51 protein-coding genes and 1 pseudogene (1 of these 52 only partly in view) are annotated in these 56430 nt (G+C 63.1%); 31 read left to right on the top strand and 21 right to left on the bottom strand.

From position 1 onward, the window contains the following. Positions 1 to 63, bottom strand: partial view of an ABC transporter ATP-binding protein gene (locus F3J44_RS26400; protein ID WP_167277393.1) — the beginning only. 789 nt of this gene lie to the left of the window's left edge; 63 of the gene's 852 nt are visible here — the first part of the coding sequence; its start codon is at positions 61 to 63; its stop codon lies beyond the left edge, outside the window. 372 nt (positions 64 to 435) lie between these two features. Then, a complete protein-coding gene (locus tag F3J44_RS26395; RefSeq protein WP_167059579.1) occupies positions 436 to 1311 on the bottom strand; it encodes a DMT family transporter in 876 nt (291 codons plus the stop codon). A 199-nt stretch (positions 1312 to 1510) separates the two neighbouring features. Between F3J44_RS26395 and aceK the strand changes: the two genes are divergently transcribed. Beyond that, complete coding sequence (gene aceK / locus F3J44_RS26390; RefSeq protein ID WP_167277391.1) at positions 1511 to 3226, top strand: bifunctional isocitrate dehydrogenase kinase/phosphatase; 1716 nt, start codon at positions 1511 to 1513, stop codon at positions 3224 to 3226. Between the two features lie 106 nt (positions 3227 to 3332). On the opposite strand, the gene F3J44_RS26385 is transcribed toward aceK, so the two are convergent. After that, entirely contained in the window at positions 3333 to 4193 is an 861-nt protein-coding gene (locus F3J44_RS26385) for a DUF6279 family lipoprotein (protein WP_167277390.1), read from the bottom strand. 179 nt (positions 4194 to 4372) lie between these two features. On the opposite strand from F3J44_RS26385, the gene F3J44_RS26380 reads away from it, so the two are divergent. The 3 genes and pseudogenes from F3J44_RS26380 (at position 4373) to F3J44_RS26370 (ending at position 8508) form a co-directional block, all read left to right on the top strand. Continuing rightward, on the top strand, positions 4373 to 4858 hold the full coding sequence (locus F3J44_RS26380) for a sigma-70 family RNA polymerase sigma factor (RefSeq protein ID WP_167060097.1): 486 nt from the start codon (positions 4373 to 4375) through the stop codon (positions 4856 to 4858). Then, positions 4825 to 5436, top strand: a pseudogene (locus F3J44_RS30465) (FecR domain-containing protein); the annotation flags it as partial. The gene F3J44_RS26380 and the pseudogene F3J44_RS30465, both read left to right, overlap by 34 nt. A 612-nt stretch (positions 5437 to 6048) precedes the next feature. After that, positions 6049 to 8508 carry a TonB-dependent receptor gene (locus tag F3J44_RS26370; RefSeq protein ID WP_167277386.1) on the top strand — a complete coding sequence of 820 codons (2460 nt, stop codon included), beginning with the start codon at positions 6049 to 6051 and terminating at the stop codon, positions 8506 to 8508. 51 nt (positions 8509 to 8559) lie between these two features. Here the strand turns inward: F3J44_RS26370 and F3J44_RS26365 are convergent, their stop codons facing one another. The 3 genes from F3J44_RS26365 to F3J44_RS26355 form a co-directional block, all read right to left on the bottom strand. Next, a complete protein-coding gene (locus F3J44_RS26365; RefSeq protein WP_167277384.1) occupies positions 8560 to 10989 on the bottom strand; it encodes a TonB-dependent receptor in 2430 nt (809 codons plus the stop codon). Positions 10990 to 11085: 96 nt separating this feature from the next. Further along, the gene (locus tag F3J44_RS26360; protein ID WP_167277382.1) at positions 11086 to 12051 is read right to left on the bottom strand and encodes a FecR domain-containing protein; all 966 of its coding nucleotides are present in this window, start codon (positions 12049 to 12051) and stop codon (positions 11086 to 11088) included. Then, positions 12048 to 12581, bottom strand: a complete 534-nt coding sequence (locus F3J44_RS26355; protein ID WP_167059600.1) for a sigma-70 family RNA polymerase sigma factor — start codon at positions 12579 to 12581, stop codon at positions 12048 to 12050. Before F3J44_RS26355 ends, F3J44_RS26360 begins: the two co-directional genes overlap by 4 nt. Before the next feature lie 138 nt (positions 12582 to 12719). Between F3J44_RS26355 and F3J44_RS26350 the strand changes: the two genes are divergently transcribed. After that, the gene (locus tag F3J44_RS26350; RefSeq protein WP_167059603.1) at positions 12720 to 13556 is read left to right on the top strand and encodes a S1 RNA-binding domain-containing protein; all 837 of its coding nucleotides are present in this window, start codon (positions 12720 to 12722) and stop codon (positions 13554 to 13556) included. On the opposite strand, the gene F3J44_RS26345 is transcribed toward F3J44_RS26350, so the two are convergent. Both F3J44_RS26345 and F3J44_RS26340 read right to left on the bottom strand, forming a co-directional pair. Continuing rightward, positions 13557 to 13937: a hypothetical protein gene (locus F3J44_RS26345; protein ID WP_060510375.1), complete on the bottom strand. Its 381-nt coding sequence runs from the start codon at positions 13935 to 13937 to the stop codon at positions 13557 to 13559. A gap of 159 nt (positions 13938 to 14096) precedes the next feature. Then, positions 14097 to 15566: a nitrous oxide reductase family maturation protein NosD gene (locus F3J44_RS26340; RefSeq protein ID WP_167277380.1), complete on the bottom strand. Its 1470-nt coding sequence runs from the start codon at positions 15564 to 15566 to the stop codon at positions 14097 to 14099. A gap of 223 nt (positions 15567 to 15789) precedes the next feature. Between F3J44_RS26340 and F3J44_RS26335 the strand changes: the two genes are divergently transcribed. The 3 genes from F3J44_RS26335 to def all read left to right on the top strand — a co-directional run bounded on the left by F3J44_RS26335 (position 15790) and on the right by def (position 17617). Next, positions 15790 to 15966 carry a CsbD family protein gene (locus F3J44_RS26335; RefSeq protein ID WP_167059609.1) on the top strand — a complete coding sequence of 59 codons (177 nt, stop codon included), beginning with the start codon at positions 15790 to 15792 and terminating at the stop codon, positions 15964 to 15966. A 164-nt stretch (positions 15967 to 16130) separates the two neighbouring features. Next, positions 16131 to 17084 carry a YihY/virulence factor BrkB family protein gene (locus tag F3J44_RS26330; protein ID WP_167277378.1) on the top strand — a complete coding sequence of 318 codons (954 nt, stop codon included), beginning with the start codon at positions 16131 to 16133 and terminating at the stop codon, positions 17082 to 17084. Further along, positions 17081 to 17617 (top strand): peptide deformylase, encoded by a 537-nt coding sequence (gene def, locus F3J44_RS26325; RefSeq protein ID WP_167059614.1) that lies wholly within the window; start codon positions 17081 to 17083, stop codon positions 17615 to 17617. The genes F3J44_RS26330 and def overlap by 4 nt, the downstream gene beginning before the upstream one ends. Here the strand turns inward: def and F3J44_RS26320 are convergent. Beyond that, on the bottom strand, positions 17572 to 18021 hold the full coding sequence (locus tag F3J44_RS26320; protein WP_205300197.1) for a GNAT family N-acetyltransferase: 450 nt from the start codon (positions 18019 to 18021) through the stop codon (positions 17572 to 17574). The genes def and F3J44_RS26320 overlap by 46 nt on opposite strands. A 277-nt stretch (positions 18022 to 18298) precedes the next feature. Between F3J44_RS26320 and F3J44_RS26315 the strand changes: the two genes are divergently transcribed. From F3J44_RS26315 to F3J44_RS26280, 8 genes are all read left to right on the top strand, one after another. Further along, positions 18299 to 18556 (top strand): DUF2790 domain-containing protein, encoded by a 258-nt coding sequence (locus F3J44_RS26315; RefSeq protein ID WP_167277376.1) that lies wholly within the window; start codon positions 18299 to 18301, stop codon positions 18554 to 18556. 111 nt (positions 18557 to 18667) lie between these two features. Then, the gene (locus F3J44_RS26310; RefSeq protein WP_167059620.1) at positions 18668 to 19627 is read left to right on the top strand and encodes a threonine dehydratase; all 960 of its coding nucleotides are present in this window, start codon (positions 18668 to 18670) and stop codon (positions 19625 to 19627) included. 47 nt (positions 19628 to 19674) lie between these two features. Next, positions 19675 to 19929 carry a type II toxin-antitoxin system HicA family toxin gene (locus tag F3J44_RS30460; protein WP_167277374.1) on the top strand — a complete coding sequence of 85 codons (255 nt, stop codon included), beginning with the start codon at positions 19675 to 19677 and terminating at the stop codon, positions 19927 to 19929. Beyond that, positions 19926 to 20258, top strand: a complete 333-nt coding sequence (locus F3J44_RS26300) for a type II toxin-antitoxin system HicB family antitoxin (RefSeq protein WP_167277372.1) — start codon at positions 19926 to 19928, stop codon at positions 20256 to 20258. Before F3J44_RS30460 ends, F3J44_RS26300 begins: the two co-directional genes overlap by 4 nt. A 120-nt stretch (positions 20259 to 20378) precedes the next feature. Beyond that, a complete protein-coding gene (locus tag F3J44_RS26295; RefSeq protein ID WP_167059623.1) occupies positions 20379 to 20804 on the top strand; it encodes a nuclear transport factor 2 family protein in 426 nt (141 codons plus the stop codon). 43 nt (positions 20805 to 20847) lie between these two features. Beyond that, positions 20848 to 21192, top strand: coding sequence for a YciI family protein (locus tag F3J44_RS26290; protein ID WP_167277370.1), 345 nt, complete (start codon positions 20848 to 20850; stop codon positions 21190 to 21192). A 21-nt stretch (positions 21193 to 21213) separates the two neighbouring features. Further along, on the top strand, positions 21214 to 21699 hold the full coding sequence (locus F3J44_RS26285; protein ID WP_167059629.1) for an SRPBCC family protein: 486 nt from the start codon (positions 21214 to 21216) through the stop codon (positions 21697 to 21699). Beyond that, positions 21699 to 22937, top strand: coding sequence for an RNA polymerase sigma factor (locus tag F3J44_RS26280; RefSeq protein ID WP_167059632.1), 1239 nt, complete (start codon positions 21699 to 21701; stop codon positions 22935 to 22937). The genes F3J44_RS26285 and F3J44_RS26280 overlap by 1 nt, the downstream gene beginning before the upstream one ends. A 135-nt stretch (positions 22938 to 23072) precedes the next feature. On the opposite strand, the gene F3J44_RS26275 is transcribed toward F3J44_RS26280, so the two are convergent. Continuing rightward, positions 23073 to 23543, bottom strand: a complete 471-nt coding sequence (locus F3J44_RS26275) for a MaoC family dehydratase (protein ID WP_167059635.1) — start codon at positions 23541 to 23543, stop codon at positions 23073 to 23075. A gap of 34 nt (positions 23544 to 23577) precedes the next feature. Next, complete coding sequence (locus F3J44_RS26270) at positions 23578 to 24522, bottom strand: alpha/beta hydrolase (RefSeq protein WP_167277368.1); 945 nt, start codon at positions 24520 to 24522, stop codon at positions 23578 to 23580. 211 nt (positions 24523 to 24733) lie between these two features. Between F3J44_RS26270 and fadD2 the strand changes: the two genes are divergently transcribed. Both fadD2 and fadD1 read left to right on the top strand, forming a co-directional pair. Beyond that, positions 24734 to 26422: a long-chain-fatty-acid--CoA ligase FadD2 gene (gene fadD2 / locus F3J44_RS26265; protein ID WP_167277366.1), complete on the top strand. Its 1689-nt coding sequence runs from the start codon at positions 24734 to 24736 to the stop codon at positions 26420 to 26422. A gap of 326 nt (positions 26423 to 26748) precedes the next feature. Continuing rightward, positions 26749 to 28443 carry a long-chain-fatty-acid--CoA ligase FadD1 gene (gene fadD1 / locus F3J44_RS26260; RefSeq protein WP_370526793.1) on the top strand — a complete coding sequence of 565 codons (1695 nt, stop codon included), beginning with the start codon at positions 26749 to 26751 and terminating at the stop codon, positions 28441 to 28443. A gap of 75 nt (positions 28444 to 28518) precedes the next feature. Here the strand turns inward: fadD1 and F3J44_RS26255 are convergent, their stop codons facing one another. Together F3J44_RS26255 and F3J44_RS26250 are read right to left on the bottom strand one after the other, a co-directional pair. After that, on the bottom strand, positions 28519 to 29826 hold the full coding sequence (locus F3J44_RS26255) for an FAD-binding oxidoreductase (protein ID WP_167277362.1): 1308 nt from the start codon (positions 29824 to 29826) through the stop codon (positions 28519 to 28521). 30 nt (positions 29827 to 29856) lie between these two features. Beyond that, the gene (locus F3J44_RS26250) at positions 29857 to 31236 is read right to left on the bottom strand and encodes a glutamine synthetase family protein (RefSeq protein WP_205300196.1); all 1380 of its coding nucleotides are present in this window, start codon (positions 31234 to 31236) and stop codon (positions 29857 to 29859) included. 498 nt (positions 31237 to 31734) lie between these two features. Here F3J44_RS26250 and hrpA point away from each other — a divergent pair, with 498 nt between their 5' ends. Together hrpA and F3J44_RS26240 are read left to right on the top strand one after the other, a co-directional pair. Next, positions 31735 to 35640: an ATP-dependent RNA helicase HrpA gene (gene hrpA / locus F3J44_RS26245; RefSeq protein WP_167277360.1), complete on the top strand. Its 3906-nt coding sequence runs from the start codon at positions 31735 to 31737 to the stop codon at positions 35638 to 35640. 177 nt (positions 35641 to 35817) lie between these two features. Beyond that, positions 35818 to 36939, top strand: coding sequence for a beta-ketoacyl-ACP synthase III (locus F3J44_RS26240; protein WP_167277358.1), 1122 nt, complete (start codon positions 35818 to 35820; stop codon positions 36937 to 36939). A gap of 162 nt (positions 36940 to 37101) precedes the next feature. On the opposite strand, the gene F3J44_RS26235 is transcribed toward F3J44_RS26240, so the two are convergent. Next, positions 37102 to 38346: a putative porin gene (locus F3J44_RS26235; protein ID WP_167277356.1), complete on the bottom strand. Its 1245-nt coding sequence runs from the start codon at positions 38344 to 38346 to the stop codon at positions 37102 to 37104. Positions 38347 to 38609: 263 nt separating this feature from the next. On the opposite strand from F3J44_RS26235, the gene F3J44_RS26230 reads away from it, so the two are divergent. Continuing rightward, positions 38610 to 39737, top strand: a complete 1128-nt coding sequence (locus F3J44_RS26230) for a GNAT family N-acetyltransferase (protein ID WP_167277354.1) — start codon at positions 38610 to 38612, stop codon at positions 39735 to 39737. Between the two features lie 78 nt (positions 39738 to 39815). Here F3J44_RS26230 and F3J44_RS26225 read toward each other — a convergent pair whose 3' ends face one another. From F3J44_RS26225 to F3J44_RS26210, 4 genes are all read right to left on the bottom strand, one after another. Beyond that, positions 39816 to 41648: an ABC transporter ATP-binding protein gene (locus F3J44_RS26225; protein ID WP_167277352.1), complete on the bottom strand. Its 1833-nt coding sequence runs from the start codon at positions 41646 to 41648 to the stop codon at positions 39816 to 39818. Positions 41649 to 41711: 63 nt separating this feature from the next. After that, positions 41712 to 42269, bottom strand: coding sequence for a peptidylprolyl isomerase (locus tag F3J44_RS26220; protein ID WP_167059665.1), 558 nt, complete (start codon positions 42267 to 42269; stop codon positions 41712 to 41714). Then, positions 42263 to 43075 carry an alpha/beta fold hydrolase gene (locus F3J44_RS26215; RefSeq protein ID WP_167059668.1) on the bottom strand — a complete coding sequence of 271 codons (813 nt, stop codon included), beginning with the start codon at positions 43073 to 43075 and terminating at the stop codon, positions 42263 to 42265. Before F3J44_RS26215 ends, F3J44_RS26220 begins: the two co-directional genes overlap by 7 nt. Before the next feature lie 13 nt (positions 43076 to 43088). After that, the gene (locus tag F3J44_RS26210) at positions 43089 to 44012 is read right to left on the bottom strand and encodes a LysR family transcriptional regulator (RefSeq protein ID WP_167059671.1); all 924 of its coding nucleotides are present in this window, start codon (positions 44010 to 44012) and stop codon (positions 43089 to 43091) included. Positions 44013 to 44060: 48 nt separating this feature from the next. Here F3J44_RS26210 and F3J44_RS26205 point away from each other — a divergent pair, with 48 nt between their 5' ends. The 4 genes from F3J44_RS26205 to F3J44_RS26190 all read left to right on the top strand — a co-directional run bounded on the left by F3J44_RS26205 (position 44061) and on the right by F3J44_RS26190 (position 47165). Then, the gene (locus F3J44_RS26205) at positions 44061 to 44375 is read left to right on the top strand and encodes a 3-phosphoglycerate kinase (RefSeq protein WP_167059674.1); all 315 of its coding nucleotides are present in this window, start codon (positions 44061 to 44063) and stop codon (positions 44373 to 44375) included. Positions 44376 to 44485: 110 nt separating this feature from the next. Next, a complete protein-coding gene (locus F3J44_RS26200; RefSeq protein ID WP_167059676.1) occupies positions 44486 to 45085 on the top strand; it encodes an FMN-dependent NADH-azoreductase in 600 nt (199 codons plus the stop codon). A 267-nt stretch (positions 45086 to 45352) separates the two neighbouring features. Next, the gene (locus F3J44_RS26195; RefSeq protein WP_167277350.1) at positions 45353 to 46228 is read left to right on the top strand and encodes a carboxylate/amino acid/amine transporter; all 876 of its coding nucleotides are present in this window, start codon (positions 45353 to 45355) and stop codon (positions 46226 to 46228) included. 1 nt (position 46229) lies between these two features. After that, positions 46230 to 47165, top strand: coding sequence for an AEC family transporter (locus tag F3J44_RS26190; protein WP_167277348.1), 936 nt, complete (start codon positions 46230 to 46232; stop codon positions 47163 to 47165). Positions 47166 to 48003: 838 nt separating this feature from the next. On the opposite strand, the gene F3J44_RS26185 is transcribed toward F3J44_RS26190, so the two are convergent. Further along, positions 48004 to 49302, bottom strand: a complete 1299-nt coding sequence (locus F3J44_RS26185) for a mechanosensitive ion channel family protein (protein ID WP_167059686.1) — start codon at positions 49300 to 49302, stop codon at positions 48004 to 48006. A 145-nt stretch (positions 49303 to 49447) separates the two neighbouring features. Between F3J44_RS26185 and F3J44_RS26180 the strand changes: the two genes are divergently transcribed. The 4 genes from F3J44_RS26180 (at position 49448) to F3J44_RS26165 (ending at position 53995) form a co-directional block, all read left to right on the top strand. Then, entirely contained in the window at positions 49448 to 50770 is a 1323-nt protein-coding gene (locus F3J44_RS26180; RefSeq protein WP_370526358.1) for a DEAD/DEAH box helicase, read from the top strand. Between the two features lie 241 nt (positions 50771 to 51011). Next, the gene (locus F3J44_RS26175; RefSeq protein WP_167277346.1) at positions 51012 to 51776 is read left to right on the top strand and encodes an SDR family NAD(P)-dependent oxidoreductase; all 765 of its coding nucleotides are present in this window, start codon (positions 51012 to 51014) and stop codon (positions 51774 to 51776) included. Positions 51777 to 51872: 96 nt separating this feature from the next. Further along, positions 51873 to 53105, top strand: coding sequence for an ethanolamine utilization protein EutH (eutH, locus tag F3J44_RS26170; RefSeq protein ID WP_167277343.1), 1233 nt, complete (start codon positions 51873 to 51875; stop codon positions 53103 to 53105). Positions 53106 to 53191: 86 nt separating this feature from the next. Beyond that, complete coding sequence (locus F3J44_RS26165) at positions 53192 to 53995, top strand: helix-turn-helix transcriptional regulator (protein WP_167277341.1); 804 nt, start codon at positions 53192 to 53194, stop codon at positions 53993 to 53995. 4 nt (positions 53996 to 53999) lie between these two features. On the opposite strand, the gene F3J44_RS26160 is transcribed toward F3J44_RS26165, so the two are convergent. Both F3J44_RS26160 and F3J44_RS26155 read right to left on the bottom strand, forming a co-directional pair. Then, positions 54000 to 54293: an addiction module antidote protein gene (locus F3J44_RS26160; protein ID WP_167059698.1), complete on the bottom strand. Its 294-nt coding sequence runs from the start codon at positions 54291 to 54293 to the stop codon at positions 54000 to 54002. After that, positions 54286 to 54588 carry a type II toxin-antitoxin system RelE/ParE family toxin gene (locus F3J44_RS26155; RefSeq protein ID WP_304622161.1) on the bottom strand — a complete coding sequence of 101 codons (303 nt, stop codon included), beginning with the start codon at positions 54586 to 54588 and terminating at the stop codon, positions 54286 to 54288. The genes F3J44_RS26160 and F3J44_RS26155 overlap by 8 nt, the downstream gene beginning before the upstream one ends. A 226-nt stretch (positions 54589 to 54814) precedes the next feature. On the opposite strand from F3J44_RS26155, the gene F3J44_RS26150 reads away from it, so the two are divergent. Both F3J44_RS26150 and F3J44_RS26145 read left to right on the top strand, forming a co-directional pair. Beyond that, positions 54815 to 55210, top strand: coding sequence for a transcriptional regulator (locus F3J44_RS26150; protein WP_167059702.1), 396 nt, complete (start codon positions 54815 to 54817; stop codon positions 55208 to 55210). A gap of 106 nt (positions 55211 to 55316) precedes the next feature. After that, positions 55317 to 56243, top strand: coding sequence for a DMT family transporter (locus tag F3J44_RS26145; RefSeq protein WP_167059705.1), 927 nt, complete (start codon positions 55317 to 55319; stop codon positions 56241 to 56243). Positions 56244 to 56430 lie beyond the last annotated feature (187 nt).

Below are 56430 nucleotides of genomic sequence, written 5' to 3'. Positions count from 1 at the left end.
GGCATCGCAAGGGTGAGGCGTACTCCATTGAGGGGCGATTGCGTACATCTCTTTCACAGCCATGGGATCAACTCGCTGGTCTGTTTTATAGGTGATACGCCGTTTAGTGCATGAACAATGCCAGGTGGAATATTTCCTTCATTTAATTAAAAAGTTGTTAGTTATTAGTTAGTTGCAGAACAAGGTCGAAATTCGTCTTGTTTTATATATGAAACAAGGTTTTCTATATGGCACGGAAATGCCCATTCGCGGCGCAGCGGAGTGGGCTGTGCGAGGGAAGAGGGCAGTTTCGGGTAACGCGGATGGGGTGGCGGTTTCATAGGTGAAACCGCGCGGAGGGCTTGCCCGCGAAGAAGGCACCACGGTGCATGGCACGGGCTTCGCCCGTGTTCGCGGGGCAAGCCCGCTCCTACAAGGCCAATACAGGCCTCGGGTTTAACTCCGCGCCGGGCGCAGCACCAGCCACAGCGCCACGCCAATCAACAGGCCGCCATACAGGTGCGCCATCGACAACGGCTCGCCCAGCAGCCACGCACCCCACAGCACGCCGAACGCAGGAATCAGGAAGGTCACGGTGCTGGCCTTGACCGGGCCGATTTCGGCCAGCAGGCGGAAGTACAGGATGTAGGCAAACGCCGTGCACAGCAGGCCCAGGCCCAGCAACGACAGCCACACCTGCCAGCCGCCCCAGCTCGCCGGTGGCTGGGTGAGGGCGCTCCAGGCGAACAGCGGGGTCAGCATCAAAGTGGCGCCGAGCATGCTGCCCAGGGCCGACAGGCGGCTGTCCAGGCCGCTGATCCAGCGCCGGGCGAGAAAGCCCGCGAAGCCGTAGCAGGTGGTGGCGGCAAGGCAGGCCAGGGCGCCTTGCACCAGGGCCATGTCCAGCGCCACCGGGCCCGCGCCGCTGAGAATGCCGACACCGAACAGCCCCAGGAAAATGCCACCGAGCTTGGGCAGGGTCATGCGCTCGTGGAAGCACAGGGCGCCGATCAGCACGCCCATCAGTGGTGTGGTGGCGTTGAAGATGGCCGAGTAGCCGGCGGGAAGCACTTGCGCAGCCACGGAGTAGAAGGTGGCGGGGATGCCCGAGTTGATCATGCCCAGCACCAGGCAGGCGCCGAGCTTGCCGTCGAATTGCCAGCGCACGCGGGTGGCGGCGAGGATGGCGACCAGCCCCAGGCAGGCGATGGACACGCGAAAGAAGGCGGTGGGGACGGTGCCCAGTTCCGGGGCGATGATGCGCATGAACAGAAAGCTCGCCCCCCAGACAGCGGCGAGGGTCAGCAGGCGGGCTAGGGCGATGGGGCTCACAACGGTCTCCGGGTAGGGGGCAGGGGGCGAGTGTACGTGACTGGCCTGGGTGATTCTTGTGCTTTCTTGCGGTGGAAACCTGTGCGGGCCTCTTCGCGGGGCAAGCCCGCTCCTACAGGGCAATGTAGGAGCGGGCTTGCCCCGCGAAAGGGCCGGCACAGGCTAATCTCATAAGCTCACCCAGCCCGAGGTCCCCCGCATGCCCCAGCCCTGGCCCGCCGCCGACATTGCCCGGACAATCCTCGACGGCTTCGACAACTACCGCGAGCACTTCCAGCAAATCACCCTGGGCGCCCGCGAGCGCTTCGAGCAGGCGCGCTGGCAGGACATCCAGCGCGCCTCTGCCGCACGCATCAACCTGTATGAAGAGAAGGTGGCCGAGGTCAACGGCTGGCTGCGTCAGGCGTTCTCCTCCGACGTGCTGCTGGACGTGGAGCAATGGCCGCTGGTGAAGAACGCCTACATCCGCCTGATCGACCCGCGCCTGGACGATGAACTGGCGGAAACCTGGTACAACTCGCTGTTCTGCAGCCTGTTCAGCCACGACCAGATCAGCGACGGTTGCATGTTCATCCACACCACCCGTCCCTCGATCCGCACCCACGAGCGGGCCGCACAAACCCGCACCTATACCCTGGGCGCCGGCCTCAAGGCCCTGCTGCGGGCGATTTTCGCCGATTACCCGTTCGACACCCCCTATGGCGACCTGGAGGGCGACCTGGCACGGCTGGAGGAGCAACTGCGCGAATGCCTGCCCGACTGGGTGTGCAAGGACCCGGCCCTGGCCGTGGAGCTGTTCGTGCCGGTGCTGTACCGCAACAAGGGCGCCTACCTGGTGGGGCGCCTGTACAACAGCGATGAGCAGTGGCCGCTGGTGATCGCCCTGCTGCACCGCGAAGGCCACGGCATCGAGGCCGATGCGTTGATCACCGACGAGGCGCAGGTGTCGGTGATCTTCTCCTTCACCCGCTCCTACTTCATGGCAGATGTGCCGGTGCCAGCGGAGTTCGTCAACTTCCTCAAGCGCATACTGCCGGGCAAGCACATTGCCGAGCTGTACACCTCGATTGGCTTCTATAAGCAGGGCAAGTCAGAGTTCTACCGCGCCTTGATCAACCACCTGGCCAACAGTGACGACCGTTTCGTGATGGCCCCGGGGGTGCGCGGCATGGTCATGAGCGTGTTCACCCTGCCGGGCTTCAACACGGTGTTCAAGATCATCAAGGACCGTTTCTCACCGTCCAAGACCGTTGACCGCGCCACGGTGATCGACAAGTACCGGCTGGTAAAGAGCGTCGACCGGGTGGGGCGCATGGCCGATACCCAGGAGTTCGCCGATTTCCGCTTTCCGCGCAGCAAGTTCGAGCCGCAGTGCCTGGCCGAGCTACTGGAGGTGGCGCCTTCCACCGTGGCCCTGGAGGGCGACACGGTGCTGGTCCGCCATTGCTGGACCGAACGGCGCATGACCCCGCTCAACCTGTACCTGGAGCACGCCAGCGAAGGGCAGGTGCTGGAGGCGCTGGAGGATTACGGGCTGGCGATCAAGCAGCTGGCGGCGGCGAATATCTTTCCCGGGGACATGCTGCTCAAGAACTTCGGCGTCACCCGGCATGGGCGGGTGGTGTTCTATGACTACGACGAGATCAGTTACCTCACCGAGGTGAACTTCCGCCACATCCCGCCGCCGCGCTACCCGGAGGATGAGATGTCGGGCGAGCCCTGGTATTCGATTGGGCCGCATGATGTGTTTCCCGAGGAGTTTCCGCCGTTCCTGTTTGCCGATATCGGCCAGCGCCGGTTGTTTAGCCGGTTGCATGGGGATTTGTATGATGCCGATTATTGGAAGGGGCTGCAGGGGGCCATTCGGGAGGGGAAGGTGATCGATGTATTTCCGTATCGGCGCAAGGGGCGGTGATTGAGGTTTTCCAGGCCCGGCCTCTTCGCGGGGCAAGCCCGCTCCTACAAATTTTGGCAACACCTTGTAGGAGCGGGCTTGCCCCGCGAAGAGGCCAGGCCTGCCCTCAACCTCTCAAACACTTCATCTCGCTGAAATCACTCCGCACCTTGCTCAGCCGGTCCTGCAGAAACTGCCGCTGCGCCGGGCTGCTCAAGTGCACCAGGTCCACCAGCAAACTGCGCGCCTGCTGCTCGGTATTCTGAAACGCCTGCCGGTACTCCGGCGTCCACAGGCTCTCCTTGCGCTGCAACAAGGTGGCCAGGCGCGGCTCGAAACTGGCGTCGTCACGCTGGTTCATGGCCAGCATCAACTGTTGCTGCCAGTGCTGGCGATTGGCGATCCACTGGCGGTTCTGGTCACCCAGCGCCTGGGACCAGTTCAGCACGCGCAGGCGCTGGGCCGCGTTGAGGTCGCCGAACCATGTGTTCAGGCGCTTCTGCATGCGTGCGGCACGGCTGTTGATCTGCTTGGGCAGGGGCGTGTCGACATATTCCTTCTGGCGTTCGCTGATGTCGTCGCGAAACGCCTGCTGCATCTCGGCCACCTGCTGGTCGCTCATGCCACGCAGCAGCTCGGTGGCCGATGGGGTGATTTCCTCGGCCACCCGGCCGATTGCCTGGCGCGCCTCGACGGTACGTTGTTGCAGGGCCTGGTCGGTCACTTGGTCCTCGGCGACCATGTCGCGCACCCGGTCGAGCCAATCGAGGTAGCCGGGCAACTGGGTTTTGCAGTGCCAGGCCAGGTGTTCTTTCAACCGTTCGTCGAGCAGGTTCTTCTGCTCACGGTTCATCGCCAGGTAATCCCCCAGCGACCACGGCACCAGGCGGTCGAGGTTGCGGTAGGCCAGGTCGATGCGGCTGCAGGCAGCCAGGGCCAGGGCAAAACCGAGGGCGGTGAGCAGGGCTTTGAACAGGCGAGTGGGCATGTGCTGATCCTTGCAGTGGCGGCCAATCGGTAGACGTAAGGGTAGCTGCACGGTTCCCTCGCATCGCGTTGATGGCAGTTTCAATCCCTCGGCAATCTCACTACTATTGCGACTAATTCTTATCTGCATCGAACAAGGATGATCGCGTGTACAAGGTTCCGCCCGCGCCGCACGATGACATGCACTGCCTGTACCGCGACCACAGTGGCTGGTTGCAGGGCTGGTTGCGGCGCCGCCTGGGGGACCGGGAGCGAGCGGCGGACCTGACCCATGACACCTTCGTGCGGCTGATCGCCAGCACGGTTGCCCACCCGCTGCGCGAACCACGCAATTTCCTGGCGACCGTGGCCAGGCGGGTCATGGTCGATCATTTGCGCAGGCGTTCGCTGGAGCAGGCCTATCTACAGGCGTTGGCGCTTGAGCCGGAGCTGCTGGAGATCTCCCCCGAAGAGCGGGCCGTGTTGCTGGAAACGCTGCTGCAGCTCGATACCATGCTCGATGGGCTGAACCACAAGGTGCGCCAGGCCTTGTTCCTGTCCCACCTCGAAGGCTTGAGCTATGCCGAAATCGGCGAGCGTCTGGGGGTGTCGGTGAGTTCGGTGACCAAGTACATCGCCAAGGCCACCGAACAGTGCCTGCTGTTCGCCCTGGACGCCCAGCTGTGACGCCGGCGCAACAACGCCAGGCACTGCGCGACGCGGCGCAGTGGCATGCGCGGCTGAGCGCGGGTGAAGATACCCAAGCAACCCACCAGCATTGGCTGGCCTGGTACGAAGGCGCGCCCGTTCATCAGTGGGCCTGGCAGCGGCTGCAGGCGTTTCATGCCGAGTTGCGCAGCGTACCGGCGAGCGTGGCCCAACGCACATTGGCCACGGCGCCCGTGCTGGCAGGGCGGCGCACCGTGCTCAAGGGGTTGGTGCTGGGCATGGGGCTGTCCGGCCTGGCCTGGACGGGCTACCGGCAAACGCCGTTGTGGCTGGCGGATGTGCGCACCGGCACCGGGGAGCGGCGCATACTGCAGTTGGAGGATGGCACGCGGCTGATCTTGAACACGGCCAGCGCCGTGGATATCCGCTATGACCGCGAGCAGCGGCTGATCATCCTGCGCGCTGGTGAAATCATGCTGACCACCGGCAAGGACCCTCGCCCACTGAGCGTGCGCAGCCAGCAAGGCGAGATGCGGGCGCTGGGTACGCGCTTTGCCGTGCGCCAGCTGCAGGGGCAAACCGAACTGGATGTGCTGGAACATGCCGTGGCCGTGCGCAACCGCGCCGATGCCCAGCCGCTGCGGGTGGAGGCGGGCATGAGCCTGCGTTTCGGCCCGGGGCCGCTGCCTGCGCCGCAGGCGCTCGATGTCAACCGTAGCGAATGGGTCAATGGCCGGTTGGTGATCGACAACTGGCCGTTGGCCCAGGTGCTGGAGGAGTTGCAGCGCTACCGCCCAGGCTTCATCGAGTGCGCCAGCGACGTTGCGCAGTTGCGGCTATCGGGTGCCTTCCCACTGGATGACACCACGCGTGCGCTGGATGCCATCGCCCAGGCGTTGCCGGTACGCATAGAAACCCGCACGCGCTTCTGGGTACGGGTGCGGCCACTGAGCTGACCTCCCGTCCACCCCGTCCCAGCCGTGCCGCCATGCCTTGTAGGAGCGGGCTTGCCCCGCGAACACCGGCAAAGCCGGTGCCACGTACCGCGGTGCTTGCTTCGCGGGTCAAGCCCGCTCCTACAGGGCTCTCCGTTAGACCAGAGTCAATTGCCGGTGCTGTAAAAATATTTCTCGTTTGCATTGTCGGTTTCGCGCGCTCACCCGACCCCTCCTGCAAACCGCCACTAACGGCCATTGAAGGAGCCCCCCATGCAGCGCCGCGTTACATCCCACGCCTACCCCAGAAAACCCCTTGTCGTTGCCATGTTCAGCGCCGCGTTGCTGCTCCAGGCCGGTGTCGTCCAACCGCTGGGCAGCGCAGGCCAGGCCAGCGCCGCAGAGGCCACCCGCAGCTACGCCATTGCCGCTGGCCCACTGGGCGCCGTACTCAGCCGCTTTGCCAGCGAAGCGGGGGTGGTGCTGTCGTTCGATGCGGGGCTGACCCAAGGCAAGCAGAGCTCGGGTTTGCAAGGCGCGTACAGTGTGCAACAGGGCTTTGCCAGGTTGCTGGCGGGCAGTGAGTTGCAGGTGATGGTTGCCGGGAATGGCAACTATGTATTGCTGCCGCGCTCGACGGATGGCGCGCTCGAGTTGGGGGCCACCAGTATCAACGCGACCGGGCTGGGGGCCACCACGGAGGGGACGGGGTCTTATACGACAGGGGTGACCAGCACGGCGACGAAGATGAATCTGTCGATTCGCGAGACGCCGCAAACCATCAGCGTGGTGACTCGGCAGCGGATGGATGATCAGCACCTGACAAGTATGACGGATGTGCTCAAGCATACACCGGGCATCACCATGACACAGGACGGCGGAGAGCGTTACAACATTTATTCGCGTGGAAGCGCCATTAATACCTATCAATTCGATGGTGTGACGACTGTTCAAGAGAATATTACCCGCAACATGCCAGCTACGTTGCTGGACATGGCGCTTTATGATCGAGTTGAAATCGTACGTGGTGCTACCGGGCTCATGACTGGAGTGGGTGACCCTAGTGGGGTCGTCAACCTAATCAGAAAAAAACCGACCGCTGAATTCAAGTCTTATGTAAAGGGTAATGTCGGGTCTTGGGATTACTACCGAGCTGAGGCGGATGCTTCGGGTCCATTGAACGAACAAAAAACTCTGCGCGGACGTATCGTTGCGGCTAAGCAGGATAATCACACGTTTATGGATTGGTACAAACAGGATAGGAACATATTCTACGGTGTCGTTGAAGCTGACCTCGATGAAAACACGTTGGTTCGGCTCAGTATCGACAACCAACAATACAAAGCGTCAGGCGCTCCTGGTGCCCCCCTGCTTTTTACCACTGGTCAGGCAGCCAACTATTCGCGTGCTACAGGCTCAGGTGCCCGCTGGGGTTATGAGAAATTCGACACTACTGATTATACCGTGACACTTGAACACGCCTTGGTCAATGATTGGCAACTTCGCGTAGTGAGCAATTACATGAAGACCCGCAGGCGTGTGGATAATACTACGCTTGACAGCTCTAGTGGCACCGCCTACTTGAAAGCGAACGGTATCGCTTCTGCGGAGCGGACGGACATTGATGCCGATCAGGTTCAGAAGGGCGTGGACATAAACCTTCAAGGCCCGTTCGAGTTTTTCGGCCGTACGCATGATTTTATCACGGGCTTCAGTTATACCGATTACTACAATACTCATGGTGGCCATTCAGGGTTTATTGATGCGTTCGATTATAACAACTGGAAAAATCGGATTGATAAGGTTCCTCTGACGTTTAAGATGGATTTTGATATAAAGAGCCGTCAAAGCGGATATTTCGCGGCGACACGCCTTAATTTGCTTGATGATGTTCACTTTATTTTGGGGGCTAGGCTTACCGATTATCATTATAACTATGACCTGGTTTACAATAGTGGGGCTGGCTTTGTTAGTAAGTATAATTTGCGCCGCCGAGGGGAGCTGACACCTTATGCGGGTATTGTTTATGATGTGACGCCCGAACAATCTGTGTATATGAGCTATACGGATATTTTCAAACCCAATGATGCGCTGGATGTATCAGGTCGCGCGATTGAGCCACAAGTGGGCTCTAATTATGAGATCGGTTGGAAAGGCGAGTTCATGAATGGTCGGTTGAATGCGAGCGCTGCAGTTTTCCTGACTCAGCTTGATAATGTCCCGGAAGTGGCTGGCAGCATACTTGTAGATCCCAGCAACCCCAATGGCACCACGCGGGACTACTATAAGGCCGTGAGCGGCGCAGAAACGAAGGGTATAGACGTTGAAGTGGCAGGGGAAATCCTGCCTGGTTGGAATGCTCAACTGGGTTACAGCCATACGCGGTCAGAGGACGCCGACGGTAATCGGATCACCAGCCAATTACCCATGGACACTTTCCGATTCTGGACGACTTACCGTTTGCCAGGTGAGTGGGACCGTCTGACCGTCGGTGGCGGTGTAGACTGGAACTCTAGTTCGTCACTTTACTTTTCTCGCTACCAAAGCAGAATCACCCAGGCTGACTATGCGGTTGCCAGCCTGATGGCGCGCTATCAGTTTAATGACCACCTCAGTGCTGCCGTCAATGTCGATAACCTGTTCGATGAAAAATACTATGCCGGTATGGGCGGGAGCTACGGGCACTATGGTACGCCCCGAAACGCCAATCTCAGCCTGCGCTACGACTTCTGAAGTTGCTGTTTGACAGGGGCCCGGCAACCTGCCGCCGGGCCTGTTCACGGCTTAAAAATCGTAACGCAGATTCAACGTCGCATTGCGTGGCGCGCCGTAGTGCCCATAGTTTCCCGCCAAGCCGGCATAGTATTTTTTGTCGAGCAGGTTCTCCACATTCAAGGTGGCGGTAACCTGCTGGCTGACCTTGTAGCGGGCCATCAGGCTGGCCACGGCGTAGTCCTCCTGGGTAATTCGGGTGTTGTAGCGCGTGGCCAGGGATTGCTTGGCATTCCAGTTCACGCCGCCGCCCAGGGTCAGGCGCTCCCATTCGCCCGGGAGGCGATAAGTTGTCCAGAGGCGGAAGGTGTCCAGTGGCAATTGGGTGGTCAGGCGCGTGCCCCCGGCATCCTCGGTGCGTGAATGGCTGTAGCCGGTGTGCAGCTCTAGGCCTCGTGCAATTTCTCCGGACAGTTCCAGGTCCAGGCCTTTGGTTTCGGCGCCGCTGACTGCCCGTGAGGCCGTGGAGTTAGGGACGCCGGGGATGGCGAAGCCCGTGTCATCTTCTGCCAGGTTGTCACGCTTGATCAGGTAAAGCGCAGCGCTGGTGTTCAGGCGCCCATTGAAGAATTCCCCTTTCCAGCCCATTTCGTAATTCTGCCCGGTGACCGGGTCGAGCACCTTGCCGGTGCGGTCGCGACTGGTTTGTGGTTTGAAGATATCCGTGTAGCTGGCATACACGGACTGCTCGTCATTGAGGTCGTAGATCAACCCGGCGTAAGGCGTCACCTCACCACGTTCCTGCAGGTGGGAAGGGTTACCGGTGCCAGTGGTCAGAACCACCTGATTGGAGTCCGAGCGATAGCTGGTGGTACGCGCGCCGAGAATAAGGTGCAGGTCATCGGTGAAGTTGAGCCGCGTGGCAACGAAGTAACCGGTCTGGCGAATGAACAGGTCATAGTCCAGCAGTGGCGAATAACTGCCCGGTTGCGGCAAGCGGTTACCCCAGGTGTAGAAGTTGAAGCTGGCTGCACCGGCGGTGCCGGTGAAGTGATTGTTTTCGTAGTCCAGGTAATCAAAGCCCGTGATCAGTTCGTGGGTCTGGCCGAATAACTCGAAGGGGCCTTGCAAGGTAACGTTGAGGCCGCGTTGAACCTGGTGGGCATCGACCTGCAAGCGGTCGGCAATGGCGGTACCGCTGGCCTGGTCCAGGGTCGAGACGCCTGCGCCGGTCCGGTAGAAGGACGACAGCGATTGGCGATCCACATCCATGTAGTTGCCTGCCACTTTCAATTGCCAACCCTGGCCCAGTTCCTGGTCCAGGCCGAAGGAATAGTTCTTCGTGGTGTAGTCTTCGTACATCCAGCGCGGGCCGGTGCTGGTGGCGCGAGAGAAATGGGTGGGCTGGCCGTTGCTGTAGAACAGTGGAACACCTGGTGCGCCGTTGGCGTCATAGGTTTGGTAGTCCATGCCCAGGCGCACGGTGGTGCTGTCGCTCAGGTCGGCTTCGAGCACGCCGTAGAGCAGATCGCGGTCCTGGCTGTACCAGTCCATGTAGCTCTGGTTGCTTTGCTTGGCAGCGACCAGCCGGCCACGCAATTTGCCGCTGTCGATCAGGGGGCCGGAGACATCGGCTTCGGCCCGGTAATAGTCCCACGAGCCGATGCCTGCTTGCACATAGGACTGGAACTCACGTGTGGGGCGTTTGCGCACCAGGTTGACCACGCCATTGGGCTCGCCGGCACCGGTCATCAGCCCGGTGGCGCCACGCACGATTTCCACGCGGTCGAAGATCGCCATGTCCATCAGTGTGCTGGGCATGTTGCGCGTCAGGTAGTCCTGGGTGGTGTTGACGCCATCGAGTTGATACGTGCTGATCTCGGACCCACGCGAGTAGATGTGGAAACGCTCCCCGCCGTCCTGGGACAGGGTGATGCCGGGGTTCTGCTTGAGCACGTCGGTCACGCTGGCCAGGTGCTGGTCATCCATCTGCTGGCGGGTAATGACACTGATCGATTGCGGTGTTTCGCGAATCGACAGGTTCATCTTGGTCGCGGTGCTGGTAACGCCCGTGGTGTACGACCCCGTTCCCTCGGTCGTTTCACCCAGGCCCACACTGTTCACGTGGGTCGCCGACAGCTCCATTGCCGTGCTGTCGCCCGAAGGCGGCGTCAGGAAGTAGCGCCCGTCGTTTTCCTTCACCACGCGCATGCCACTGCCTGCCAGCAACGCCTGCAAACCTTGCTCGACGCTGTAGGCACCCTCCAGCCCAGGTGTTTTCCGGCCCTCCAGGGTGCTGGGGTCGAATGACAGGACAATGCCAGCCTGGGCGGCGAAGCGGGTCAGGGCCTGGCCGAGGTCACCCTGGGCGATGTGGTACTCGCGGGTGACGGCGTCGGCAAAGGCCGAGGTGCAGGGGAGGGCTGGAATCATCAGAACCGAGACGAACAGCGCCTTGCGCACGGCGGCCGCGGCTGGGCGCAGTGGGTGATGCATTTTCATGTAGGGCTTCTCTTATGTTGGCAAGCGGGTGATGCACCCGTTACCTCTGAGTCGAATGAGAAAAAGAAGAAATCTCACCTGCCCGCAAAAAATGTTTCACACACCCTCCAAGGGGCTGAGGGTGACCCAGAAGCGAGTACGCCGCTCCACCTTCACCGGCAAGACGCTGGCGATCGCGCGCAATGCCTTGTCGGTGTCGGCTATCGGGAATGTGCCACTGACCTGCAGCCCTGCCACGGCCGGGTCGCAGCGCAACCAGCCAGCGCGGTAGCGGCCCAGTTCCGGCAAGAACGCATCCAGCCGCTGCGCGTTGGCCACCAACAGGCCGCGGGTCCAGGCATCCTGGTCGGCAGGCAGTGGCTGCGGTGTGTCGGCCTGTTGGCTGGAGAAGCGGCTGCACTGCCCAGGCGCCAGCAGCACCGCCTGGCCGTGTGTGGGCAGGATGCGCACCTGGTGCTCGAAGACCGCAACCTGGGAGTGCCCGGCGCTGACACGAACCGAGAAGCGGGTACCCAGTGCTTCGGCGCGGCCATGTTCGGTTTCCACCAGGAAGGGGCGGCCCAGCGGATCGGCCGCCGTGGTCACCATGACTTCGCCTTGGCGCAAGCGGATGACCCGCTGGCGTGCGTCATAGCGCACATCGGCGGCGCTGTCGGTATTGAGCAGCAGTTGCCCGCCATCGGCCAGGGTTACCGGCAACTGCTCGCCGACCCGGGTGCGGTAATCGGCAAACCAGGGGCCTTGGCCCACCTCACGATAGCCCGCCCACCCCACTGTGCCGCCGCCGAGCAACAGGGCAATGCCCTTGAGCACGTTGCGGCGGCTGTTGCGCTGAGCTTGCCCGGCCAATGCCAGGGTTCGCCCGGTCAGGCCGGCCGGTAGGCCCTGAAGCCGCTGTTGCAGTTGTTCGACCTGCTGCCACGCCCACTGGTTTGCCGCACTTTGTTGCAACCAGCATTGCCAGCCGTGTTCGTCCTCTGGCGTAGCGCAGCCGCTCTGCAGCAGGCTATACCAATGCACGGCGTGTTCCAGGGCTGCGTGCTGGGCGGCGGAGGGTTTCATTGCAGGCCCTGGTTGATGCTGAACAGCACGCAGTGGTGCAGGGCCTTGGCCATGTAGCGGTTGACCGATGACAACGAGACACCGAGCTGCTCGGCAATGGCCTGGTAGGGCATGCCGTCCAGCTGCGACAGCAGAAATGCCTGGCGCACCTGGGGGCCCAGGCCTGCGAGCATGGCATCCAGCTGGCACAGGGCCTCAAGCAAGATTGCCCGCTCTTCCTCGGAAATATCCAATGCCTCGGGTTGCTCGGCCAGGGCCTGCAACCAGGCCCGCTCAAGGCGCGTGCGGCGCAGGTGGTCGATCATCAGGCGCCTGGCAATCGTCGCCAGGTAACCCTTGGGCTCGCGTATGGCCTGCAGGCGGGTGCCGGCGTCGTCGGCGCTGAGGATGCGCACGAATACATCCTGTACCAGGTCGGTTGCCAGGTGCCGGCAGTTGATTCTTGGCTGCAACCAGCCGCGAAGCCACTGGTGGTGGGCGCGGTAGAGCACATCGACTTCGGCATTCACGTCCAGGTGAGGCTTTTTCATACGCTCGGATTCAAATAAGAACTCTTATCATTATGTGGGGCGCCCGGGGGCTGGACAAGAGGGGCAACCGTCCGGAAGCTTTGACACCAACCCGTGTCTATCCGGAAAATAGCCCCCTTGTCTTGAGGATCATCGGAAATGGCTCTGCTTGGGCGTTACAACAGTTTGCAAATCGTGAAACACGTGGAATTCGGCCTGTACCTGGACGGTGGTGCCGACGGCGAAATTCTGCTGCCCGGGCGCTACATCCCGAAAGACGCCGAAACCGAGGTAGATGACTGGCTGAACGTGTTCATCTACCTGGACAGCGAAGACCAGCTGATCGCCACCACCGAAAAGCCCAAGGTGCAGGTTGGCGAGTTCGCCAGCCTCAAGGTCAAGGACATCAACGGTGCCGGCATCTTCCTCGACTGGGGCCTGTCCAAGGACCTGCTGATGCCCTATTCGGAAGAATCGCGGCAGCTGAAGATCGGCGACTACTGCGTGGTCCACGCCTACCTCGACAAGCGTACCCGGCGCATCACCGCCACCTCGCGCTTGGACCGCTACCTGGACCGTACCCCGGCCGACTACAAGGCCGGCCAGCCGGTGCAGTTGCTGGTGGCGGGTGAAACGCCGATGGGCTTCAAGGCCATCATCAACAACCGCCACTGGGGCCTGATCCACAAGAATGAGGTGTTCAAGTTCCTGCGCTCAGGCATGCACGTGGACGGGTTCATCAAGGAACTGCGCCATGACGGCAAGATCGCCCTGAGCCTGCAGCCGGTTGGCCAGGCGCTGGGCGATGACCTGCAGGAACGCATCATGGCGCGCCTGGAGGCTGAAGGCGGGGTGCTGGCGGTGTGCGACAAGAGCGCCCCGGAAGTGATCAGCCAGCTGTTCAACGTCAGCAAAGGCAACTTCAAGAAGGCCATTGGCGCGTTGTTCAAGCAGGGCCGTATCGTCATCCATGACGACCGTATCGAAAAGGCCTGATCAGGCCTGGACGAAGGTGCGGAAATCCAGCTGCTCGCCACCCGGACGGGTGTCGCGCAGCAGCGAGTCGCGGTCGGCGCTCAGTGCCAGGCTGATGGTCGAGCGGCGTTTGCCGGGGTTGCGCACTTCCATTTGCTCCTGGTGAGCACGCAGGAAGTTGACCGGCACTTTCAGGTGCTGCAGTTCGTCGCTTTCCGGGGTGTGCAGCAGCAGGTTGACCCAGTCGGGCTGGCCCTTGCGCAGCAGTGCCACCGGCACCTCGAACCACCACAGGTTGCGCTTGCGGTCGAGGATAGCGAACAGCGTGTTGGCACTGGTCAGTACCGGGTTGGCCAGGGCCTGGTTGCGGCGGGCGATGGCGGCGGGTTTGTCGAGTTTCATGCAGGTTCCTGCGGGTTGACGCTTGGTTAGGGCTGCATTGTGAGGGGTGGCCTCGTGTGCGGCAAGGCTTGCTGGCCCTTTCGCGGGGCAAGCCCGCTCCTACAAGGCCACACACAACCCCTGTAGGAGCGGGCTTGCCCCGCGAAGAGGCCAGAAGCCTTAACGGCTGATCGGCCTGCTCAACTCTGAAGTAGCCCCATCGGCCGTTGTCACCGTTGCCGTAAAGCTCTTCAACCCAGCTGCCTGCTCCAGCACCTGGGCAAACCGCGCCTGCCCCTGGGCATCGCTGTTCACCAGCACATCCCCCAGGTATTGCTCCGCCTCGCTGCCCTCGGCCTGGGCATTGCCAAACACCTCGACACGCAGCAGGCTCGACGCCGGGCCCTGCACCTCGCCGCGCAGCACATTGCCGTCCAACGCCAGCAGCCGTGGTGGCTGCTGGTTATGGTTGGGCAGCGGCTGGCACGGCTTGGGCTCGCCCTTGGCGTCGCAAATAACGGCCTGATCCTGCTTTGGCAAGTCGGCCCCGACCCCACGCGAGCCCACGTACAGGGCATGGGCCTGGGCCGGTACGCCGAAGATGATCGCCCCGGTACGTTGGTTCGGTACGCACGAGCCGCCTGCCTGGCAGCGGCGGATATCCTGGCTGTTGGCCCAGATGCGGTTACCGGTCAGGCGTGTGGCGGTAACCTCGGGTTCAGGACGCAGGGCAACGCCAATGCGGTTGCCGTGGATCAGGTTGCCGTCGAGGATGTTGCCCTCGCCGGTGACGCTGACGCCAATCGAGTTGCCGCTGAAGGTATTGGCGCCCAGGTAGTTGCGCTTGCCCCAGTTGATCTGCAGGCCGTCGGAGTAGTTTTCGAAACGGTTGCGCACCACGCTGTTGTCGTTGCCCAGCAGGATTTCGATGCCCTGGGACGGCTCAGGGTTGGCCGGGGTGGAGCGGAACAGGTTGTCGGCCACCAGGTTGAAGGCCGCGCCACGGGTCAGCTCCAGGCCGTCGCCGTTGTCGATCAACTGGTTGCGCAGCACCTTGTTGTTGACGGTGGTGGTGGCCGTTGCGTTACCCGCCCCGTCATCCCCGGTGAGCATGATGCCAGCCCCGCCCTTGTTGGCGACGATGCGGTTGTCTTCGATGACGTTGCCGCTGGCGCGGTTGACCAGGATGCCGATGCAGAAGTTGCGCACTTCCAGGCCACTGAGGTGCACGCCCTGGGTGTCGCGCAGCACCAGGCCCGGGTTGGTGGTGGTGCGCACGTTGGTGCCGAACTGGCCAGGCACGGCGCCGGGGCAGGTGCGCACGCCCTCGTCCTTGATGTAGCCGCTGCCGTCGATGGCAATGTATTGGCCATCGCGGGCCCAGGGCAAGCCGGTGATCTGCACCGGGCCTTTGATTTCCGGCAGGGCACGGTTGGGGCGGATGACGTACGGCGGTTTGCCCACCGCGGCGATGTCGATGCGGTAGTGGCCGGGGTTCTGGTTGCTGGTTTCGATGGCCCAGCGCAGGGTACCGGGCTGGCCATCGTCGGTGTAGCGCTCGACTTTCAGGGTTTCGTTGGCCGGTGCGGCGGCCAGGGCAGGCAGGGGTAGCAGCGGCAACAAGGCTGCGAACAGGGGGATCAGGCGCATTGCGGTGGGTATCCGGAAGCTGTTGTTTTTATAAGCAGTTTTTTTGCGATTGTAGGGCAGCCGGCCGGGCTTGCGCAGTGCGCTGGCCGGATTCGGTGCGGTATTCGCCCGCAGAATCGCCGTTCGGCTTGAAGCCTGAAAATTCTTTGAAACTCCTGGCGCAGGCGGCCGGTCCACCGACTGTCGACACGGTTCACGTGTCTCCATTTGCAGGAGATTTGCCATGAGCGGCACTAAAGACAAAGCCAAAGGCCTGGCCAACGAAGCGGTGGGTAACATCAAGCAAGGCGTCGGCAAGGTGACCGGCAACGACAAGTTGCGGGCAGAAGGCAAGGCCCAGGAAGTGAAGGGCGAGGCGCAGCAGATCAAGGGCAATGTGAAAGATGCGCTGAAGCCTTGATTCGAGGCGGCTTGTGACGGCCTCTTCGCGGGGCAAGCCCGCTCCTACAGGAGCGGGCTTGCCCCGCGAAGAGGCCTTTATTTTGAATATTGCCAGGGAGCAGTACAGCAACCCCGTGGTCTATTAGACTTACCTGTTGTAATCAAGCGGCGAAAGGAGACGCTATGATTTTCCCTGACCTGCGCGGGCTGCCCATGCACCGCGTACTGGTACGCACCGTCAAGGAATTCCTCGACGACGAGATGTCTACCTATGCGTCCGCGCTGGCCTACCAGATGCTGTTCTCGCTGTTTCCGTTCATTCTGTTCCTGATCGCGTTGATCGGTTTCCTGCACCTGCCGGACTTCTTCTCCTGGCTGCGCCTGCAAACCGAACTGGTGCTGCCGCCCCAGGCACTGGAACAGGTGAACCCGGTGATCGACCAGTTGCAGCAGTCCAAGGGCGGGTTGCTGTCGGTGGGTATCGTCATTGCCCTGTGGACCGCCTCGGCCGGCGTGCGCCTGATGATGAGCGCCATGAACGCCGCCTACGACGTGCCCGAAGGCCGCCCGGTGTGGAAGCGCATTCCGCTGTCGATCTTCTACACCATCGGCATCGCCGGCATGCTGCTGGCCGCCGCAGCGCTGATGGTGCTGGGCCCGCAGGTGATGGAGTGGATTGCCGCGCAGGTTGGCATGCAGGAAGTGATCGTCACGGTATGGACCATCCTGCGTTGGCCGGCCATCGTCATTCTGCTGATGGTGGCCGTGGCGCTGATGTACTACGTGATGCCGGATGTGAAGCAGAAGTTTCGCTTCATCACCCCCGGTTCGGTGTTGGCGGTAGTAGTATGGATCATCGCCTCCCTGGGCTTTGCCTACTACGTCAAGACCTTTGCCGACTACAACGCCATGTACGGAAGCATCGGTGCGATCATCGTGCTGCTGCTGTACTTCTACATTTCCGCTGCTGTGCTGCTGCTCGGCGCCGAGATGAACGCGGTGATCGAGCACATGTCGGCCGAAGGCAAGAACCCGGGCGAAAAGGATTTCACCGGCGAACAGCCCAAGGAAACCGTCACCGTGCTCGGCCATGAACACCCGGTCGAGCCGCAACCGTCCGAGCCGAACCCGCAATGATCCGTGACATTCTGAAAATGGGCGACGAGCGCTTGCTGCGCATCGCCCAGCCGGTGCCTGAGCACCTGATCGGCAGTGCCGAGCTGCAAGGGCTGATCGACGACATGTTCGAAACCATGCGCCACGTCGGTGGCGTAGGGTTGGCCGCACCCCAGGTGGGGATCGATTTGCAGCTGGTGATTTTCGGTTTCGAGCGCAGCGAGCGCTACCCGGATGCCGAACCCGTGCCGCAGACCATTTTGCTCAACCCGGTGATCACGCCGCTCACCACCGAGGTAGAGGACGGCTGGGAAGGCTGCCTGTCGGTGCCGGGCCTGCGCGGTGTGGTGCCGCGCTTCAAGCACATCAACTATGAAGGCCTGGACCCCCAGGGTAACCCGCTGAGCCGCTTTGCCGAGGGGTTTCATGCGCGGGTGGTGCAGCACGAATGCGACCACCTGATCGGCCGGCTGTACCCCTCGCGCATCCAGGACTTCGCCAAGTTCGGCTACACCGAGGTGCTGTTCCCCGGGCTGGACGCCAGCGACGACTGACCGTGCACCATGGCTACCAGCGCTTTGCTGCGCTGGTAGCGCAGCAGCCGTGAGGCCAGGGCTTCGGGCAGTGCGGTGGTGGCGTTGAAACCCAGGCGCTGGTAGTAAGGGGCAAGGTCGGGGTGGCAGAACAACCAGGTCGGGCCCGCCTGCGCCGCCAGGGCCGCCTCTACCAATGCGGCCCCGGCGCCACGGCCGCGCTGGGTGGGTGCGACGAACAGGCCGGTGAGCCACTGGCCGTCGGCCACCGCGCTCAAGCACAGGCCAGCCACGATTGTGTCACTGCGCGCTACCCACAATTGCCCGTCGTTGGCGGCGCGCATGCGCGAGCCATGCTGTTTGTAGAAGTGCGCGAGCAGCCGGCGTTCGGCGCCGAGCAGGGGCGTGCAGTGCAGGGTGGTCATCGGGAGTCCGGGCGTGGGTGGCTCTGGCCCGGTGGTTCCAGGCTGCCGAGCCGCTTCGCTTTGTCGCAGATTGTTGCAAATCCTGCAAGGGTGAATGTCCGACTTCAGGGTTCAAGTATTGCAGGCGAGGAGTAGAATTTCAGCTATCCCCCCTGGCAGTACGATAAAGCGGGATCGGTACTTCGTGTCATCTTCGTAGACGATGACAACTTCTCCGCGCCATTGACGGCCTATTGAAGTCACTCGATCAGCTGGATTGCTCCAAAGGCATAAACCCATGAAATCATTACTGATTCTTGCTCTGGTCGGTATGTCCTCGTTCGCCCTCGCCGATGAGGCCAAACCGGTCTCCAGCGAGCCTGTAGCCCAGCAGTACGACTATTCGATGAACCTCGACATCAAACGGGTGATTCACCTGTCGACCATCCCCAATGTCTGCGAAGTGGTACCTGCGACCATGACCTACGAAGACCACCAAGGCCAGGTGCATACCATCCAGTACCGGGCAATGGGCGAAGGGTGCCAGCAAGGCTGAAGTGGCCAATGGCCCTGGCCGTGTGAAGCGCTGCCAGGGCCATTGGCGTTTACCAACCCACCGCTGGCGATTAGGATCGGTACACACCCGTATCGATGAAGGATGATCGCCATGTTCGACCTCGCCGCACTGCGCGAAGCTGCCAGTTTCGTTCACCAGCATGTTCCGCCGACGCCCCAGCGCGAGTGGCCGCTTTTGGCCGAGCAGGTGGGCTGCAAGCTGTGGGTCAAGCACGAGAACCACGCCCCGACCGGCGCCTTCAAGGTGCGCGGTGGGCTGGTTTACGTGCGTTCGCTGCTGGCCAAGGGCAAGCCGCCACGTGGGCTGGTCACCGCCACCCGCGGCAACCATGGCCAGAGCATGGCGCTGGCGGCCAGCCAGGCCGGCGTGCCGCTGGTGATCGTGGTGCCAGAAGGCAACTCGAAGGAAAAGAACGCGGCCATGCGCGCCCTGGGCGCGAAGTTGGTGGAGCATGGCGTCGACTTCGACGTTGCCCGTGAAGAGGCGGCGCGGCTGGCGGATGAATTGGGTTACGACATGGTGCCGTCGTTCCACCCGGAACTGGTGCGCGGAGTGGCCACCTACGCCTTGGAGTTGTTCGAGAGCGTGGACGATCTCGATTGCGTGTATGTGCCGATCGGCATGGGTTCGGGCATTTGCGGGCTGATTCAGGCGCGTAACCTGCTGGGCCTGCGTACCGAGATCGTCGGCGTGGTGTCCAGCGCTGCCGATGCCTACGCGCAGAGCTTCGAGCAGGGGCGCATCATCACCACCGCCACTGCCGACACCTTCGCCGACGGCATGGCCTGCCGCGTGCCACACCCGGATGCCTTCGCCCTGGTGCGCGAGCATGCCGCGCGGATCGTGCGGGTTACCGACGCTGAGGTGGCAGCGGCCATGCGCCTTTATCACGAAACCACCCACAACACCGCCGAAGGCGCCGGTGCCGCGGCGCTGGCTGCGCTGTTGCAGGAGCGTGAACGCCAGGCGGGCAAGCGGGTAGCGGTGGTGCTCAGTGGCGCCAATGTCGACCGAGAGCGGTATGCGCAGGTGCTGACTGAAAAATCCTGAATGGATATCGGGGAAAAAGTGCTATCTTAATTTGATAGCATTTTCCGATGAACACTCGATACCGCAAAATTTACGACGCCATCTTCAGAACGCCCACCACCGCGTCACTGGCATTTGCCGAGGTTGAAGCCTTGGTGCTTCACCTCGGTGGGCACGTGCTGGAGCGCCAAGGCTCCAGGGTCAAGCTGGTGCTTGGCGGCCAGAGTTGGAGGTGTCATCGCCCCCATCCTGGCAAGGAAGCCAAGCGGTATCAGATCGAAGAAGCCCGCGAATTCTTCTTGCGGGCAGGAGTCAGCCTATGAGTTGCATGCGCTACAAGGGCTATGCCGCCCGTATCGATTACGATGAGCGTGACGACATTTTTGTTGGCCGTGTGCTTGGCATGCGCGACATCATCAGTTTCCACGCAAGCTCGGTGCCTGAGCTTCATGACGCCTTCCGGGATGCGCTGGAAGATTACCTGGCCGATTGTGCGGAGCAGGGCATCTCGCCGGAAAAACCAGCATCCGGCAAAGTCATGCTGCGCATCAGGCCTGAAGTTCATGCGGCGGCAAGCGTCGCTGCCCATGCTGCCGGCAAAAGCCTGAACCAGTGGGCGGATGAGGTATTCGAGCAGGCTGCTCTGGCCTGACCGAGCCTTGCGCCGCCTGCGCGGGCGAAAAATTCAGCGCAACCTGTCGATTTTCTCGGCTACCGTTCGACCATGAGCTGAAGGCACAGGGCATTCCTGTGCCGACCGGAGGCTCTGCCCATGAACACCGCAGCCGAAAGCGAAATCCGCCAGTTGATCGACACCTGGATGCAGGCCGTTCGCGACCGTGACATCCCCGCCATCACCGCGCCCTACGCCGACGACATCGTCGCCTTCGATGCCATCCAGGCCTTGCAGTTCAAGGGCAAGGACAACTACCGCAAACACTGGGAAATGTGCATGGGCATGTGCACCGGCCCGATGGTTTTCGAGCTGGCCGAGCTGACCGTGCACACCGCCGGCGAGTTGGCCCTGGCCCATTGGCTCAACCGCTGTGGCCCGGGCGATGACGAGAGCCAGTGCGGCTTCATGCGTGCCACCGTGGGCTATCGCAAGGTCGACGGGCACTGGCAGGTGATCCATGAACACTGGTCGGCGCCGTTCGACATGCAAACCCAGAAAGCACTGTTCGATCTGAAACCTTGAGCCGCTATCGCCAAACGCACGTTGCCAACGCCTGGAGACAACCATGAAATACCTGTGCCTGGTCTATTGTGACGAAGCGCTGCTGCACAGCCTGCCCGACAGCCCGGAAGACGCCGAATGCCTGGCCTATGCCGAGTCGCTGCAAGGCGCCGGGCGGATCATTGCGGCAGAGGCGCTGAAAAGCGTGCAGGCCGCCACCACCGTGCGTGTGCGCGGCGGGCGAATGAGCATCACCGACGGCCCGTTCGCCGAAACCAAAGAGCAGCTGGCCGGCTTTTACCTGGTCGATGCCCGCGACCTCAACGAGGCGCTGAACATCGCCAAGGGCATTCCGGCGGCACGTGTGGGCAGTGTGGAAGTGCGCCCTGTGCGTGAGCTGCAACCCTGACAGCAACGGAGAACAACAAAAATGAGCCTGACCCACGCTGCGACTGCCCAACACGAATTGTCCATCAGCCGCCTGATCGATGCGCCGCCGGCCAAGGTGTTCCGTGCCTGGACCGAGCCTGAGTGGTTGATGCAGTGGTGGGGCCCGCATGGCATGACCACCCCGGAGTGTGAAATGCAGCTGTGGAGCGGTGGCCTGTTCCGCACCCTGATGCGTGCCCCGGACGGCACCGAGTACCCGACCCAGGGCGTCTTCCTGGAAATCGCCGCGCCCAGGCGGCTGGTGTTCACCGATGCCTTCCTGCCAGGCTGGGTGCCCTCGGGCAAGGCATTCATGACCGCGGTAATCAGCTTCGACGAAGAACACGGCAAGACCCGCTACACCGCCCGCGCCTGGCACTGGAGTGCCGCCGACAGCCGGGCGCATGAAGAGATGGGCTTTCACCAGGGCTGGGGAGAAAGCCTGGACCGCCTGGTGGAGGTGGTGACCCAGCGGATGCCTGACTGATGGCGGAGCTGGCGCAGGTGCGTGCCGAAGTGGAGGCCGTGTACCGCCGCGAATCGCGGCGCATCCTGGCGACCTTGATTCGCCTGCTGGGGGACTTCGACCTGGCCGAGGAGGCCTTGCATGATGCGTTCTTCATTGCCGTCGAGCGCTGGCAACGCGATGGTATTCCCGACAACCCGCGGGCCTGGCTAGTGTCTACCGGGCGTTTCAAGGCCATCGACGCGCTGCGCCGCCGGGCGCGCTTCGACCGCTCACAGGCCGACCTGATTATGTTGATCGAAGGCCAGGGGCACGACCCCAGTGAAGAAGAGTTGCTGGCCGACGACCGCCTGCGGCTGATTTTCACCTGCTGCCACCCGGCCCTGGCCGCCGATGCCCAGGTGCCACTGACCTTGCGCGAAGTCTGCGACCTGACCACCGAGCAGATCGCCCGGGCGTTTTTGCAGAGCCCGGCGACCATCGCCCAGCGCATCGTGCGCGCCAAGGCCAAGATTCGCGATGCCGGCATTCCCTACCAGGTTCCGGAACTGCATGAGCTGCCTGAGCGGCTGGATAGCGTGTTGCGGGTGATTTACCTGGTGTTCAACGAAGGTTATTCAGCTTCCAGCGGCGAAGCGTTGCTGCAGCAGGCGCTGAGCGACGAAGCGATTCGCCTGGGGCGCCTGCTGGTGCAACTGCTGCCTGATGCGGAGGCGGTCGGTTTGCTGGCGCTGATGCTGCTGCAGGCGTCGCGCCAGCGTGCGCGCAGTGATGCCGAGGGCAACCTGGTGCTGCTCGATGAGCAGGACCGCAGCCTGTGGGACCGGGCGCAGATTACCGAGGGCTGCGAACTGGTGCGCCTGGCTTTGGGCAGCCGGGACTTTGGTGCCTACACCGTGCAGGCGGCGATTGCGGCGGTGCATGCCGAGGCGGCGACAGCCGAGGCCACCGATTGGGGGGAAATCGTCGGGCTGTATGACGTGCTGCAGCGGCATTGGCCGTCGCCGGTGGTGGCGTTGAACCGGGCGGTGGCTTTGGCCAAGCGTGACGGGGCAGAAGCCGGGCTGGCGGCGGTGGAAGCGATTCTGGCAGCGGGGGAGTTGCGCGATTACCACCTGGCCCACGCGGCGCGGGCGCAGTTGCATCAGCAACTGGGGAAGGTGGACGAGGCGCGGGCGGCCTGGCAGCAGGCCTTGGCGCTGACCCAGCAAGGGGCGCAGCGGCGGCATATCGAACGGCGCCTGCGCGAGCTGCCTTGATTGCCTTGTGAGGTCGGTTTGGTAGGAGCGAGCAGCGCTCGCGATGGGCTGCAGCGCAGCCCCGGCGGTGTGTGGCACCGGCCTTGCCGGTGATCGCGAGCTGCGCTCGCTCCTACAGGTGTACCAGCGCGGCTGTCAGCCGGCCACGAAGTTCGGCGGCGACACCAGCTCGACGGTCTGCTGCTTGCGCGGCGCCAGGATTTCAGCCACGCCCTCGACCACCAGCTCGTCGTTCTGGTTGTACACGTTGGTGGCGATGCGCACCTTGAACTTGGGCAGTTTCTCGAGAATTTCCAGGCGCACGGTCAGGCTGTCGCCAATCTTCACAGGCTTCTGGAAGCTCATCTGCTGGCCCAGGTAGATGGTGCCAGGGCCGGGCAGGGTGCACGCCACTGCCGCGCTGATCAGGGCGCCGCTGAACATGCCGTGGGCAATGCGTTCCTTGAACATGCTCTTGGCGGCGAATTCGGCGTCCAGGTGCACTGGGTTGTGGTCGCCGGACATGGCGGCGAACAGCTGGATGTCGCGCTCTTCTACGGACTTCTTGTATTCGGCTTTCTGGCCGACTTCGAGGGCTTCGTAAGGCGTGTTGGTGACCTGGGTCATCGGAGCTTCCTTAAAGGGCGGACGAGGGCCGCTATCATTCACTGCGGGCAGGGCGGCCTAGGGCCAGCGCCTGCTCCAGCCAGGCGATTATATCGCCGGTGACCTCGTCGCGATTGAGTTCATTCAGCACTTCATGCCGCGCTTGAGGATAGACGCGCAGCCGTACGTGTCGATTACCGGTCGCGCGCAGGGCATCGGCCAGGTGGGTGAGACGCTTGCCAGCACTCACCGGATCACATTCGCCGCCGATGACCAGCATCGGCAGGTTCGGGTCGATCTGCGCAAGGTTGCGTGGCTGGCTGATATGCGCCAGCCCTTGCAGCAGGTCGAGCCATAGCTGGTTGCTGCAGCGAAAGCCGCATAGGGGGTCGTTGATGTACTTGTCCACCTCGGCCGGGTCGCGGCTGAGCCAGTCGAAGGCCGTGCGGTTGGGCTTGAAGGCCTTGTTGAACGCGCCAAACGACAGCCACTCGATCAGCGCGCTCTGGCCCAGCGGGCCCTGGCGCCAGGTTTCCAGCCGGGCGATCTGGCGCGCCACGCGGTACAGAGCCGGCGGCTGGAAGTTGGAGCCGCTGAGGATTGCCCCGTGCAGGCTGCCACTGTGGTGCAACAGGTAGGCCTGGGCGATGTAGCTGCCCATGCTGTGGCCAAACAGGAACAAGGGCGTGCAGGGAAATTGCTGGCCAATGTGCTGGGCCAGCAGCCCCAGGTCGTTGACCACGGCATTCCAGCCATGATGCCGGGCGAACAGGCCGAGGCTGCCCTGCTCGGCGCTGCGCCCGTGGCCGCGCAGGTCTGCTGCCAGCAGGGCGAAGCCGTGTTCGCTCAAGGCCTGGCCCAGACGCTGGTAGCGCCCGGCATGCTCGGCCATGCCATGCGCCAGCAGCACCACGGCCTTGACCGGCGTGGCCGGCAACCATTGGTGCACGTACAGGCTGCAGTGCGCGCTGGCAGGCAGCCAGAAGGCATCGTGGGGCATGGCGAGTCCTTGGGTGCGAAGGGTACCCGCACAGTGTATGCACAACCGTGCGAATTGCAGGAAGGGCACAAAAGAGATTCACAATGTTAATGGCGGCACTTGGCGTATATGCCACCTCGGGGTTACCTGCTAACGTCGCTGCAACGCCCGTTCGCCACCCGGTGGACGGGGCAGGGAATCAGCACGGGCTCAGGCAGAGGAACAATAATAAATGCAAGCCGACTTCTGGAACGACAAGCGCCCGGAGGGCGTACCTTCAACCCTGGACATGCACGCCTACGCCTCGGTGGTCGAGGTGTTCGAGCGCTCCTGCAAGCGCTTCGCCGGCCGCCCGGCCTTCAGCAACCTGGGCGTGACCCTGAGCTACGCCGAGCTCGAACAATACTCGGCAGCCTTCGCCGCCTGGCTGCAGCAGCATACCGACCTCAAGCCTGGCGACCGTATCGCGGTGCAGATGCCCAACGTCCTGCAATACCCCATCGCCGTGTTCGGCGCCCTGCGCGCCGGGCTGGTCGTGGTCAATACCAACCCGCTGTACACCGAGCGCGAGATGCGCCACCAGTTCAAGGACGCCGGCGCCCGCGCCCTGGTGTACCTGAACATGTTCGGCAAGCGCGTGCAGGAGGTATTGCCCGACACCGGCATCGAGTACCTGATCGAGGCCAGGATGGGCGATATGTTGCCTGCCGCCAAGGGTTGGCTGATCAACACCGTGGTCGACAAGGTGAAGAAGATGGTGCCGGCCTACCACCTGCCCCAGGCCATCCCTTTCAAGCAGGTGCTGCGCCAGGGCCGCAACCTGGCCCACACGCCGGTGCCGCAGGCGCTGGGCGACGTCGCCGTGTTGCAGTACACCGGCGGCACCACGGGCCTGGCCAAGGGCGCCATGCTCACCCATGGCAACCTGGTGGCGAACATGCTGCAGGTGCTGGCCTGCTTCGCCCAGCGCGGCCCGGACGGCCAGCAACTGATCCGCGAAGGCCAGGAGGTGATGATCGCGCCGTTGCCGCTGTACCACATCTATGCCTTCACCGCGAACTGCATGTGCATGATGGTCACTGGCAACCACAACGTGCTGATCACCAACCCGCGCGATATCCCAGGCTTTATCAAGGAACTGGGCAAGTGGCGGTTTTCCGCGTTGCTGGGCTTGAACACGTTGTTCGTTGCGCTGATGGACCACCCCGGTTTCCGCCAGCTGGACTTCTCGGCATTGAAGGTCACCAACTCGGGCGGCACGGCGCTGGTCAAGGCCACTGCCGAGCGCTGGGAAGAGCTTACCGGCTGCCGCATCGTCGAAGGCTACGGCCTGACCGAAACCTCGCCGGTGGCCAGCACCAACCCCTACGGCCAGCTGGCGCGCCTGGGCACGGTGGGCATGCCGGTGCCGGGCACGGCGTTCAAGGTGATCGACGACGAAGGCAATGAGCAGCCCCTGGGCGAGCGCGGCGAGTTGTGCATCCAGGGCCCGCAGGTGATGAAGGGCTACTGGCAGCAGCCCGAAGCCACGGCCCAGGCGCTGGACGCCGACGGTTGGTTCAAGACCGGCGATATTGCCGTGATCGACCCGGACGGCTTCACCCGCATCGTCGACCGCAAGAAGGACATGATTATCGTCTCGGGCTTCAACGTGTACCCCAATGAAATCGAAGACGTGGTGATGGGCCACCCGCAAGTGGCCAATTGCGCGGCTATCGGTGTGCCGGACGAGAAGTCGGGGGAGGCGGTGAAACTGTTCGTGGTCGCGCGCGAGGGCGGGGTGAGCGTGGAAGAGCTCAAGGCCTACTGCAAGGCCAACTTCACCGGCTACAAGGTGCCCAAGCACATCGTGCTGCGCGAGTCGCTGCCGATGACGCCGGTGGGCAAGATTTTGCGGCGGGAGCTGCGTGATATCGCCTGATACTGGTTTAGCCTTCGCGGGGCAACCCCGCTCGGTGTGTAGGAGCGGGCTTGCCCCGCGAAGGCCCAACAGGTGCTCTAACAGGCGCATCACAGCCCGATTCGCGACATTTTGGTTAAATACTCTAAAAATGACCTGTATCGTTCATTGAGTCATTTTTGTGACTGCAAGGCCTGTCTTGGCCCCTAGGCGACCCCAAACAAAGCTGTTACTCTCGGCCCGCTTTCAGATGATCAGGTTTGCAACCAACCCTCATCTCATATCAATAATAAACGCATCGACGCGTGAATCGAACTTCGCTGTTGCTGAAGGAGTGGGCTTCCATGATCGAACATTTTTGGAAGGATAAATACCCAGCCGGGATCACGGCGGAAATCAATCCTGACGATTTCCCCAACATCCAGGCGGTACTCAAGCAATCCTGCCAACGCTTTGCCAACAAACCGGCCTTTAGCAACCTGGGCAAGACCATCACCTACGGCGAGTTGTACGCGCTGTCGGGCGCCTTCGCTGCCTGGCTGCAGCAGCACACCGACCTCAAGCCGGGGGACCGGATTGCCGTGCAACTGCCCAACGTCCTGCAATACCCGGTCGCCGTGTTCGGCGCCCTGCGTGCAGGCCTGATCGTGGTCAACACCAACCCGCTCTACACCACGCGGGAAATGGAACACCAGTTCAACGACTCCGGGGCCAAGGCCTTGGTGTGCCTTGCCAACATGGCCCACCTGGCCGAGAAGGTGGTGCCCAAGACCCAGGTCAAGCACGTCATCGTCACCGAAGTGGCCGACCTGCTGCCACCGCTCAAGCGCCTGCTGATCAACAGCGTGATCAAGTACGTGAAGAAGATGGTGCCGGCCTATAACCTGCCGGGCGCCGTGCGCTTCAACGACGCCCTGGCGCTGGGCAAGGGCCAGCCGGTTACCGAAGCCAACCCGCAGGCCAACGATGTGGCGGTGCTGCAGTACACCGGTGGCACCACAGGCGTTGCCAAGGGGGCGATGCTCACCCACCGCAACCTGGTGGCCAACATGCTGCAGTGCCGCGCCCTGATGGGCTCGAACCTGCAGGAAGGCTGCGAGATACTGATCACGCCGCTGCCGCTGTACCACATCTATGCCTTTACCTTCCATTGCATGGCAATGATGCTGATCGGCAACCACAACGTGCTGATCAGCAACCCGCGCGACCTGCCGGCCATGGTCAAGGAACTGGGCAAGTGGAAGTTCAGCGGTTTCGTTGGCTTGAATACCTTGTTCGTCGCCCTGTGCAACAACGAGGCGTTCCGCGCGCTGGACTTCTCGGCGCTGAAAATCACCCTGTCCGGCGGCATGGCCTTGCAGTTGAGCGTGGCCGAGCGCTGGAAAACCGTTACCGGTTGCGCCATTTGCGAAGGCTACGGCATGACCGAAACCAGCCCGGTGGCAGCGGTGAACCCGGCCGAGGCCAACCAGGTGGGCACCATCGGCATTCCGGTGCCGTCTACCCTGTGCAAGGTGATCGACGATGCGGGCAATGAACTGCCCCTGGGCGAGGTCGGCGAGCTGTGCGTGAAGGGCCCGCAGGTGATGAAGGGCTACTGGCAGCGTGAAGACGCCACCGCCGAGATTCTCGACAGCGAAGGCTGGCTGAAAACCGGTGACATCGCCCTGATTCAGGCCGACGGCTACATGCGCATCGTCGACCGCAAGAAGGACATGATCCTGGTGTCGGGCTTCAACGTGTACCCCAACGAGCTCGAAGACGTGCTCGCCGCCTTGCCGGGCGTGCTGCAGTGCGCGGCGATCGGTGTGCCGGACGAAAAATCCGGCGAGGTGATCAAGGTGTTCATCGTGGTCAAACCGGGCATGACCCTGACCAAGGAACAGGTGATGGAGCACATGCGTGCCAACGTCACCGGCTACAAGGTGCCAAAATTCATCGAGTTCCGTGATGCCTTGCCGACCACCAACGTGGGCAAGATCCTGCGCCGTGAGTTGCGCGATGAAGAGTTGAAGAAGCAGGGCCTGAAGAAGATCGCTTGATTGACCTCGTGGGCCCTTCGCGGGGCAAGCCCGCTCCTTGTAGGAGCGGGCTTGCCCCGCGAAGGGCCAGTACAATCAGCGCAATTTCTCCAGCATCTGGTAGTACCACATCCCCGCCGCCAGCAGCGGGTTCCCCAGCAAATCCCCCATCGGCACCCGCACGTGCTTGCACGCCGCGAAGGTGTCGAACTGCTCCAGCGCCCCGGTCAACGCCTTGGCCATGATCTCGCCCATGATGTGGCTGGTGGCGATGCCGTGCCCGGAGTAGCCCTGGCAATACCACACGTTTTCCGACAGCTTGCCCAGTTGCGGGATGCGGTTGACCACGATGCCCATGGCGCAGCTCCACTGGAACTCGATTGGCACGCCCTTGAGTGCGGGGAAGGTGCGCTCGATGCACGGGCGCAGCTCGCCTTCGATGTCGCGTGAATCCTTGCCCGAATAGTTGGCGCCGCCGCCGAACAGCAGGCGCTTGTCGGCCGTCAGGCGGTAGTAGTCGAGGACGAAGCGGCAGTCGTACACCGCCAGGTCCTGCGGGTTGATCTGCTCGGCCAGCTCACCCAGCGGCGCGGTGGTGACGATGCCACCCATGGCCGGAAAGATCTTGCCCTTGAGCTGGCGTTTTTCCAGCCTGTGATAGACGTCCCCGGCCAGCATCACCTGGTGCGCCTCGACCCTGCCGTGGGCGGTGACCACGGCCGGGCGCGGGCCGTGGACGATCTCCAGCACTTCGGAGTTTTCGAAAATCAGCGCGCCCAGGCCGTGGGCGGCGCGGGCTTCGCCCAGGCACAGGTTGAGCGGGTGCAGGTGCAGGTTGCGCAGGTTCTTCAGCGCGCCCAGGTACAACGGGCTCTGCAGGTGTTCGGCAACGCCCTCGCGGTCGAGCAACTGAACCTGCTCGCCCATGCCACGGCGCTCGGCCTCGGCCTGGAAACTGCGCAGTTCCTGCATGTGCGACGGTTTCATCGCTGCATGCAGGTGGCCACGCTTGAGGTCGCAGTCAATGCCATAGCGTGCGACCCGCTGCTCGATGACCTGGTGACCGCGCCAGCGCAGGTGCCAGATGAAATCGTCCACCTCGCTGCCCAGGCGCTTGCGCATCTGCGTGCGCATGGCTTCGTCGCCCGAGAGGCTGCCGGTCACCTGGCCGCCGTTGCGCCCGCTGGCGCCCCAGCCGATGCGGTTTGTTTCGACGATGGCCACCTTCAGGCCGCGCTCGGCCAGTTCCACGGCGGTGGCGACGCCGGTGAAACCGCCGCCGATGATCGCCACGTCGACCTGCACCGTGCCTTTAAGCTGCGGGTAGGCGGTGTGGTCGTTGAGCGTGGCGCTGTAATAGGACGGCGCGCGCTGGGCCGGGCCGTCGTTCAATGCTGCGTTCATGGGTGTTCCTTGTTCTTGAAAGGGTAAGGCTCAGGCCTGGTGCAGGTACCAGCGCCAGTCCTGCTCGCTGACTTCGGCCATGAACTGGCGATACTCGGCGCGCTTGACCTTCAGATAAACGCCGAGGAAGGCATCGCCAAGGGCTTCGCGGGCCCACTCCGAGCGTTCCAGGGCATCAAGGGCGGTCAGCCAGTCGGTGGGCAGGTGTTCGATGGCCTGGGCATAGCCGTTGCCCTCGACCGGGGCGCCGGGGTCCAGCTGCTCGCGAATGCCGTAGTGGCTGGCGGCGAGAATGGCGGCAGCGGCCAGGTAGGGGTTGGCATCGGCGCCGCAGATGCGGTGTTCCACATGCCGGCTGTTGGCCGGGCCGCCCGGCACGCGCAGGCTCACCGTGCGGTTGTCGACCCCCCAGGTGGGCGCCAGCGGGGCATAGCTGTTGGCCTGGAAGCGGCGGAACGAGTTGGCGTTGGGGCAGAACAGCAGCAACGATTCGCGCAGGTGGCGCAGCATGCCGGCCACGGCCTGGCGCAGCAGCGGGGTGCCGGCCTTGTCGTCGCTGGCGAACAGGTTGTTGCCGGCACTGTCGGCCAGGCTCAGGTGCATGTGCATGCCGGTGCCGGCCAGTTGCGCGAACGGCTTGGCCATGAAGCAGGCCTGCATGCCGTGGGCATGGGCCACACCCTTGACCAGGCGTTTGTAGCGCACGGCCTGGTCCATGGCTGCCAGGGCATCGCCGTGTTCCAGGGTGATTTCCACCTGGCCCGGGGCGTATTCCGAGATCGCCGTGCGCGCAGGGATGCACTGGGCCTTGCAGGCGGCGTAGAGGTCGGCCAGGAAGGGTTCGATCTGCTCCAGCTCGCGCAGGCCATACACCTGGGTGCTGCGCGGGCGGCCGCCGTCGTTGTCCAGCGCAGGTTGCGGGCGGCCCTGGGCGTCGCGTTGCTGGTCGAGCAGGTAGAACTCAAGTTCGCAGGCCATCACCGGGTGGTAGCCATCGGCCTTGAGCGCTTCGACGGTGCGCAGCAGCACGTGGCGCGGGTCGGCGACGCTGGCCGGCCGGCCTTCGCTGGGGTGCATGCTGACCTGTACCGCCGCGGTTGGCACGCGGCGCCAGGGCAGGCGAACCAGGCTGCCCTCCAGCGGGTAGGCGCGGCAATCGATGTCACCCACGTCCCAGACCAGGCCTGAGTTTTCCACGTCGTCGCCATTGAGGGTCAGGCCCAGGATGGTACTCGGCAGCGGGCGACCGCTCTGGAACACGGCCAGCAGTTCCTCGCGGTGCAGCAGCTTGCCGCGGGGCACGCCGTTGGCGTCGAGGATGAACAGCTCGAACAGTTCGATATCGGGGTTTTCAGCCAGGAAACGGCTGGCCTGCTCTACAGGTGCAAAGTGCATGATGGTTTCGCTCACGAGGGCATGGAACCTGCGCGCAGGCGCGGTCCAGTCGAGTCAAACGGCCAGGTGCTGGCCGGGTTTGGTCACGAACAGGTGGGCGAATGATCCGGTGGGCGGGCGTGGCGGCAGTGCCACAGGGCCCAGAAGGCGAGGATGATGTGCACCAGCGGATTTTCCCCGGCACGGGTCCGGGCCTTCGGCAGCGAAGGGCGGGACGACGGAGGGGCGATCGGCTGGGCGGGGGTCATGCCTTTGATACTCACATGCGGCGTAAGGTTGATTAAAGCAGTGAATGGCAACCTTTACATCGTGGTTGGCTAAACATTCTCTTTGCCTGTGCCGGCCCTTTCGCGGGGCAAGCCCGCTCCTACAGATTCAAAACCTGTAGGAGCGGGCTTGCCCCGCGAAAGGGCCGGTACAGGCAGCAGAGAACCGGCAAATCTGCGACAATCGCCCAACTTTCCGAATGCCGATCATGAAAAAGCAGGCCCACCTGCATCACTAAAAAGCCCCATGACTGACCACGCCATCGACAAACTGCTGCAAAACCTCGACCACGCCATGATCGCCGACCGCCATCGCCTGCGCCGGCAACTGCATGAACTGCGCAAGCGCCCAGACGAGGCCAAGCTTGCCCAGTGGGTGGAAAAGGTCCAGGCCTCCTGCGCCCAGGTCACCGCACGCCAAAACAGCGTGCCGCGTATCCGCTACGACGACAGCCTGCCGATCGCCGCCAAGCGCGACGACATCAAGAAGGCCCTGGCCGAGCACCAGGTGCTGGTGATCGCCGGTGAAACCGGTTCGGGCAAGACCACCCAGTTGCCGAAGATCTGCCTGGAACTGGGCCGTGGCAGCCATGGCCTGATCGCCCACACCCAGCCGCGCCGGATTGCTGCGCGCAGTGTCGCGGCGCGGGTGGCCGAGGAGCTGGGCACGCCGCTGGGTGGTTTGGTGGGCTACCAGGTGCGTTTCGAAGACCAGAGCGATGCCAACACCCTGGTCAAGCTCATGACCGACGGCATCCTGCTGGCCGAAACCCAGCACGACCGCTTCCTCGAACGCTACGACACGATCATCGTCGACGAAGCCCACGAGCGCAGCCTGAACATCGACTTCCTGCTCGGCTACCTGAAAACCTTGCTGCACCGCCGCCCGGACCTGAAGCTGATCATCACCTCGGCGACCATCGACCTGGAGCGTTTCTCCAAGCACTTCGACGGCGCGCCGATCATCGAGGTGTCGGGCCGCACCTTCCCGGTGGAAACCTGGTACCGCCCGCTGACCAGCGAGCAGGACGAGGAGGGCAACCAGGTCGAGGACGACCTCACCGTCGACCAGGCCATCCTTGCCACCCTCGACGAGATCGCCCAGCACGAGCGCAGCGTGGGCAAGGGCCCAGGCGATGTGCTGGTGTTCCTGCCGGGAGAGCGGGAAATTCGCGATGCCGCCGAGATCCTGCGCAAGGCGCAGTTGCGCCATACCGAGATCCTGCCATTGTATGCGCGGCTGTCGCCGGCCGAGCAGCAGCGCATATTCCAGGCCCACACCGGGCGCCGCGTGGTGCTGGCCACCAACGTTGCGGAAACCTCGCTGACCGTGCCTGGCATCCGTTACGTGATCGACACCGGCACTGCACGCATCAGCCGCTACAGCTACCGCGCCAAGGTTCAGCGCCTGCCGATCGAGGCGGTGTCCCAGGCCAGCGCCAACCAGCGCAAGGGCCGCTGCGGGCGGGTTGAGCCGGGCATTTGCGTGCGCCTGTACAGCGAGGAAGACTTCAACGGCCGCCCGGCGTTCACCGACCCCGAGATCCTGCGCACCAACCTGGCGGCGGTGATCTTGCAGATGCTGCACCTGCGCCTGGGCGCCATCGATGCCTTCCCGTTCATCGAGCCGCCGGATGGCAAGGCCATCAGCGACGGTTTCAACCTGCTGCAGGAACTGTCGGCGGTCAATCGCGAGAACCAGCTGACGCCGATCGGCCGCCAGCTGGCGCGCCTGCCGATCGACCCGCGGCTGGGCCGCATGCTGCTCGAAGGCGCCCGCCAGGGCAGCTTGCAGGAAGTGCTGATCGTCACCAGTGCGCTGTCGGTACAAGACCCGCGTGAGCGCCCGCCCGAGCGCCAGCAGGCTGCCGACCAGGCGCATGCCCAGTGGAAGGACGTCGACTCCGACTTCGCCGCGCTGGTCAACCTGTGGCGCGGTTTCGAGGAGCAGCGCCAGGCGCTGACCGCCAACCCGCTGCGCAACTGGTGCCGCAAGAACTTCCTGAATTACCTGCGCCTGCGTGAGTGGCGTGATGCCCATCGCCAGCTGGCGCTGATTTGCCGCGACCTGCAGCTGACGGTGAACAAGGAGCCGTCCGACTACCTGAAGGTGCACAAGGCGATCCTCAGCGGCCTGCTCAGCCAGATCGGCCAGAAGACCGAGGAAGGCGACTACCAGGGTGCCCGCCAGCGGCGCTTCTGGGTGCACCCGTCTTCTGGCATTGGCCGCAAGCGCCCACAGTGGGTGATGGCCGCGGAGCTTGTGGAAACCACCAAGCTGTATGCACGCATGGTGGCCAAGATCGAACCGGACTGGATCGAGCCGCTGGCCGGGCACCTGGTCAAGAAGAACCACTTCGAACCGCACTGGGAGAAGAAGCGCGGGCAGGTGGTGGCCTATGAGCAGATCACCCTGTACGGGCTGATTCTGGTGGGGCGCCGTCCGGTGCATTTCGGCCCGATCGACCCGGTCACTTCGCGCGAGCTGTTTATCCGCGAAGGCTTGGTCGGCGGCGAAATCCAGTCGCGGGCCAAGTGCCTGGCGGCAAACAAGCGCCTGCTCGAACAGCTCGATGAGCTTGAAGCCAAGGCCCGCCGCCGCGACATCCTGGCCGACGAAGAAACCTTGTACGCCTTCTACGAGGCGCGCCTGCCGGCGGAAATTCACCAGACCGCGACCTTCGACAGCTGGTACCGCATGGGCAGCCAGAAGGATGCCAACCTGTTGATCATGCGCGAGGAAGACGTGCTGGCCCGCGAGGCCAGCGAAGTCACCGCCGCGCAGTACCCCGACAGCCTGCAGGTGGGCGAACTGCGCCTGCCGCTGACCTACCACTTCGAGCCGGGCCACCCCCGCGACGGCGTGACCGTGCGGGTGCCGGCGCCGCTGCTGCCGAGCCTGCCGGGCGAGCGCCTGGAATGGCTGGTGCCGGGCCTGCTAGAAGCCAAGTGCGTGGCGCTGGTGCGCAACCTGCCCAAGGCCCTGCGCAAGAACTTCGTGCCGGTGCCGGACTTCGTCAAGGCCTCCCTGGCGCGCATGACCTTCGGCCAGGGCGCATTGCCCCAGGCCCTGGGCCAGGAGCTGCTGCGCATGACCGGGGCGCGGGTGTCGGACGAGGCCTGGGCCGAGTCGGTGGAACTGGTGGAAGGCCACCTGCGGATGAACATCGAGGTGGTCGACGGCCAGGGCAAGTTCCTTGGCGAAGGCCGCGACCTGGCCGAACTGACCGCGCGCTTTGCCGCTGCCAGCCAAGCCGCACTGGCCGTGCCGCGTACTGAAAAGAACGAGCAGCCGGTGCAGGCCAAGGCCTTCAGCGAAGTGAAACAAACCGCCCAGCAGAATATCGCCGGCCTGTCGATGACGGTGTACCCGGCGTTGGTGGAAGAGGCCGGCACCGTGCGTGAAGGCCGCTTCTCGACCCAGGCCGAAGCGCAGTACCAGCACCGCCGCGCCTTGCAGCGTCTGTTGCTGCAGCAACTGGCCGAGCCTGCCAAGTTCCTGCGCGGCAAGTTGCCGGGGCTGACCGAACTGGGCTTGTTGTACCGCGAACTGGGGCGTATCGAGGCACTGGTAGAAGACATTCTGCTGGCCAGCCTGGACAGCTGCATCCTCGATGGCGAAACCCCGCTGCCCCGTGATGGCGCGGCCTTGGCCGGGCTTGCCGAGCGCAAGCGGGGCAGTTGGGCCGAGCATGCCGAGCGCCTGGCCCGGCAGACCCTGGAAGTGCTGAAACTGTGGCACGGCCTGCAAAAGCGCTTCAAGGGCAAGATCGACCTGAGCCAGGCCGTGGCGCTCAATGACATCAAGCAGCAGCTGGCCAACCTGGTGTACCCGGGCTTTGTGCGCGAGACGCCAGCAGTGTGGTTCAAGGAGTTGCCGCGCTACCTGAAGGCGGTGGAACTGCGCCTGGAAAAACTCGGCTCCCAGGTGCAGAAGGACCGGGTGTGGAGCGGTGAACTGAGCAACTTGTGGGCGCAGTACAAGGCCCGGGCCGACAAGCACGCCCAGGAAGGCAAGCGCGACGAGCAGTTGACCTTGTACCGCTGGTGGCTGGAGGAATACCGGGTGTCGCTGTTCGCCCAGCAGCTGGGCACCAAGGTGCCGATTTCCGACAAGCGTTTGAGCAAACAGTGGAGCCAGGTGGAGGGATAAACTTCCGCAGATGTGGCAATATTGATGCAATTTGGGCCGCGTTGCGGCCCTTGTGGGGGCGGGTTCACCCACGAACGAGGGCCACGCCCTCGCTCTCAAACTGGTACCAAGGTGCCATTAAGTTGCCATATTCCCAGCCAGCGCCCATGGCGATGGCCTTTGAGCAGAGGATCGATCGTGCATAACGTCGTGATCAGCGGCACCGGCCTGTATACCCCGGCCCAGAGCATTTCCAACGAAGAACTGGTGGCCTCCTTCAACGCCTGGTCAGCGCAGTACAACCAGGACAACGCCGCCGCCATCGAACGTGGCGAACTGGAAGCTGCCCCGGTTTCCGACGCGGCCTTCATCGAAAAGGCCTCGGGCATCAAGAGCCGCTTCGTCATGGACAAGGCCGGCATCCTCGACCCGCAACGCATGAAGCCGCGCCTGCCCGAGCGTTCCAACGACGAGCAGTCGATCCTCTGCGAAATGGGTGTGGCTGCCGCGCGCCAGGCGCTGGAGCGTGCTGGCCGTACTGCCGCCGATGTCGATGGGGTGATCGTTGCCTGCTCCAACCTGCAGCGCCCGTACCCGGCAATTGCCATCGAGGTACAGCAGGCGTTGGGCATCGACGGCTTTGCCTTCGACATGAACGTGGCCTGCTCGTCGGCCACCTTCGGCATCCAGACGGCCGCCAACAACGTGCAACTGGGCCAGTCCCGCGCCGTGCTGGTGGTGAGCCCGGAAATCTGCACCGGGCACCTGAACTTCCGCGACCGCGACAGCCATTTCATCTTTGGTGATGCCGCCACTGCCGTGCTGGTCGAGCGTGCCGACCAGGCCAGCTCCAAGCACCAGTTCGATATCCTCGGCACCAAGCTGAAAACCGCGTTCTCCAACAACATCCGCAACAACTTCGGCTTCCTCAACCGCGCAGCGGAAGAGGGCATCGGTGCGCGCGACAAACTGTTCGTGCAGGAAGGGCGCAAGGTGTTCAAGGAAGTTTGCCCGATGGTTGCCGAACTGATCGGCACGCACCTGGGCGAGCACAACCTGCAGCCTAGCGACGTGCAGCGCTTCTGGCTGCACCAGGCCAACCTCAGCATGAACCACCTGATCGTCAAGAAGCTGATGGGGCGTGAGGTGAACGAGCACGAGGCACCGGTGATTCTCGACCGTTATGCCAATACCAGTTCGGCGGGGTCGGTGATCGCCTTCCACCTGTACCAGGATGACCTGGCGCAGGGCTCGCTGGGGGTGCTGAGCTCGTTTGGCGCGGGGTATTCGATTGGTAGCGTGATTCTGCGTAAACGCTGATTGAATGGGCGCCGCGTGCGGCGCATCGCGAGCTGCGCTCGCTCCTACACGGACCGGTAGGAGCGAGCAAAGCTCGCGATGCGCCCGAAAGCAAAAAAAGGCAGGAAATGCTGGATGGGGTCAGCATTTCCTGCCTCAGAGTGAAGCAGAGGAGAGTGTTGCTTAGAACTTGGCTTCCAGGTCCACCTGCAGGGTGTCGACGCTGGCGTCGCTGTTCGGCAGGTTGGAGTAGTCGGTCTTGGCCATCAGGTAGGCCGCGCCCAGGGCGAAGTTCTTGTCGATTTCGTAACCCACTTTGAACTTGTGGCCACGGGAACCGGTGAAGCCGTTGCCGAAGTCGGAGTCGGTGAACAGGCTCACGACACCGTTACGCTGTACGTCGCGGTAGTTGTAGTCCAGGCTCCAGGCACCCAGCTTGGTCTTCAGACCGGCCAGCCAGGCAGTGTCCTTGCCATCGGTGCTTTCGGTGTTCTTCACGTACTGGCCGTAAGCCGACAGCGGGATGGCGAAGCCGGTGAAGTCCACTTGGCCAAAGCCTTCCACCAGGTTGAACTCGTCGGTGGTGTTGCCCAGCGAGCGCAGCAGTGCCGAGGCCTTGTCGTTGTCGTAGCCATACAAGCTGGCACCGACGGTGACCTTGACGGTGTCAGCCGCGTTGAACTTGGTACCCAGCTGGGCAGCGTACAGCTGTGCGTCGTGCTTGTACTGCACGCCGTCGCCGTCGACGTTGTCCTTCAGGTTGTAGTGGCCGATGCTGCCGAACACTTCGGCAGGGCCGAGGTTGGTCTTGTAGGTGGCTGCCACGCCTTCTGGGTTGATGTCGCTGTCCCAGATGATGTCGCCCATGCTCACCCACGGCTGGTTCATCTTACCGCCGATCAGGTGCAGGTTCGGGATGGCAGTCGGGTGCCAGTCGAGGTAGGCCAGGTCGACCCACAGGGCTTTCTTCTCGAAGTAGTTGTCCAGGCTCTGGTTGGTCGAGCGGGCATCGGCGCTGCTGCCGGTGGCCACACGCACACCGGCGTCGACTTGCGGGTTGATCTCGCTGTAGAAGCCGACGCGGGCACGCACGCGCTCGCGGTCCTGGTTGGGGCTGCGGGAGATCGGGTTGTCGACGTTGACGTCTTCGTAACGCAGGCGCACGTCACCCTTGATTTGGGTCTTGGCGGCCCATGCCACTTTCTGTTCGAAGGAGCTCATACGGTCGGACTGAGCTTTTTGCGCGGCCTTTTCCTTGGTTTCCTGTGCCAGGTCGCCCTGCAGTTCGTTGTACTGCGCCTGGTTGATCGAGCCGTTGGCGCGGAGCATTTCGAGCAGCTTGGCGTCGACGGCCGCACTGGCCGGAGTGCTCAGAGCCAGCATCATGCCGGTGAGGCTCACTCCGGTAAGTGTAGAAACAAGACGCATAAGGTTCTCCCTACTGAAAAGATTTGGGGAGGCTCAAGCGGCCGCCCCCATGTTGGCATGTCTTCGGAAAGGGCCTGACTAGACAGGTTCTGGGGTTCCGGAAAACAGGCGCAAGTATTGCGGGGGCAAATGACAGAATAATGTCTAATTAGTGGCACTGTTGTTAAGTAATTGAGAGCAAAGGGGTACGGCAGGCAGATCGTCATTTGAGTGAGGGGCGGTTGATCGCCGATACTGGTGGCTTGAAAGGGAGAGCCGAAACCGTGACCAGCCTCTACAGCCTTGCCCATCTGCGCGACCTGCCGGCGGCCACCTGGGATGCCCTGGTGCCCGCTGGCCAGCCATTTCTGCGCCATGCCTTTCTCAGTGCCATGGAAGACAGCGCCAGCGTTGCGCGCAGCACCGGTTGGGCCGCCGAACACCTGGTGCTGGAGCACGAGGGCGAGGTGCGGGCCCTGCTGCCGGCCTATCGCAAATGGCATTCCTATGGCGAGTACGTGTTCGACCATGGCTGGGCCGACGCCTGCGAGCGCGCCGGCATCGCCTATTACCCCAAGCTGCTGGGCGCGGTACCGTTCAGCCCGGTCAGCGGCCCACGCCTGCTGGCCCGCGACCCGGCCGATGGCCTGTTGATTCTGCAGGCCCTGCCCGAGTACCTGGGCAAGGCGGGCTTGTCTGGGGCACACATCAACTTCACCGACCCGGCGCTGGATACGCAGATGGCGAGCTTGCCCGGCTGGATGGAGCGCCTGGGCTGCCAGTTCCACTGGCGCAACCGCGGCTACCGCGACTTCCAGGACTTTCTCGACACCTTGAGCTCACGCAAGCGCAAGCAGATGCGCAAGGAGCGCGAGCAGGTGGCGGGGCAGGGCATCGACTTTCGCTGGTACCGGGGCGATGAGCTGAATGAGGCGCAGTGGGACTTCGTGTTCCTGTGCTACGCCAACACCTACGCGGTGCGCAGGCGTTCGCCCTACCTGACGCGGGAGTTCTTCAGCCTGCTGGCCGAGCGCATGCCCGAGGCGGTGCGGGTGGTGATGGCGCGCCAGGGCGGCCGCGACGTGGCCATGGCCCTGAGCCTGGTGGGCGGCGACAGCCTGTTTGGCCGCTACTGGGGGTGCCTGGACGCATTCGACCGGCTGCATTTCGAGACGTGTTTCTACCAGGGCATGGACTTTGCCATTGCCGAGGGGTTGCAGCGCTTCGATGCCGGGGCGCAGGGTGAGCACAAGCTGATTCGCGGGTTCGAGCCGGTGCTGACGCGCTCGTGGCATTACCTGCTGCACCCAGGGTTGCGGCGGGCAGTGGAGGAATTCCTGGTGCAGGAGCGGGAAGGGGTGCGGGGGTATACCGAGGAGGCCAGAGCGATGCTGCCGTACCGAAAGGATTGAGGACTGGGTTGGCTTCTTCGCGGGGCAAGCCCGCTCCTGTAGGAGCGGGCTTGCCCCGCGAAAGGGCCGCAAAAGGTGTCAATCGACCCCGACAAACCCCCCGGTCTGGTGATGCCACAGGCGGGCATACAGCCCCCGCTGCTCCAGCAGTTCACTGTGGCTGCCACTTTCGACGATACGCCCCTTGTCCAGCACCACCAGCCGGTCCATCCGGGCGATGGTCGACAGCCGGTGGGCGATGGCGATTACTGTCTTGCCCTGCATCAGCGTTTCCAGGCTTTCCTGGATCGCCGCCTCAACCTCCGAGTCCAGCGCCGAGGTTGCCTCGTCCATGATCAGGATCGGCGCATTCTTCAGCAGCACCCGGGCGATGGCGATGCGCTGGCGCTGGCCACCCGACAGCTTGACCCCACGCTCGCCCACATGGGCATCGAAACCGGTACGGCCCTGGGCGTCGGACAACTGCGGAATGAATCCGTCGGCTCGCGCCCGGCGCACCGCCTCGCGCATCTGCGCTTCACTGGCGTCGGGGCGGCCATACAGCAGGTTGTCGCGAATCGAGCGGTGCAGCAAGGAAGTGTCCTGGGTAATCATGCCAATCTGCGCGCGCAGGCTGGCCTGGTTGACCTCGGCGATGTCCTGGCCGTCGATCAGAATGCGCCCACCCTGCACGTCGTACAGGCGCAGCAGCAGGTTCACCAGGGTCGACTTACCCGCCCCGGATGGGCCGATCAAGCCGATTTTTTCGCCCGGGCGGATATCCAGGTTCAAGCCTTCGATCACGTTGGCCGCCTTGCCGTAGTGGAAGTCCACATCGTCGAAGCGTACCGCGCCGCGGCTGACCTTCAGCGCCGGCGCCTGGGGCTTGTCGGTGACGGTGACCGGCTGGGCGATGGTCTGCAGGCCGTCCTGGACCATGCCGATGTTTTCGAAGATGCCGTTGACCACCCACATGATCCAGCCCGCCATGTTGACGATGCGGATCACCAGGCCCGTGGCCAGGGCGATGGCGCCCACGCTGATCAGCGACTGGCTCCACAGCCACAGCGCCAGCCCCGTGGTCACCACCACCAGCAGGCCGTTGAGGCTGGTGATGACGGCGTCCATGCTGGTGATAACCCGCGATGCCAGCTGGGTTTTCTCGGTTTGCTCGCTGATGGCCTCCCGGGCGTATTGCTGCTCATGGTCGGTGTGGGCGAACAGCTTGAGCGTGGCGATGTTGGTGTAGCCGTCGACGATGCGCCCCATCAGCTTGGAACGGGCGTCGGAGGAAATCACCGAGCGCTCCTTCACCCGCGGCACGAAGTAGCGCAGCGCCGCGATGTAGCAGGCGATCCAGGCCAGCAAGGGCAGCATCAGCCGCCAGTCGGCCTCGGCGAACAGCACCAGTGAACTGATCGCGTAGATCAGCACGTGCCACAGGGCGTCGACGGCCTGCACCGCAGAGTCGCGCAACGAGTTGCCGGTTTGCATGATGCGCTGGGCGATGCGCCCGGCGAAGTCGCTTTGGAAGAAGTTCAGGCTCTGCTTGAGCACGTAGGTGTGGTTCTGCCAGCGAATCAGGCTGGTCATGCCGGGGCTGATGGTCTGGTGCACCAGCAGGTCATGCAGGCCGAAGAACAGCGGCCGCAGCAGCAGGATCACCACCAGCATCCAGATCAGCTCAGTGCTGTGCTCGCTGAAGAAGTTGGGGTTGGGCGCGCCTTGGGCCAGGTCGATGATGCGGCTGAGGTAGCTGAACATCGCCACCTCGATCAGCGCGGCCACCAGGCCGACCACCAACAGGGCGAGAAAGCTGGGCCACACCTGGCGCAGGTAGTACCGGTAGAACGGCCAGACCTGGCTGGGCGGCGACTCGCTGGGCGCGTCGCGGAAAATGTCGATCAATTGCTCGAAACGGCGAAACAACATGGGTGACAAGACTCCTGTAAGACCCGACCGGTGAAGGGCTCACGTCCGTGTGAAGTCCCGTGGTCAGTCGATGCGTTTGGCAGATTTGATATACACCGGGTCGGCCGGCACGTCGCGCATGCCTTTCTTCACGGTGGTGGGCGAGTTGACGATCTGGTCGACCACTTCCATGCCCTGGGTCACCTTGCCGAATACGGCGTAACCGGCGTCGCGGCCAGGGTTGAGGAAGTCATTGTCGGCAACGTTGATGAAGAACTGGCTGGTGGCCGAGTTGGGGTTGGAGGTGCGGGCCATGGCCAGGGTGCCGCGGGTGTTCTGCAGGCCGTTGCTGGCCTCGTTCTTGATGGGGTCCTTGGTGTCTTTCTGCACCATCTGGTCAGTGAAGCCACCGCCCTGCACCATGAAGCCCGGAATTACCCGGTGGAAGATGGTGTTGTTGTAGAAACCGCTGTCCACGTAGGCCAGGAAATTCTTGGTGCTGACCGGCGCTTTTTCGGCATTGAGCTCGATGGTGACCTGGCCGAAGCTGGTATCCAGCTGGACGTGCGGGGTCTTGTCGGAGGCCATGACGCCGGTGGCGAAGGCAACCGAGCAGGCGGTGAGCAGAAGTTTTTTCAGCATGGGCTCAATGATCCTTGAGAGGTGGATGCCGCTGCGAGGAACTGCAGCAGGGTCTGGTTGAAGACCTCGGGTTGGTCGAGGGGCGTAGCGTGCCGGGAATCGTCGATGACGACCAGCCTGGCGTTGGGCATCAGGGCGACGTAGCGCTCCTTGAGTTGTATCGGGGTGTAATCATGGTCGGCGGCGATCACCAGGGTGGGACAGCGAATCTGCCCGATGCGTTCCTGCACGCCCCAGTCGACGATGGCGTCGAAGCTCTTCAGGTAGGCGCGCTTGTCGTTGCGTGCCCAGCGTTCGGCCATCTTGCGCCGAAGCTCGCCTTGTTCGGGCTTGGGGAACAGCCGCGCGGCCAGGCCCTGGCCCACCGTCTCGACGCTGAGCAGGCGCGCCAGGCCCCAGCGCTTGAGCCACCAGACCCAGTCGCTGCGGGTACGCCGCTTGACCTCGGGGGCGCTGTTGACGATGCACAGGCTGCGCAGCCATTGCGGGTGGTCGACGGCGAACTGGAAGCCGACCATGCCACCCATGGACAGGCCGACGAAATGCACCGGGCCCGTTTGCAGGTGTTCCAGCAAGGCCAGCAGGTCGGCGCTGAAGGTGGCGATCTGGTAGCCGTCGCGGGGCTTGTCGGAGCGGCCGTGGCCGCGGATGTCCATGAGGATCACCCGGTAGTGGCGGGCCAGCTCCGGCACCTGCAGTTCCCAGTCCTGGCTGCTGGAACCCAGCCCGTGCAGCAGCACCAGGGGCTCACCCTGGCCGTATTCCTGATAATGCAGCGAGCATCCTTCATGTTCGAAATAGGCCATGGGCGCGGTCCTCTCAGGCTTGCGGGGGGGCTGCGAAGGGCACGTCCAGCGGCGCGGTGTCGAAATTGCGCAGCAGGTCGATGAGGATCTGCGTGGCCGGGCCCAGGGTCTTCTCTTTGCTCGAATAAAGGTAGAACAGTGGGTGGCGGCTGCCACCCTGATCGAGCGGCAGGGGCTTGAGCACGCCGTCGCGCAGCTCGCGTTCGATCATGTGCCGGGGCAGCCAGGCAAAGCCCAGGCCACTGCCAACGAAGGTGGCGGCGGTGCCCAGGCTGCCCACCGTCCAGCGCTGTTCGGCGCCGAGCCAGCCGACATCGCGCGGCTGGGCGCGGCCTGAGTCGCGAATCACCACCTGCAGCTGGCTTTCCAGGTCCTGGAAGGTGATCTCCCGGCCCAGGCGGTGCAGGCTGTGTTCGGGGTGGGCGACGGCGACGAATTCCACCGCGCTGAGCTCGCTGCCCAGGTAACCCCCGATGCTGTAGCTGCTGATGGCAAGGTCAGCGATGCCTTCGTGCATCACCTCTTCCACCCCCGACAGCACTTCTTCACGCAGGCGCACCCGGCAACCACGGCTCTGCGGCATGAACGCGGCCAGGGCACGCACCAGGCGGGCGCTGGGGTAGGCGGCATCGACCACCAGGCGTACTTCGGCCTCCCAGCCCTGTTCCATGTGGTGGGCCAGGTCTTCGAGCTGGCTGGCCTGTTTCACCAGGTGCCGCGAGCGGCGCAGCAGCACGTTGCCGGCCTCGGTCAATACGGCCTTGCGGCCATCGATGCGCAGCAGCGGCACGCCCAGCTGTTCCTGCATGCGCGCCACGGTGTAGCTGACCGAAGACTGCGAACGGTGCAGGGCTTCGGCGGCCTGGGCAAACCCGCCATGGTCGACCACTGCCTGCAGGGTTCGCCATTGATCCAGGGTCACGCGCGGCGCTTTCATGTTTGGCTCCTGTTGTCCTAAGCTGCGCTCTTTCAAGGAGAGCGCCCCATGAAGAAATGTTGTGCGGCAATATTGATGTGCCTGCCCCTCGGGGCCATGGCTTACCCCATCGATGTGGAGAAGGAACTGACCGGGGTCAAGCTGGATTACACCACCTACGACACCGCCTATGACATCGGTGCCATTACCCTGAACAACTATGGGCAAGTGCCAGCGGCCTGCAAGGTGATGTTCCGCAACGGGCCCGAGGCGCCGCGGGTGCGGCGGGTGAACGTGCCGGCCGGCAAGAGCGTGGACGTTACGGCCAAGTTCAACCGGCAGATCATCAAGCTGCGCATCGCGCTGGACTGCAAAGCGGAATAAAACGGATTAATCGATAGATTGAACCCACTTTTTACGCTTTTTTATCGATAGGTCAAGCCTTAATCTCACCTCCATCGAATCGCACCCCTTTTTGCCGATGGAGGCACCCCATGTCCCGCGTACTGATCATCGAAAGCAGCGCCCGCCAGCAGGATTCCGTTTCCCGTCAACTGACCCGCGACTTCATCCAGCAGTGGCAGGCCGCTCACCCGGCTGACCAGATCACCGTACGCGACCTGGCGGTAAACCCGGTGCCGCACCTGGACGCCGACCTGCTCGGTGGCTGGATGAAGCCTGAAGAGCAGCGCAGCGCCGCCGAACTGGGGGCACTGGCCCGTTCCAACGAACTGACCGATGAATTGCTGGCGGCCGATGTGCTGGTGATGGCAGCGCCGATGTACAACTTCACCATTCCCAGCACCCTCAAGGCCTGGCTGGACCACGTGCTGCGTGCCGGCATCACCTTCAAGTACACCCCAACCGGCCCGCAGGGCCTGCTCAATGGCAAGCGCGCCATCGTGCTGACTGCCCGCGGCGGCATCCATGCCGGCGCCGCCAGCGACCACCAGGAACCGTACCTGCGCCAGGTGATGGCCTTCATCGGCATTCACGATGTGAACTTCATCCACGCCGAAGGCCTGAACATGAGTGGCGAGTTCCACGAGAAGGGCCTGAACCAGGCCAAGGCCAAGCTGGCAGCGGTGGCCTGAGCCTTACCGAATTCCCAACCCTGACACCTGTTTGTAGCTCCTTTGGGTGTACCTGCCCGGCCTTTTGGCCGGGCTTTTTTATGCCTGGGATTTTTGTATGGCCTGTGCTGGCCCTTTCGCGGGCAAGCACGCTCCTACAGGTACGGTTCACAGGCCTGTGGGAGCGGGCTTGCCCGCGAAGAGGCCGGTACAGCCCCACATTACTCATGGTTGAACACAAAGGCCGCAACCCGCTAAGGTCGCGGCCTTGATCCACGAGAGGCAACCATGGGCTACCTGATAATCGTCGCGCTGATCCAGGCGTTTTCCTTCAACGTGATCGGCGAGTACCTGGCCGGGCACGTCGACAGCTACTTCGCCGTGCTCGCCCGGGTGGTGCTGGCGGGCCTGGTGTTCCTGCCGCTGACCCGCTGGCGCCAGGTCGAGCCGCGCTTCATGCGTTCGATGCTGCTGATCGGCGCCCTGCAATACGGCATCACCTACGTCTGCCTGTACCTGAGCTTCCGCGTGCTGAGCGTGCCGGAGGTGCTGTTGTTCACCATCCTCACCCCGCTGCACGTGACCCTGATCGAAGACGCCCTGAACCGGCGCTTCAACCCCTGGGCACTGCTGGCCGCCCTGGTGGCCGTGGCGGGCGCGGGGGTGATTCGCTTCGACAGCATCAGCGGCGACTTCTTCGTGGGCTTTCTGCTGCTGCAACTGGCCAACTTCACCTACGCCGCCGGCCAGGTGCTGTACCGCCACCTGGTGGCCCGTCACCCCAGCGACCTGCCGCATTACAAGCGCTTCGGCTACTTCTACCTGGGCGCACTGATCGTGGTGCTGCCGGCGTTCCTGCTGTTTGGCAATGCCCAGCACCTGCCAACCACGGACGTGCAGTGGCTGGTGCTGCTGTTCCTGGGCCTGTGCCCGACCGCGCTGGGCCTGTATTGGTGGAACAAGGGCGCGTGCCTGGTTTCCGGCGGTACGCTGGCGGTGATGAACAACCTGCACGTGCCGGTGGGCCTGCTGCTGAACCTGTTGATCTGGAACCGTGACGAACCGCTGGGGCGGCTGCTGCTCGGCGGTGCGATCATCCTGGCATCGGTGTGGCTCAGCCGCCTGGGCAGCCGTGGGCAGGTGCCGTTGGCGGGCAAGGCCTGACATGCATACGATTTTCGTCATCGTTGCGCCGATCTTCGCGCTGATCCTGGTCGGCTTTCTGTGCCGCAAGGCCAACAAGCTGGGCGACAAGGCCGCTGCCGAGATCAACAAGATGGTGGTCTGGCTGTGCTTGCCGGCACTGCTGTTCAAGGTGACTGCCACGGCGACCTGGAGCGAAATCTGGCACCCGGGCTTCATCGTCGCGTTCGGCGCGGGTGCGCTGGCGATGTTCGTCGTCACCCTGGCCTGGCGCCTGTTCAGCGGCCACGGCCTGGTGGCAGCGAGCATCGACGGGCTCAGTGCCGGTTATGCCAACACCGGCTACATCGGCATTCCCCTGTGCCTGCTGCTGTTCGGCCAGCCGGGCCTGCAGCCGGCGTTGATTTCGTCGTTGATCGTGGTGTGCCTGGTGTTCGCGATTTCCCTGACGCTGATCGAAATCGGCCTGCAGGAAGAACGGCAGATTGGCCGCGCCATGCTGCTGGTGGGCAAGGCGCTGGCGAAGAACCCGTTGGTGATTTCGCCGCTGGCAGGGACGGCCTGGGCCATGGGTGGCCTGGGGTTGGCCGAGCCGGTGATGCATTTTCTCGACATGCTGGCACTGGCCACCACGCCCTGTGCGCTGATCTCGCTGGGGGCGTTCCTGGCTGAGAAACGCAGCGGTTCCCAGGCCAGCCCCTGGCCGCTGGTGGGCCTGAAGCTGGTGGGGCAGCCGGCGTTGACCTGGGTGCTGGCGTTCAAGGTGTTCAGCCTGCCGACCATGTGGGCGGCCTCGGCGGTGTTGCTGGCCGCGCTGCCGACCGGCACCGGGCCGTTCATGCTGGCCGAATACTACAACCGTGAGGCGGGGTTGATTTCACGGACCATCCTGCTGTCGACCGTGGCCTCGTTGGTGACCTTGACCGGTTTGTTGTACCTGCTGGGTTATGCGGGGTAGCTGAGGGCCCCTTCGCTACATGATGGCGTAGGCCTTACCCCTGTAGGAGCGAGCGCAGCTCGCGATGGGCTGCAAAGCAGCCCCGGCGTTAGTTAGCCGCGAAGCTGAAGCCCTGGGGCCGCTGCGCGCCCCATCGCGAGCTATGCTCGCTCCTACCGGGGCGGGGCCGGCCTGTTACATGCTGTTACGCCCAACGGCTAAAAAAATCAGATTTTGCCGCTTTCTTGTAGGGCATTTCCCAAAGATACTTCCACCCATTGTGGTGTCCCGGGTCAGCCACTAGTCTCGGTTGGTCGTTGCCATTCAACGACCGGCTTTGACAGGCCGACTCAAATTCGAATGCATAGCTTTGCCCTCTATGGCGGCTGTGCGTGGGGCGCTTTCGGGCGCGCCGGGTTTCTCAATTTGACCGGTCTGTCAACCCGCGCACAGCTACCGCCTTTTGTTTGACAGCAAGTCGAAGAAACCAAATTCACCGTCGGTAAAACTGCAATTGGCCAAGGCTCTGCTTGATGATGTCGAGTTGGGGATGATGAAAACCGATTGAGATAGGCCGCGTAGCTGCTCCCAAATATTGGAGCAGCCTTGTGTAGCGCGTTCCTGGTGACCTTGGCCGGTATGTTGTACCTGTTTGGTTATGCGCGGTAGCTGAGGGCCCCTTCGCTGTAGGAGCGAGCGCAGCTCGCGATGGGCTGCAAAGCAGCCCCGCCGTTAGTTAGCTGCGAAGCTGAAGCCCTGGGGCCGCTGCGCGCCCCATCGCGAGCTGCGCTCGCTCCTACCGGGGCGGGGACGGTCTGGAGATGGGGGACTGATCAGCAGGGCCAGGGTCCCAACAATCTCAGATCTCACTCATCTCTTCCAGCCGACGCGGCATCGGCTCCACAGCCCGCCCCGCCAACCCCACCCGCATGTCATTGCCACTGGGCTGCTGATACAGGCTCAAGCCGAACTCCGGCAACACCGCTAGTAGGTAATCGAAGATATCCCCCTGAATCCGCTCGTACTCTGCCCACACCGTGGTGGTGGTGAAGCAGTAGATCTCCAGCGGCACCCCTTCGGCGGTGGTCTGCATCTGCCGCACCATGCAGGTCATGTTCGGGTGCACGTTCGGGTGGTTTCTCAGGTAGGCCAGGGCAAAGGCCCGGAACGTGCCGATGTTGGTCAGCTTGCGGCGGTTGGCCGACAGCTCCGCCACCGGCCCCAGCGCCTCGTTCCAGGCCAGCAGCTCCTGGCGCTTGCCGGCCAGGTAGTCACCCAGCAGCTTCACCTGGCTCAGGCGTTGTTCTTCGTCATGGGTCAGAAAGCGCACCCCGGCGGCGTCGATGAACAAGCTGCGCTTGATCCGCCGCCCGCCGGACTGCTGCATGCCGCGGTAGTTGCGAAACGACTCGCTCATCAGGCGCCAGGTGGGAATGGACACGATGGTCTTATCGAAATTCTGCACCTTGACCGTGTGCAAGGTGATGTCCACCACGTCGCCATCGGCACCCACCTGGGGCATTTCGATCCAGTCGCCCACGTGCAGCATGTCGTTGCTGGTCAGCTGCACGCTGGCCACGAACGACAGCAGGGTGTCCTTGTACACCAACAGCAGCACCGCCGACATCGCACCCAGGCCCGACAGCAACAGCAGTGGCGAGCGGTCGATCAGGGTGGCGACGATGACGATGGCGGCGAAAATCCACAGCATCATCTTGGCCAGTTGCACGTAACCCTTGATCGAGCGGGTGCGGGCATGCTCGGTGCGGGCATAGATGTCCAGCAGGGCATCGAGCAGGCACGACAGGGCCAGGGTCAGGAACAGCAGGCTGAACGCCAGGGCGACATTGCCGAGAAAATGCTGGCTGGTGTCGGAAAGCTCCGGCACCAGTTTCAGGCCGAACTGCATCACCAGCGATGGGGTGGTCTGGGCCAGGCGGTGGAACACCTTGTTGTGGCGCAGGTCGTCGAGCCACTTCAGTGCCGATTGCCGGGCCAGCAAGCGGGTGCTGTGCAGCACCAGGAAGCGTGCCAGGCGGCCCAGCAGCAGGGAAATCACCAGCAGCACGGCCAGGCCGATGGCGGCGTGGAGCAGCGGGTGTTGGTCGAGGGTGCCCCACAGGTCGAGGCTGTCACGCCAGATGCGTTGAATGTCCATAAGCTTGTAAACCGGCCAATTGCAGCGAAACGAAGCGCCATTAGAGCGCGGATGGCGAGAAAGTTGCCAAAAGAAATTCGGCTCCGGCGGCAGAAAACGTTACCCTATGCAACTGAATTTCCCGCACTTGCCTGAGGTTACCTCCGTGTTCTCCCAATTCGCCCTGCATGAACGCCTGCTGAAAGCCGTGGCCGAGCTTAAATTCGTCGAGCCGACCCCGGTGCAGGCCGCGGCCATCCCCCTGGCCCTGCAAGGGCGCGACCTGCGTGTGACCGCGCAGACCGGCAGTGGCAAAACCGCCGCGTTCGTCCTGCCGCTGCTCAACCGCCTGGTCGACCTGAAAGGTGGCCGGGTAGAGATCCGCTCGCTGATCCTGCTGCCGACTCGCGAGCTGGCCCAGCAAACCCTCAAGCAAGTGCAGCTGTTCTCGCAGTTCACCTACATCAAGGCCGGCCTGGTCACCGGTGGTGAAGACTTCAAGGAACAGGCCGCCATGCTACGCAAGGTGCCGGACGTGCTGATCGGCACCCCGGGCCGCCTGCTTGAGCACCTCAATGCCGGCAACCTTGACCTGTCTCACGTGCAAGTGATGATCCTCGACGAAGCCGACCGCATGCTCGACATGGGTTTTGCCGAAGACATGGAGCGCCTGTGCAAGGAGTGCGAGAACCGCGAGCAAACCCTGCTGTTCTCCGCCACCACCGGCGGCGCAGCCCTGCGCGACATCATTGGCAAGGTGCTCAAAGACCCTGAGCACCTGATGCTCAACAGCGTCTCGCAACTGGCCGAAGGCACCCGCCAGCAGATCATCACCGCCGACCACGACCAGCACAAGGAAGCCATCGTGCAGTGGCTGCTGGCCAATGAAACCTTCGACAAGGCGATCATCTTCACCAACACCCGCGCCTTGGCCGACCGCATCTACGGCCACCTGGTGGCCAAGGACGTGAAAGCCTTCGTGTTGCACGGCGAGAAGGACCAGAAGGACCGCAAGCTGGCCATCGAGCGCTTCAAGCAAGGCAGCTCCAAGGTGCTGGTGGCCACTGACGTGGCGGCCCGTGGCCTGGACATCGACGGCCTGGACCTGGTGATCAACTTCGACATGCCGCGCAGCGGCGACGAGTACGTGCACCGCGTAGGCCGCACTGGCCGTGCCGGTGGCGAAGGCCTGGCAATCTCGCTGATTACCCACAATGACTGGAACCTGATGTCCAGCATCGAGCGCTACCTCAAGCAGCAGTTCGAGCGCCGGGTCATCAAGGAAGTGAAGGGCACCTACAGCGGGCCGAAGAAGGTCAAGGCCTCGGGCAAGGCAGTGGGTGCCAAGAAGAAGAAGGTCGACAAGAAGACCGGCGAGAAAAAGGCTGCAGCCAAGCGCAAGCCTACCGCCAAGCCACGGCCCAACGCGCCGCTGGCCAGCTCCGACGGCCTGGCGCCACTGAAAAAGCGCAAGCCAGCGGCTGAGTAACCTTCGCCAGCGCTGTCGACTGCGTCGCTCCTACAGGTATTGCATGGCTTTCGAGCCGCGTGCATGCCCTGTAGGAGCGGCGGTGCGGCGATCCGACTTGCCCCGCGAAGAGGCCATCACAGGCCAGCACCTACACAACCCTTTCCCCCGCACCCTGCAGCTATACCCCTGGGTATATTTACCCCACGCCCCCTCGGCCCTAGTTTGAACCCCACAAACACAACAACCGAGGAACACTCCCATGGATCGATTGAAAGGCAAGGTGGCACTGATTACCGGTGGCGCAGGCGGTTGTGGCCTGGCCGCGTCGGAGCTGTTCGCCGCCGAGGGCGCCAAGGTGGTGATCCTCGACTTGCCCAGCAGCCAGGGCGAGACCGTGGCCGCACGCATCAATGCCGAGGGTGGCCAGGCCCTGTTCGTTGCCGCCGACGTGTCGCAGGCCGACCAGGTGCACCGCGCCGTCAGCCAGGCCCAGGCACACTTCGGCGCGGTCACCGTGCTGATGAACCACGCCGGCATCATCGCCGCCGGCCCGTTCCTGGAAACCAGCGAGGCCGACTGGGACCGGCTGATGAGCGTCAACGTGAAAAGCATGTTCCTGGTCACCAAGGCCGTGCTGCCGGGCATGCTCGCCGCCGGTGGCGGCAGCGTGATCTGCACCTCGTCGATTTCCGCCGTGGTCGGCACGCCCATGGAGGTGCTGTACTGCACCACCAAGGGCGCCTGCCACATGTTCGCCCGCGCCCTCGCCGTGGAGTACCGCGACCAGAACATCCGCAGCAACGCGATTTGCCCGGGCTTCATCGGCACGGCCCATGGCCGGCGTGAACTCGACCTGCTGCGTGGCTTTGGCGTGGATGCCTCCGACGAGGCGATCAAGACCATGCAGGGGCGCTTGTGCGACCCGAGCGAGGTGGCCAACGCGGCGCTGTTCCTGGCCAGCGATGAATCGAGCTTCGTCAGCGGCTCGCACCTGTTCGTCGACAACGCCTACACCGCCATGTAACGCCCGGCTGGCAGCGCGCTGCCAGCCACCACAACAAGAACAGCAGCAACTTTCAATTCTGCCCCCAAGCCAATTCCAACAAGACAGAGGCAGCAGATGGAAAACATAGGCACTTACGTCATCTACGTAATCATGGTGTGCGCCGTCATCGGTGCAATCGCCTCGATCGTCAATGCAGAATCGGAGCTGGCCAAGGAGTTCACCGCCGGCTTGCACAGCATCGGCCCGATCTTTATCCCGGTGGCCGGGATCATGGCGGCCATTCCGTTCATTTCCAGCTTCATCAGCCACATCATTGGCCCGCTGTTCCTGGCCATGGGCGCCGATGCCGGCATTGCCGGGCCGATCTTCATCGCCTCGGACCTGGGCGGCTACCAGCTGGCCCAGGCCCTGTCGCACAGCCCTGAGGGCTGGATCCTCGGTTTGATCACCGGTTTCCAGTGCGGCTCGACGGTGATTTTCGTGATACCGGTAGGCCTGGCCATGCTCAACAAGGCCGACCACAAGTACATGGCCCTGGGCATCATGGCCGGGCTCTTGAGCATCCCGATCAGCATCGTGTTGATTGCCATGGGCATGCAGGCCATGGGCCTGGGCGTGCGCCCGGACATCGCCACGGCCGGTGCTGCGACCCAGGCGTTGCACTTCACCCTGCCAACCCTGTTGCGCAACCTGTCGCCGCTGATCTTGTTCTGCGTGGCCTTGGCCGCGGCGCTGCGCTACTTCCCCAACCTGATGGTCAGCCTGTTCCTCAAGCTGGGCCAGCTGATGTACGCGGCGGTGACCCTGGTGCTGGTGGCCTCGATCGTCGAATACTTTACCGGCGCCTTCACCGCGCTGTTCGGTGGCTGGGGCTTTGCGCCGATCATCGCCGACAAGGCCGACCAATTCCGCGCCCTGGAAATCGCCGGCTACGTGGGCATCATGCTTTGCGGGGCGTTCCCGATGGTGTACCTGATCAAGCGCTTCCTTTCGCGGCCGATCGAAAAAGTGGCCTCAAAGCTTGGCCTGTCGCCGGTCGGTGCGGCCGGGATCCTTGCGGCTTCGGCCAACATCCTGGCGATGTTCCGCCTGGTGGCCGACATGCCGCCCAAGGACAAGGTGCTGGTCATCGCCTTTGCCGTGTGCGCGGCCTTCACCTTTGGTGACCACCTGGCCTACTCGGCCAACTTCCAGCCGACCCTGATCGGGCCGCTGATCATCGGCAAGCTGGCCGGTGGCCTGCTGGGCATGGCGCTGGCCTACTGGCTGGCCGTGCCCAAGGCGCTGGAGCTGGGCCGCCAGGAAGAGGCGGGTGAACTGCTGCCGGCAAGCCCTGCGTTGCACTGACAGGGCCAGGCATCGTTCAATGCCGCTCGGGCTTTCATAGCCGGGCGGCATTCGCGTTTTCTTCCTTTATCGCACAGGCCACTGCAATGAACAGCGACAACGCCGACCGCCTGGGCGCGGTCATCCGCAGCATCGGCAGCGACACCCTGGGCCCGGCCCTGGACAGCGCGCTCAAGGGCGTGGTTGATTTCGACATGAGCTGCGCCTACCTGTTTCGCTTCAACCAGCCGGCGCTGCTGATTCACGACGGCTACAACCAGCGCGTGGCCGAACGCACGCTCAAGGCGTACTTGCGCGGCGGTTACCTGCTCGACCCGTTCTACGTCGCCTGCACCAACCACCACCCCGCAGGCCTGTGGCGCATGAGCGAGCTGGCTCCGGACAGCTTCTTCGCCTCCGGCTTTTCCATCTCCCACGACATCCACCCCTGCGTCTCGTCGCACCATGGCAGCCTGATCGAGGAAATCGGCTTCATCGTTCCCGTGCGCCCGCGCACGGCGCTGGTGTATTCACTGATGCGCGGCCTCGACAAGGGCGCCTTCGAAGCCGAGGAAGCGCAGCGGCTGGCGGCATTGACGCCGGTGATCGATGCCATTTTCAGCCAGCACCTGCGCCTGGCCCACGCCGAGGCCCTGGCCGACCCGCAGGAGTCGGACAGCCAGCTGGAAGATGCCTTCGTCGATATCCTCCAGGGGCAGTTGACCGAAACCCAGCGGCACGTGGCCAAGCTGATTCTGCAAGGGCACAGCAGCCAGTCGATCTCCCGCGAGCTGGGCATCTCCGAAGGAACGGTGAAGGTGCACCGGCACAATATCTGGCAACGGCTGGGGATTGCCGGGAATGCGGAGTTGTTCCGGTTGTTTATCAATTATCTGGTGAAGAACAGCTGAGTGCTCAATGGGCAAGATGCGGTTTGGCAGTCATGTCGATGCCCAGCGCTTTCATTACGGCCAAAAAGGATTTGAGCGTAGGGTTGCCGTGTTCGCTGAACGAGCGATAGAGCTGTTCACGAGAAAGGCCAGTCTCTTTTGCCAACTCACTCATCCCTTTGGCTCGTGCCACGACACCAACGGCTTTGGCCACATAGCTGGCATCGCCCGTTTCCAGGGCATCGGTCATGAACTGCGCAATGGCCTCGGGCGTGTCGAGGTAATCAGCGGGATCAAATTCGAAGAACGTTTCAGTCATTTTGCATCCTCCACGAACGCAGTATCAGGTGGGCAGCTTTGATGTCTCGATGCTGGCTACCTTTGTCACCACCGCAGAGCAGGATCACATAGGTATCGCCCGACTGGTGAAAGTAGACCCGGTAACCAGGCCCATAGTGAATCCTGAGCTCACTGATGCCATGGCCAACCGGTGATACATCGCCGGGCACGCCTTCCATGAGGCGGTTGATGCGGGAGATGATTCTGACCCTCGCACCTGCATCTCGAAGCCCGATCACCCATTTTCTGAAACTGCTGGATTCGAATTTTTTCATCAAGCGAATGTAGTTTATAAAATACATTCGCGGGGTACGGCAAATGGTTTCTGCCTGTTGCCACTCTATTCACGATGTAAGGTGCTTGTTTCTGGGCCTGTAAGGTACGGACTGTTTTGTAGTCCAATTCAGCTGCACTGGAGTCTGGAAACCTTTCGGAACACTCTCGCTCACCAATAGGTCCCAACCTGTGTACCCCCTTCGTCCACAGCAGGAGGCCACACCTATGAGCAGCACCTACGACTGGGACCTGATCGAGCGTTTGCTGCACGAGGTGCAGAACGGCGCCGGTCACAGCTTCACGCCACGCCCCTATGCCGAGCAGCACGCCGCGGCGCAGGCCGCTTCGGGCCAGCCGATAGGGGATCTGGACCACCTGAAAACCCGCGCCTGTGAATACGAAAAGCTGTTGTTCGCCCGCGGCTTCATCGAAAGCCGGCCACAGGAAGAGGGCGGTAACGGTGAGAACTTCGTGCTCACCGAGCGCGGTTCGCGCCTGTTGAGCCTGATCGACAGCAGCATTCCGGGCTTCGAGCACCCGCGGCAAGTGCTCGATGAGCAGGCCGATGCGCTGGATGAAACCACCTTCGAGCAAGTGTCGGCCAAGGCGCAGATCGCTTGAGGTCGTTTTGAGGCTGGTAAGGGCAGGCCGGGAAACCCGATAATCGGTACTTTCCGATCACTGCCGAGCCCTTGCCAATGTCTATTTCGCCCCAAAAGGCCCGCCCATGAGTGCGGCCCGCAAGAACCCCGATGCCTTCGCTTTCCAGGTCATGCTGGGCCTGTGCCTGATCTGGGGCTGCCAGCAGGTGCTGATCAAGACGGCGGCGGTGGACATTGCCCCGGTCATGCAGGCGGCGTTGCGCAATTGCATCGCAGCAGTGCTGGTGGGGTTGATGATTTGCTGGCGCGGCGGTTGGGAGCAGGTGGGCAGTACCTGGCGCGGCGGTTTGCTGGCCGGTGGGCTGTTCGGCCTGGAGTTCCTGTTCATCGCCGAGGGGCTGAAGCTTACATCCGCTGCCCATATGTCGGTATTTCTCTACACCGCACCGGTGTTCACGGCGCTGGGCCTGCACTTCATGCTGCCCAGCGAGCGGCTGCGCTTGCTGCAGTGGCTGGGTATCCTGCTGGCGTTCGGTGGCATCGCCATGGCTTTTGCCGGGGGCGTGTCGTTTGCCGAGATGGACGGGCGCATGCTGCTGGGCGATGCCTTTGGCGTGCTCGCAGGGCTGGCCTGGGGCGCGACCACCGTGGTGGTACGTGGCTCGCGGCTTTCCGAGGCACCGGCGACCTTGACCCTGTTCTACCAGCTGGCGGTGGGTTTTGTCGGGTTGCTGCTGATTGCCCTGGTCAGCGGGCAAATCGGTGAGGTGAAGCTCACACCGCTGGCGGTGGGCAGCGTGCTGTTCCAGGGCATTGTGGTGTCGTTCGTCAGCTACCTGACCTGGTTCTGGTTGCTGCGCAAGTATTTGGCGTCGAACCTGGCGGTGTTTTCCTTTATCACGCCGTTGTTCGGGGTGACCTTTGGCGTGGTGTTGTTGGGTGAGCCGCTGAGTGCGAATTTTGTGATTGGGGCGTTGATGGTGCTGCTGGGGGTGATTCTGGTAAGTGCCGAGCCCTGGGTGAAGCAGCAATTGCGCAGATTCGTGGGTTGAGGGTTGCCAGTGCCGGCCCCTTCGCGGGGCAAGCCCGCTCCTACAAGGGGACCTCGCACTTGTAATTAAATGGACTCGCCCCCGCCGAGGCATCACAGTGCCACGGTGGCGTTCTAAGAAGCCAACGGCAGCGAGGGCGAGACCATGAAAAAGCTTACGACGAAACACGATTGTGCGCCTTGTGCAG

The organism is Pantoea sp. Tr-811, from assembly GCF_011752535.1.
Classification (GTDB): Bacteria; Pseudomonadota; Gammaproteobacteria; order Pseudomonadales; family Pseudomonadaceae; genus Aquipseudomonas.
This window is presented reverse-complemented; position numbering and strand designations above follow the sequence as displayed.

Bases quoted from the DNA above. Each gene is read 5' to 3' on its own strand.
- aceK (WP_167277391.1), top strand. From the start codon at position 1,511: ATGCCCCAGCCCTGGCCCGCCGCCGACATTGCCCGGACAATCCTCGAC.
- F3J44_RS26385 (WP_167277390.1), bottom strand. From the start codon at position 4,193: ATGCCCACTCGCCTGTTCAAAGCCCTGCTCACCGCCCTCGGTTTTGCC.
- F3J44_RS26380 (WP_167060097.1), top strand. From the start codon at position 4,373: ATGCACTGCCTGTACCGCGACCACAGTGGCTGGTTGCAGGGCTGGTTG.
- F3J44_RS26370 (WP_167277386.1), top strand. From the start codon at position 6,049: ATGCAGCGCCGCGTTACATCCCACGCCTACCCCAGAAAACCCCTTGTC.
- F3J44_RS26365 (WP_167277384.1), bottom strand. From the start codon at position 10,989: ATGAAAATGCATCACCCACTGCGCCCAGCCGCGGCCGCCGTGCGCAAG.
- F3J44_RS26360 (WP_167277382.1), bottom strand. From the start codon at position 12,051: ATGAAACCCTCCGCCGCCCAGCACGCAGCCCTGGAACACGCCGTGCAT.
- F3J44_RS26355 (WP_167059600.1), bottom strand. From the start codon at position 12,581: ATGAAAAAGCCTCACCTGGACGTGAATGCCGAAGTCGATGTGCTCTAC.
- F3J44_RS26350 (WP_167059603.1), top strand. From the start codon at position 12,720: ATGGCTCTGCTTGGGCGTTACAACAGTTTGCAAATCGTGAAACACGTG.
- F3J44_RS26345 (WP_060510375.1), bottom strand. From the start codon at position 13,937: ATGAAACTCGACAAACCCGCCGCCATCGCCCGCCGCAACCAGGCCCTG.
- F3J44_RS26340 (WP_167277380.1), bottom strand. From the start codon at position 15,566: ATGCGCCTGATCCCCCTGTTCGCAGCCTTGTTGCCGCTGCTACCCCTG.
- F3J44_RS26335 (WP_167059609.1), top strand. From the start codon at position 15,790: ATGAGCGGCACTAAAGACAAAGCCAAAGGCCTGGCCAACGAAGCGGTG.
- F3J44_RS26330 (WP_167277378.1), top strand. From the start codon at position 16,131: ATGATTTTCCCTGACCTGCGCGGGCTGCCCATGCACCGCGTACTGGTA.
- def (WP_167059614.1), top strand. From the start codon at position 17,081: ATGATCCGTGACATTCTGAAAATGGGCGACGAGCGCTTGCTGCGCATC.
- F3J44_RS26320 (WP_205300197.1), bottom strand. From the start codon at position 18,021: ATGACCACCCTGCACTGCACGCCCCTGCTCGGCGCCGAACGCCGGCTG.
- F3J44_RS26315 (WP_167277376.1), top strand. From the start codon at position 18,299: ATGAAATCATTACTGATTCTTGCTCTGGTCGGTATGTCCTCGTTCGCC.
- F3J44_RS26310 (WP_167059620.1), top strand. From the start codon at position 18,668: ATGTTCGACCTCGCCGCACTGCGCGAAGCTGCCAGTTTCGTTCACCAG.
- F3J44_RS30460 (WP_167277374.1), top strand. From the start codon at position 19,675: ATGAACACTCGATACCGCAAAATTTACGACGCCATCTTCAGAACGCCC.
- F3J44_RS26300 (WP_167277372.1), top strand. From the start codon at position 19,926: ATGAGTTGCATGCGCTACAAGGGCTATGCCGCCCGTATCGATTACGAT.
- F3J44_RS26295 (WP_167059623.1), top strand. From the start codon at position 20,379: ATGAACACCGCAGCCGAAAGCGAAATCCGCCAGTTGATCGACACCTGG.
- F3J44_RS26290 (WP_167277370.1), top strand. From the start codon at position 20,848: ATGAAATACCTGTGCCTGGTCTATTGTGACGAAGCGCTGCTGCACAGC.
- F3J44_RS26285 (WP_167059629.1), top strand. From the start codon at position 21,214: ATGAGCCTGACCCACGCTGCGACTGCCCAACACGAATTGTCCATCAGC.
- F3J44_RS26280 (WP_167059632.1), top strand. From the start codon at position 21,699: ATGGCGGAGCTGGCGCAGGTGCGTGCCGAAGTGGAGGCCGTGTACCGC.
- F3J44_RS26275 (WP_167059635.1), bottom strand. From the start codon at position 23,543: ATGACCCAGGTCACCAACACGCCTTACGAAGCCCTCGAAGTCGGCCAG.
- F3J44_RS26270 (WP_167277368.1), bottom strand. From the start codon at position 24,522: ATGCCCCACGATGCCTTCTGGCTGCCTGCCAGCGCGCACTGCAGCCTG.
- fadD2 (WP_167277366.1), top strand. From the start codon at position 24,734: ATGCAAGCCGACTTCTGGAACGACAAGCGCCCGGAGGGCGTACCTTCA.
- F3J44_RS26255 (WP_167277362.1), bottom strand. From the start codon at position 29,826: ATGAACGCAGCATTGAACGACGGCCCGGCCCAGCGCGCGCCGTCCTAT.
- hrpA (WP_167277360.1), top strand. From the start codon at position 31,735: ATGACTGACCACGCCATCGACAAACTGCTGCAAAACCTCGACCACGCC.
- F3J44_RS26235 (WP_167277356.1), bottom strand. From the start codon at position 38,346: ATGCGTCTTGTTTCTACACTTACCGGAGTGAGCCTCACCGGCATGATG.
- F3J44_RS26225 (WP_167277352.1), bottom strand. From the start codon at position 41,648: ATGTTGTTTCGCCGTTTCGAGCAATTGATCGACATTTTCCGCGACGCG.
- F3J44_RS26220 (WP_167059665.1), bottom strand. From the start codon at position 42,269: ATGCTGAAAAAACTTCTGCTCACCGCCTGCTCGGTTGCCTTCGCCACC.
- F3J44_RS26215 (WP_167059668.1), bottom strand. From the start codon at position 43,075: ATGGCCTATTTCGAACATGAAGGATGCTCGCTGCATTATCAGGAATAC.
- F3J44_RS26210 (WP_167059671.1), bottom strand. From the start codon at position 44,012: ATGAAAGCGCCGCGCGTGACCCTGGATCAATGGCGAACCCTGCAGGCA.
- F3J44_RS26205 (WP_167059674.1), top strand. From the start codon at position 44,061: ATGAAGAAATGTTGTGCGGCAATATTGATGTGCCTGCCCCTCGGGGCC.
- F3J44_RS26200 (WP_167059676.1), top strand. From the start codon at position 44,486: ATGTCCCGCGTACTGATCATCGAAAGCAGCGCCCGCCAGCAGGATTCC.
- F3J44_RS26195 (WP_167277350.1), top strand. From the start codon at position 45,353: ATGGGCTACCTGATAATCGTCGCGCTGATCCAGGCGTTTTCCTTCAAC.
- F3J44_RS26190 (WP_167277348.1), top strand. From the start codon at position 46,230: ATGCATACGATTTTCGTCATCGTTGCGCCGATCTTCGCGCTGATCCTG.
- F3J44_RS26185 (WP_167059686.1), bottom strand. From the start codon at position 49,302: ATGGACATTCAACGCATCTGGCGTGACAGCCTCGACCTGTGGGGCACC.
- F3J44_RS26175 (WP_167277346.1), top strand. From the start codon at position 51,012: ATGGATCGATTGAAAGGCAAGGTGGCACTGATTACCGGTGGCGCAGGC.
- eutH (WP_167277343.1), top strand. From the start codon at position 51,873: ATGGAAAACATAGGCACTTACGTCATCTACGTAATCATGGTGTGCGCC.
- F3J44_RS26165 (WP_167277341.1), top strand. From the start codon at position 53,192: ATGAACAGCGACAACGCCGACCGCCTGGGCGCGGTCATCCGCAGCATC.
- F3J44_RS26160 (WP_167059698.1), bottom strand. From the start codon at position 54,293: ATGACTGAAACGTTCTTCGAATTTGATCCCGCTGATTACCTCGACACG.
- F3J44_RS26155 (WP_304622161.1), bottom strand. From the start codon at position 54,588: ATGAAAAAATTCGAATCCAGCAGTTTCAGAAAATGGGTGATCGGGCTT.
- F3J44_RS26150 (WP_167059702.1), top strand. From the start codon at position 54,815: ATGAGCAGCACCTACGACTGGGACCTGATCGAGCGTTTGCTGCACGAG.
- F3J44_RS26145 (WP_167059705.1), top strand. From the start codon at position 55,317: ATGAGTGCGGCCCGCAAGAACCCCGATGCCTTCGCTTTCCAGGTCATG.